Raw genomic sequence first — 57,671 nt, 5'->3', positions numbered from 1 at the left:
ACCGCACTTTTATTCGCCGGTCGGGCGGGTTCTGCGCTTACTGCCGAAATCGGCTTAATGAAAGCGACGGAACAGCTTTCAAGTCTAGAAATGATGGCGGTTGATCCGCTTCGCCGAGTGATTGCGCCCAGATTTTGGGCGGGGATCATCGCAATGCCGATTCTTTCCATTATCTTTATTGCCATTGGTATTTGGGGGGGCTCTCTTGTAGGGGTAGATTGGAAAGGTGTGGATGCCGGTAGCTTTTGGTCGGTTATGCAAAATGCGGTAAGCTGGAGCTATGACATTCTTAACGGATTTATTAAAAGCGTATTCTTCGCTATTGCGGTAGTATGGATTGCGTTATTCAACGGCTATGATTGTATACCGACATCAGAAGGTATCAGTCAAGCCACAACCAGAACTGTAGTTCACGCCTCCTTGGTGGTACTCGGGTTAGATTTTATCTTAACAGCTATTATGTTTGGGGCCGGTTAAAAAGGGTATTTTTATGCGACAAACGATGAAATATGAATTTTGGGTGGGCTTATTTTTATTACTTGGCATTGGCGCGTTGGTTTTTTTAGGCTTACGTGTGGCAAATGTACAAGGTTTTGGTGAAAATAAATCTTATACCGTGACTGCAACTTTTGATAATATCGGCGGACTAAAAGTCCGTGCGCCACTTAAGGTGGGCGGTGTGGTGATTGGTCGGGTAAGCGGTATTTCGTTAGATGAGAAAACCTATTTACCGAAGGTCAATATCGCCATTAACGAGGAATATAACGAAATCCCGGAAAATAGTTCTTTATCGATTAAAACTTCGGGATTATTAGGCGAGCAATATATCGCATTAAGTATGGGGTTTGATGATGGTGAAACCGCAATGCTAAAAGAGGGAAGCCAGATTCAAGATACAAAATCAGCTATGGTGTTGGAAGACCTGATCGGTCAATTCCTCTATGGCGATAAAAAATCTGAAGGAAATGCAGAACATGCAACGCCTGAAGTAAAATAATAACAACGCTACGTTTAGGAGATTTAGGATGAAAATTACTCGGTTTAAAAAATGGTTTGCCGTTTTTACTTTTGTAATGGCCGCACTTTTTGTTACGCGTACTGCTACGGCGCAAACCAGCCCTTATGTTTTAATGCAGCAAGCATCGGATAAATTGTTTGTCGACATTAAAAATAATCAGGCTAAAATTAAACAAAACCCAAATTATTTGCGTACTATTGTTCGTAATGATCTACTACCTTATGTGCAAGTGAATTATGCCGGATCTTTAGTATTGGGTTCACATTTCAAATCAACGACACCGGAACAGCGTGAAAAATTTTTCAAAGCCTTTGGTGATTTTATTGAACAGGCTTATGCGCAAGTCTTAACCGCGTATAGTAACCAAAATATTCAAATTGAGCCGGCAAAAGATGTGGGCGATAAGAATTTGGTGAGTATTCGTGTGAATATCATTCAAACCGGCGGCGCTGCACCGATTAAATTAGATTTCAAATGGCGTAAAAATAGCAAAACCGGTGAATGGCAAGCCTATGATATGGTGGCTGAGGGCGTGAGTATGGTGGTTACCAAACAAAACGAATGGAGCGGTATTTTACGCCAGCAAGGTATTGAGGCATTAACCGCACAAATTCAAAAGTCGGCAGCCCAACCTGTCACCTTAAAATAATCTCATGACTATGTTAAATTGGGATTTAATTCAAAATAATGATAAGATAGCGCTCCGATTTTGTGGGGAGCTATCTCGTAACACGTTGTTACCCTTATGGCAACAACGTGCTTCTTTTTTGTCTGAGGCTAAGTTAAATCAACCGATTATCGAATGGGATTTAAGCGGCATCAAAAGAATTGACTCTGCAGGTTTTGCCTTACTTTGTGATTTTTTACATAGCAGCCAACGACTACCTAATAAAAAAGTGCGCTTAGTTAACCCTCCTCAACAATTATTAACGCTTGCGGATTTAGTCAATTTATCTGATTGGATCGCAGCTTTTATTGATCATCATTAAAACGGAAATCCGAATGGAACTGCAAGAAATCGAACGAATTTTAAAAGAATCTTTAAATGTTGATGAAGTCTATGCTCAGGGTGAGAATGCTCATTTCGGTGTGATAGTCGTGAGCGATGAAATTGCCGCCTTGTCAAAATTAAAACAGCAACAAACCGTTTATGCTCCGCTTATGCCTTATTTCGGCACCGGTGAGATTCACGCATTAACCATCAAAACCTACACCACCGAAAAGTGGAAAAGGGATCGTCTTTTACATCAAGTCAGTTAAATTAGGATTTCTCTTATGGAAAAATTTCGTGTCTATGGCGGTCAGTCGCGTTTAAGCGGTACTGTAACGATTTCAGGTGCTAAAAATGCGGCGCTCCCTATTCTTTTTGCCGCAATCTTAGCCACTGAGCCGGTGAAACTTACAAACGTACCGGAACTTAAAGATATCGAAACTACCCTTAAAATTTTGCGTAAATTAGGTGTAGTGGCAGAACGTGACGAGACGGGGGCAGTATTGCTAAATGCATCAAAAATTGATCATTTTATTGCGCCTTATGATTTAGTCAAAACGATGCGCGCTTCAATTTGGGCATTAGCTCCGTTAGTCGCACGTTTCCACCAAGGTCAAGTATCTTTACCGGGGGGCTGTTCAATTGGCGCACGCCCGGTAGATTTACATATTAGCGGCCTTGAAAAAATGGGTGCGGATATTATGCTTGAAGAAGGCTATGTAAAAGCACAAGTGGTAGATCGCTTACAGGGAACACGTATTGTAATGGAAAAAGTGAGCGTAGGCGCAACTTTATCCATTATGATGGCGGCAACCCTTGCAAAGGGTACAACTGTTATTGAAAATGCGGCACGTGAGCCGGAAATTGTCGATACCGCCGATTTTCTCAACAAAATGGGGGCGAAAATCAGTGGTGCGGGTTCGGATCATATTACGATTGAAGGGGTAGAACGTTTAACCGGATGTGAGCATAGCATTGTTCCCGATCGTATTGAGACCGGCACATTCTTAATCGCCGGTGCTATTTCAGGCGGGCGGGTGGTTTGTAAAAACACCAAAGCAGACACGCTGGATGCCGTAATTGATAAATTACGGGAAGCCGGAGCGCAAGTGGATGTAACGGAAAATACCATCACTTTGGATATGTTCGGCAATCGTCCGAAAGCCGTAAACATTCGTACCGCTCCACACCCGGGCTTTCCAACGGATATGCAAGCGCAATTTACCTTATTAAATATGGTGGCGAAAGGAACAAGTATCATCACAGAAACCATTTTTGAAAATCGGTTTATGCATATTCCGGAGCTTATTCGTATGGGCGGTAAAGCGGAAATCGAAGGCAACACCGCAGTTTGTCACGGCGTTGAACAGCTTTCCGGTGCGGAAGTGATGGCAACGGATTTACGGGCTTCTATCAGTTTAGTGCTTGCAGGCTGTATCGCAACGGGTGAAACCATCGTTGATCGTATTTATCATATTGATCGCGGCTATGAACATATTGAAGAAAAGCTTCGTTGTTTAGGCGCAAGAATTGAGCGTTTTTCAGCGCAAAATACAGAGGAATAACCATTTCAAAAGTAAAGTATTATGTAGCTCTTGCGCAAAGCATCGTAGGATATCGTTAGGGGAAGCCGTAACGCGTCAGTTGAGGGCTTAATGATGAAACGGTGCGTTACGCAAAGCTTAACGCACCCTACCCAAATTAAATATTGGATATAAAATTCTCTTTGTGCAACTGATACATAGTACCGCAAATACAAAAAGTGCGGTCACAAAATCTTTAGATTTTGAACATTGGCTCCGCCAACGATGCTGTAAGGCATAACAATCATCTTGAGCGATGGTATATAATTTTTGTGCTTTTTACTGTTGTTTTATTCAATAGTCCCCTAGAATTTGTTACACTTTTACCCGTTTTTAGTTTCAATATTAAGCCAAAATGCAAAATGAGATTAGTGTGATATTTTCCAATAAGGGGGCGTTGAGTCGGGCTATCAAAGGTTTTCGACCACGTGCAGAACAGCTGGAAATGGCATTGGCCGTGAGTGAAACGATTGCACAGAAATCCACTTTGGTTGTAGAAGCCGGAACCGGCACGGGAAAAACTTTTGCTTATCTTGCACCTGCATTGGTATTCGGTAAGAAAACCATCATTTCTACGGGCTCTAAAAATCTTCAAGATCAATTATTTAATCGAGATTTACCGGCAATTAAAAAAGCGCTCGAATTCTCCGGTAAAATTGCTTTATTAAAGGGGCGTGCAAATTATCTTTGTCTAGAACGCTTAGATCAAGTTATTGCCCAAGGCGTGCTTGGCGATAAATCTGTTTTGGCTGATTTAAGTAAAATACGTAAATGGAATAATAGTACGAAAACCGGTGATTTTACCGAATGTATTGAATTAGCCGAAGATAGCCCTATTATTCCGCAACTTACCAGCACGGCGGAGAGTTGTTTAGGAACGGATTGCCCTAATTATAGCGAATGTTATGTGGCAAATGCCCGTAAAAAAGCACTAAATGCAGATCTTGTGGTTGCTAATCATCACTTATTCTTTGCGGATATGGCGGTGAAAGAAAGCGGTTTCGGTGAATTGATTCCTAACGCCGAAGTGATTATTTTTGATGAAGCCCATCAGTTGCCGGATATTGCCAGCCAATATTTCGGTCAATCCCTTACATCCCGCCAACTCTTTGATTTATGTAAAGATATTAATATTGTTTACCGCACGGAATTAAAAAATCTACAACAACTTGGAGTGACTTCCGACACTTTATTAAAAGTAACGCAAGATTTTCGTCTTTTATTAGGGGCAGGGAGTAGTGTGAGGGGAAATTGGCGAGAATTGTACTCTCAAAGTGCGGTTAAAAAAGCCTTTGAATTGTTACGAGAAAAAATTGATTTTCTTTCTGAAGTGATTAAATTGGTGCTCGGTCGTTCACAAACGCTTGATAGTATTTTTGAGCGTGTAGAGTCAATTAAAGCCCAATTAAAACGCTTGGCGGATACCAATATTGTCGGTTATTGTTACTGGTTTGAAGCGAATGGGCGTCAATTCGGCTTGCACATTACCCCATTGACCGTTGCGGATAAATTTGGGGAACAATTATCAACGAAAGAGGCTGCTTGGATTTTTACCTCGGCGACACTTGAAGTGGGAGGAAGTTTTAATCATTTCTGCCAACGCCTTGGTATTAAAGAGGCAATGCAGAAAATTTTACAGAGCCCTTTTAATTATTCTGAGCAATCCCTACTTTGTGTACCTCGTTATTTGCCAAATACCAATCAGAGTTATACCCTAAAATCACTTGGCGAAATGCTTCTACCTGTGATTGAAGCAAATCAAGGACGATGTTTTGTTCTCTGCACTTCTTATTCTATGATGCGTGGTTTAGCCGAATATTTTAGAGAAAAGAGTGAATTATCTATTCTTTTGCAAGGTGAAACTTCAAAAGGAAAATTATTAGAACAATTTACGCAAGAATCTCATAGCGTATTGGTGGCGACTTCAAGTTTTTGGGAAGGCGTGGACGTACGCGGCGATGCGCTTTCACTCGTCATTATTGATAAGCTGCCTTTTACCGCACCGGATGACCCTTTACTGAAAGCACGTATTGAAGATTGTCGTTTGCAGGGCGGTGATCCATTTAATGATATTCAAATTCCGGAAGCCGTAATCGCACTAAAACAAGGTGTCGGTCGGCTTATTCGTGATGTGACTGATCGCGGGGTCGTGATTATTTGTGATAATCGCCTTGTGATGAGAAATTATGGCGAAACGTTTTTAAAAAGTTTACCTGGCTCCAAACGTACTCGCGATCTCAACAAAGTGATACAATTCTTACAAAATAAATAATTGAGAAAATAAATGACAAATTTAACTTTACTGGCGTTAGATACTTCAACGGAGGCTTGTTCCGTTGCCTTACTACATAATGGTGAAAAAACACATTTGAATGAATTGGCACAACGTACCCATACGAAACGTATTTTGCCGATGATTGATGAAATTTTGATAAATTCCGGCATTCGGCTCAATCAGGTGGATGCACTGGCTTTTGGTCGTGGTCCCGGTAGTTTTACGGGGGTACGTGTCGGGGCGGGGATTGCGCAAGGTTTAGCCTTTGGTGCGGATTTACCGCTGATCCCTATTTCCAATTTAACCGTTATGGCTCAAGCCGCTTTTGAATTACATCATGTAGAAAATGTTGCCGCATCGATTGATGCAAGAATGAATGAAGTTTATTTTTCTCAGTTGAGGTTAGAAAAAGTGCGGTCGGATTTCGGGGAATTTTTTCAATGGCAGGAAGTGGTTGCCGAACAGGTTTGCACACCGGAGCGAGCGATTGCTCAATTAACAGATGAAACCATTTTTAAAGTCGGCACCGGCTGGAATGCGTATTCCCAATTTACGGAAAAACAATTGTTCGGGAGTGATATTGAATTGCCAAATGCTTTGTATATGTTGGAGTTAGCAAGGATAGATTGGTTACAACAGAATACTATTTCCGCTTTAGAAATCGAACCGACTTATTTACGTAATGAAGTGACATGGAAGAAACTTCCGGGGAGAGAATGATTTTTATACAAAGAGGAGAATCAAAATGAAAGGAAAAATATTGTTATTTTTGACCGCACTTTCATTTTTATTGATTGGTTGCGTTACCCCACCCCAAGGATTAGAGAAGGAACAATTTTCTATTACAAGTTATAAGGAGATTTCCTCTCAAGACTTAGATTGCCGTTGTAAAACGGTGCGTTTAGGCGGAAAAATTATTCAATCTGAAATTCTACCGAATAAAACGAAGATTGAAGTGTTAAGCTTACCGGTTTCTAATTATTCGGCCCAGCCTTTAATTGAAGCTCAATCTGACGGAGGTTTTATCGCTTATTTTGATGGGTTTATTGATCCTGAAAATCTTAAAGATCGTTATATCACATTGGGTGGTAAATTATCAGGAAAAGTACAGGGCAAAATTGAGCGGGCTGAGTATATTTATCCTGTTATTCAAACTGAAAACTATCGTCTTTGGCGGCTAACAAAAACCTATTATTATCCGGTGGATGAATGGGACGATTGGGGATTCTGGAGATGGCGCAATCGTTGGTATGATAAGCCTGAAATTCGCTATTATTTGAATTAAATGATAGAATCTGCTGCTGATTTTCCAACATAACAAGGCTAACAAATGGAAAAAATTTGGTTTCAAAATTATCCGGAAGGTGTGGACAATGTTCTGGATACGTCAAAATATGAATCAATTTTAGATATGTTTGACAAAGCGGTGCGTGAACATCCCGATCGTCCGGCATATATCAATATGGGACAAATCCTCACTTTTCGTAAACTAGAAGAACGCAGCCGTGCTTTTGCCGCTTATTTGCAGAATGAATTTAACTTGAAACGTGGTGATCGTGTTGCATTAATGATGCCGAATTTATTGCAATATCCTATCGCACTTTTTGGTATTTTACGTGCCGGGCTGATAGCGGTGAATGTTAATCCGCTTTATACCCCACGGGAGCTTGAACATCAATTACAAGATAGTGGTGCGGTAGCCATTATCGTGGTCTCTAATTTTGCTTCGACACTTGAAAAAATCGTGTTCAATACGAATGTTAAACACGTTATTTTAACCCGAATGGGCGATCAACTGTCTTTTGGCAAACGTACTTTGGTTAATTTTGTAGTGAAATACATTAAAAAATTAGTACCTAAGTATAAATTACCGCATGCCGTTACCTTTCGTGAAGTGCTAAGTATTGGTAAATATCGTCAATATGTTCGTCCTGAAGTTTCACGTAACGACTTGGCATTTTTGCAATATACGGGGGGGACAACCGGGGTAGCTAAAGGCGCAATGCTTTCTCATGGCAATATTATTACTAATGTTTTCCAAGCCAAATGGATTGCCGAACCTTTTATTGGGGATCATTCAAGAATGCGTTCTGCTATTCTTGCCCTACCGCTTTACCACGTTTTCGCTTTAACGGTGAACTGTTTGCTTTTTCTTGAACTTGGCGTAACAGCCGTTTTAATTACGAATCCACGTGATATTGATGGCTTTGTGAAAGAGTTGAAAAAATATCGATTTGAGGCAATTACCGGTGTTAATACGTTATTTAATGCTTTATTGAATAATGAAAATTTCAAAGAAGTGGATTTTTCCGCATTAAAACTTTCTGTCGGTGGTGGAATGGCGATTCAACAATCGGTTGCGACTCGTTGGCATGATTTGACCGGCTGTAATATTATCGAAGGTTATGGTATGACGGAATGTTCCCCTCTGATTGCTGCCTGTCCGATAAATGTTGTCAAGCATAACGGCACCATCGGTGTGCCTGTGCCGAATACGGATATTAAGATTATTAAAGATGATGGCACTGAAGCGCAAATCGGCGAGCCGGGCGAATTATGGGTAAAAGGCGAGCAGGTGATGCAGGGCTATTGGCAACGTCCTGAAGCGACCGGTGAAGTTTTGAAAGACGGTTGGATGGCGACGGGCGATATCGTCATTATGGATGAATCTTATAGCCTACGCATCGTGGATCGCAAAAAAGATATGATTTTGGTTTCCGGTTTTAACGTTTATCCTAATGAAATTGAAGATGTGGTCATGCTTAATTATAAAGTGGCGGAAGCGGTTGCAATCGGTATGCCAAACGAGGTTTCCGGTGAAACAATTAAGATCTTTGTTGTGAAAAAAGATGAAAGTTTGACGCGTGATGAACTTCGTCAACATTGCCGTCAGCATTTAACCGGCTATAAAGTACCAAAAGAAATCGAATTTCGTGATGAACTGCCGAAAACAAATGTAGGTAAAATTTTACGCCGTGTATTACGCGATGAAGAAATGGCTAAGCGGTCGGCTCATTAAACCTATCATTAAATAATGGGATAGCGATGTCCCATTTTTGTTCTTTAATTTAAGAGATAATAGCATGATAAAAGAAAGTCAAAATCAACCGCGCTTTTCACTGATCACGACAGACCAAGCACTGGCGGAAACTTGCTGTTTAGCTCGTCAACAAAGTGCGGTCGCTTTAGACACTGAATTTGTACGTGTTTCGACCTATTTCCCAAAACTCGGGCTTATTCAACTTTATGATGGTGAACGTATTTCCCTTATAGATCCCTTAAGTATCACTGATTTTTCACCTTTTGTAGAATTATTGGTTGATTCTAACGTATTGAAAATTCTTCATTCTTGCAGCGAAGATTTATTGGTTTTTTTACAAGAGTTTGATCAATTACCTCGCCCTATGATTGATACGCAAATTATGGCGCGTTTTCTTGGTCTGGGAAATTCGGTAGGCTTAGCAAAATTGGCGTTGCAATATTTAAATGTTGAGGTGGATAAAGGCGCAACGAGAACAAATTGGATCAAGCGTCCTTTATCAGAAACACAACTGCATTACGCCGCCGGTGATGTCTGGTATTTATTACCGCTTTATCATTGTTTACAGAAAGAACTGGCAGAAACTCCTTGGGAGGAGGCGGTACATTCCGATTGCGAATTAGCTTTAGCAAAAGCCAATAAATTACAAAGAAATGATGCCGACAAAGCTTATTTGGATATTCCGAATGCTTGGAAACTGAATCCGTTAGAACTTGCACGTTTGAAAATTCTTGCTCAATGGCGACAAGAGGTGGCAATAGCACGTGATTTGGCACTGTCTTATGTTGTGAAGTCCGAGCATTTATGGAAAGTGGCAAAATATAATCCTCGTAATACATCGGAAATGCTTGAAATGGGGTTGACTAATAACGAAGTACGCGTGCGTGGTAAAAAAATTTTACAACTTTTAGCACAGACACGCAGGGTTTCTCCTTATGATTATCCTAAGCGTATTGTGCGTGTGGTGGATGATCCTCGTTATAAAAAAGCAATTCGTTTGTTGCAAGAAAAAGCCTATGAACTAACTCCTCAAGGTTTAACATTAGAGATTTTAGCAAGCAAACGAAGTTTAGAAGATCTTATAAAGTGGGTTTGGCTGCACAATGAACCGCAAGATAAGTTACCGGATTTATTAGTTGGCTGGCGCAGAGAGATTGGGCTACAACTTTTAACATTATTGAAATCAATCGAATCTTAAAAATTACCATAAAAAATGACCGCACTTCAAAAAGTGCGGTCATTTTCGTATGAGTTTTAAATTATGCTTGTGTCGCTTGAATTGCCGTTAATGCAATAGTGTACACAATATCATCGACCAACGCACCACGGGATAAATCGTTAACCGGTTTACGCATACCTTGTAACATTGGGCCGATAGACACTAAATCGGCAGAACGTTGAACCGCTTTATAAGTGGTGTTACCGGTGTTTAAATCAGGGAATACGAATACGGTTGCTTTACCTGCCACAGGGGAGTTAGGTGCTTTAGAACGGGCAACGTCTTCCATTACGGCTGCATCGTATTGTAAAGGACCATCAATTAATAAATCCGGGCGTTTTTCTTTTGCGATACGTGTCGCTTCTTTAACTTTTTCTACATCCGCACCGCTACCTGATGTACCGGTTGAGTAAGAGATCATCGCAACTTTCGGATCAATACCGAATGCTTTTGCAGAATCGGCAGATTGAATTGCGATTTCTGCTAATTGTTCTGCGGTCGGATCCGGATTTACCGCACAGTCGCCATATACAAGAACTTGATCCGGTAGCAACATAAAGAAGATAGAAGAAACAATTGAACTACCCGGCGCAGTTTTGATAATTTGCATTGGTGGGCGGATCGTATTGGCAGTGGTGTGAACTGCGCCGGATACTAAACCGTCCACTTCATTTGCCTCTAACATCATCGTACCAAGCACGACCGTATCTTCCAATTGTTCACGTGCAGCCGCTTCAGTCATTCCTTTTGCTTTACGGAGTTCAACTAAACGATCGACATAGTTTTCACGTACATCAGCAGGATTGATGATGGTGATACCTTTGCCTAATTGAACGCCTTGTGCTTCGGCAACACGTTGAACGGAAGCAGGATCGGCTAATAAGACACATTCGGCAATACCACGTTCCGCACAAAGCACGGCGGCTTTGATTGTACGAGGTTCATCACCTTCAGGTAACACGATACGTTTTTTCGCTGCACGGGCTAATTCGGTTAATTGGAAACGGAACGCCGGTGGCGATAAACGGCGTAAGCGTGTCGAAGCTGCAACTAGACCGTCAATAAATTGTGTATCGAATTGTTGGCTCATATAGTCTTTAATATTTTCGATACGTTCTTTATCATCAACCGGCACTTCAAGGTTGAAACTTTGCAGATTTAATGCGGTTTGCCATGTATTGCCCTCAATACGGAAGATTGGCAATTTAGTCGTTTCAAATACGTGTTGGCAAAGTTTATTGATTTGTGCATCAATTTTATAGCCGCCGGTTAAGAGCATACCACCGATTTCAACACCGTTTGAGGCTGCCAAAGCTGCCGCCACAATCGCATCAGGGCGATCTGCCGAAACCACTAATAAACTACCGGCACGGAAGTGTTCTACCATATTTGGTAAACTTCTCGCACAGAAAGTGATACCGCGGATACGGCGGTTGATATCGCCTTCATTAATAATTGTTGCACCGAGATGTTTTACCAAATCGATCGCTCGGGTTGCGATGAGATCCGCAGACCATGGTACACAGGCAAGTAGCTTAATTGCACTATTTGCAAACAACTTGTTTAATTCAGCCTCACTGTTATGGCTGTGTTGGAAAGAATCAAAAATTTCCGTTAAATCCGGGCGGGTACGACCTGATTCATCAATAGGTGCGTTGAATTTATTGACGACAACACCTAAGAGATTAGGGTTATGTTTACCGCCAAATAATGAAGCCGCTGCTTCCACACGTTCTTTTAATTCCGCGGAGGTTTCTGTTGAAGGGGCGGCAACTAAAACGATTTCCGCATCCAATGCCTGTGCAATTTCATAGTTAATGCTGTTTGCATAACCGTGTTTACGGGTTGGGATTAAGCCTTCAACGATGATGATTTCGTTGTTCTTAGAAAGTTGTTGATGATTTTCAACAATTTTTTCTAACAACACGTCAGATTGATTCTGACCGATTAATGATTCCGCCACGCTTAACATAAACGGCTCAGCCGTTTCAAGTGTAGTGCTGGAGCGAACGATAGAGGTTGTGCGATCCAATCGATCTTCACCGGAATTAGGTTGAGAAATAGGTTTCATAAAACCGACTTTTGCGCCTTTTTGTTCAAGCGATTGAATGAGACCAAGACTTACACTGGTTAAGCCCACGCCGGCACTAACAGGGATAAGGATAATTGTACGGGACATAATAAACCTTAATAGATTGAGTGATGAAAAGAAAAACTGCCGAACACTTCGGCAGTTTGTTTATGAAATTAGAAACAAAGTTTCGCTGTATCTTGTGCGATCACTAATTCTTCGTTGGTTGGGAGTACCATTGCAATCGGAGAACCCTCTTTAGTGATGACGCCTTCATTACCGAAACGTGCGGCAAGATTGCGCTCTTCATCAATTTGATAACCGAAAAGTTTTAAGTGATTTAATGTGATCTCACGCACATGTGCAGAGTTTTCACCGATACCGCCGGTAAATACGATAGCATCTAAACGTTCACCGATAACCGCCATATAAGAACCGATGTATTTTGCCAAACGGTAGCAATATACGTCTAAGGCACGTTTTGCCGGTACTTCTGTATCGTAGTTGTCTTCCGCATAACGGCAGTCACTGGTCACTTCAGTCAAGCCTAAAAGACCGGATTTTTTGGTTAATGTAGTTTCGATTTCATCTACGGACATACCTAAAGTTTTATGCATATAGAACATAATTGCCGGGTCGATATCACCGGAACGCGTACCCATAACCAAACCTTCTAACGGAGTTAAACCCATTGACGTATCAATACATTCACCATGGCGAATCGCAGAAATAGAACCGCCGTTACCTAAATGACAAGTAATCACATTTACTTTATCTTCCGCTATGTTTAAGCGTTTTGCCGCTTCACGGCTTACATAATAATGGCTGGTTCCGTGTGCGCCATAGCGACGAACGCCATGTTCTTTATAAAGCGAATACGGCAACGCGTATAAGAAAGCTTCTTCAGGCATTGTTTGATGGAAAGCGGTATCAAATACAGCAACATTTTTATCTTTTAACGCCGGGAATAATTTGAATGCTTCGCGAATACCGATTAAGTGAGCAGGGTTGTGTAACGGGGCAAATTGAATTGCATCTTCAATTCCTTTTAAGACTTCATCGGTGATAAGCACTGATTTTGTGAATTTTTCACCGCCGTGAACAACACGATGACCAATAGCAGAAATACTATTTTGTAATTCAGGATCTTTAGTAAAAATATTTTCAACAATGAAGTTTAATGCTTCTGTGTGAGCAGCACCCGCACCTAAGTCAGCTTGTCCTTTTTCGCCGTGCAATTTCCATTTAATACGGGCTTCCGGCAAATAGAACGCTTCGGCTAAACCCGATAATTTTTCATCGCCTGAAATAGGATCAAGGATTGAGAATTTTAGTGATGAGCTACCACAGTTAAGGATAAGAACAAGTTTTGACATAAGAAACCTATTGTAAGATTAAAGTTAATAGAAATTCGTTCGCAGTTAATGAACTCGGCGAACAAACTGAATAAGTGAGGCATAGAATACACCTTTTACGCGATAAAATAAATTCACTTGTTAAAGAAAAATCAAACCACAATTAAAAGAGGATAAATTTTAGTCAATTTAATGAGATAGAAACTTTTGATGAACAAGAGTATGATAAGCGCGGTTTTTTTGGGAGCATTTTATGTCTGTTTTTTCTATTTTTAAAAAAGGTCAAATTTATCTTGATACTTGGCCGAAAGCGTTGAAGTTAGGGATGATTTTTCCTGAAAATCGAATTATAAAGGTTACACGCTTTGCACAAAAAGCGATGCCGTTAATTGCGGTATTTGCCGTGGTGTGGCAGCAACTTTATGCAAAGCAGGATGTGGTGGCATTTTCTATTGCGGTTTTGACCGCACTTTTTGCCTTGCTTATTCCTTTTCAAGGTCTATATTGGCTGGGGAGGCGGGCAATATCGCCTTTAGGAGTACAAAGTGAGGCTTGGTTTTACGATATTTGCGAATATCTAAAAGAAATTCATGAACCCTTACCAATCGTACAGGGTAAACCGACATATCAACATTTAGCGGAAGTATTGAAGAAAGCGGAGCTGCGATTGGATCGCACATTCTGGCAAGAAATTTAGTTTACGCAAACGTTTTCTTTTTTGCTTTATTTTTGTAGAATACCCCGGCTGCTTTATGCGGCTCTTTTTTATTGAGAGATTTTTTAATGATCGATTACATTATTATTGGCATTATCGCTTTTTCTATTCTTGTCAGTTTGTTACGTGGCTTTGTACGCGAAGTGCTATCACTTGCCAGCTGGGTTGTCGCCTTTATCGTGGCAAGTCAATTTTATCCTTATCTTGCGACTTATTTAACTCAAATTGACTCCCTATATGTGCGTAACGGCACGGCAATTGGTATTTTGTTTATTCTCACACTTATTGTGGGGGGGATCGTGAACTTTGTTATCGCCCAATTAGTAGATAAAACAGGGTTAAGCGGCACTGATCGTGTATTGGGTGCGGCATTCGGTTTATTGCGCGGTGTATTAATTGTTGCCGCAATCTTATTTTTCTTGGATACCTTTACGAATTTTGAACAATCCGATTGGTGGAAAACGTCAAAATTGATTCCACACTTCGGCTTTATCATCGAATGGTTTTTCCAACAGCTTCAAGAGAGTTCCAGTTTCTTAAATTCAACACTTAATCAATAAGGATCATGAAATGTGTGGTATTGTCGGCATAGTTAGCCAAAGTCCGGTTAATGAATCTATTTATGCAGCATTAACGTTATTACAACATCGAGGGCAGGATGCCGCAGGAATTGTCACTGTGGATGACGAAAATCGTTTTCGCTTGCGGAAAGCCAATGGTTTAGTGAGTGATATTTTTAGACAAGAACATATGTTGCGTTTACAAGGTAATGCGGGAATGGGGCACGTACGTTATCCCACCGCAGGCAGTTCAAGCGTATCGGAAGCGCAACCTTTTTATGTAAATTCGCCTTACGGGGTTACTTTGGTGCATAACGGTAACTTAACCAATTCCGCTGAATTAAAGGAAAAAATGTTTAAAACCGCACGACGCCACGTCAACACCAATTCAGATTCCGAATTACTGTTAAACATTTTTGCTAATCACCTGGATAACATTCCACAAGATCATCTTGATCCTCAAGATATTTTCTATGCCGTAAGCAAAACCCATAAAGATGTGCGTGGTGCGTATGCCTGTTTGGCAATGATTATCGGGCATGGTATGGTCGCATTTCGGGATCCGTTCGGTATACGTCCTCTCGTATTGGGTAAACGTGATGAAAACGGCAAAACCGATTATATGTTTGCTTCCGAAACGGTGGCGTTGGATGTTGCAGGTTTTGATTTCGTAAGAGATGTCGCACCGGGAGAAGCCGTTTATGTAACATTTGACGGCAAACTTTATGCGCAGCAATGTGCAGAAAGTGCGGTCTTAAATCCTTGTATTTTTGAATACGTCTATTTTGCCCGTCCGGATTCCATTATGGACGGCGTTTCCGTTTATGCGGCACGGGTTCATATGGGAGAGCGTTTAGGGCAAAAAATCGCCCGCGAATGGCAAGATGAATTGGATAACATTGATGTTGTTATTCCCGTACCGGAAACCTCAACGGATATTGCATTGCAAATCGCCAGTGTGCTTAACAAACCTTATCGCCAAGGCTTTGTTAAAAATCGTTATGTGGGACGAACCTTCATTATGCCGGGGCAAGCACAGCGTATTAGTTCCGTTCGCCGCAAATTGAATACCATTAGAGCCGAATTTAAAGGTAAAAATGTCTTGCTGGTGGACGATTCTATCGTACGAGGCACGACTTCAGAACAAATTGTAGAAATGGCACGAGCTGCCGGGGCGAAGAAAATTTATTTTGCCTCAGCCGCACCGGAGATTCGTTATCCGAATGTATACGGAATTGATATGCCAACGAAGAATGAACTCATTGCTCATGGTCGAAATGTGAATGAAATTGCTAAATTAATTGGCGTAGATAAACTTATTTTCCAAGATCTCAGTGCGCTCACCGAATCGGTGCAGCAAGAAAACCCGACTATTCAAGGCTTTGATTGCTCCGTTTTCACAGGGGAATATATTACAGGCGATATTACACCGGAATATCTTGATAACATTGCTTTTCAACGTAATGATTCGGCAAAGAAAAAGCGTGAAAAGGATTCAACGAATTTGGAAATTCATAACGAAAGATAACACTAAGAGCGGTCAAATTTGACCGTTTTTTTATCTATGGTGTAAAAACTGTAAAGCAATACTATTTACTTTTTGTTTTTGAAATGTAAAATATGCTCATCTTAATTTAAAGAGGGCGGATGCTTATGTTAAAAATGAACGACTTGGTGAAATTGACCCAAACACCAAAATCTACCGTGTTGTACTATGTGAAGGAAGGATTATTGCCTGAGCCTTTAAAAGATAAACCGAATTTCCATCTCTATGATGATTGCTGTGTAAGTTTGTTGGCATTTATTAAATATTTGCAAACCAACTTTAATGCGAGCATTTCCCAAATTAAACAACTATTCTCTCAACCTGATTTTGATTGGCAAAAACCCTATGAAAGTTTGATTTCATCGATTGGGATTATTATGAGCGCAGAAAATGAAACCTTTTCGTCCGAATCACTTTGCCAAGAATTTTCTATTTCTGAAACAGAGCTGCAAACAATGGTTGAGGAAGGATTGATCAATCCAAGAGACGGGATTTTTACAGCAAAAGAACGGGATATTTTAGCAATTCTTTGTCGTTGTAATAAAACAGAGCGTGAAATGGTGAGAAACTATCTACAAACAGCAAAAACGCTGGCGCAAAAAGAGGTGGCGTTGACTTTATCCGCATTAAAAGAAAGTGATCGGAAAGATGAAACCTTAAAACACCTTTTTGATTTGTTACTGGTGCTGAAACCTTACGTCTTAAATATGCAAACATTAAAGGTTTATCAAATGGAGAACGCAAAATGAAACGCTTGAAATACGCAGGTTTTTTACCCTATTTAGCGATTGCATTTTTAAATGCGAGCGTAGATTTAGCCCATAAAATTACTATTCAAAACGTGCTTTTGAAAAGCTTTGAAGGCAATGCTTTGGTGATACTCACGGCACTAATCAATGCAATGATTTTATTACCGTTTATTTTTCTTTTTTCACCTTCGGCATTTATTAACGATAAATTTCGCCGAACTCGAATCATTCGTTGGAGTAGTTTGGCAGCCATAGGGATTTCGGTTGCGATTTTATTTAGTTACCTAATAGGGCAATTTTACCTTGCCTTTGCGCTCACACTGATTTTAGCGGCACAAAGTGCGGTTTATTCTCCGGCTAAATATAGCATTATTAAATCGATTGTCGGTACGGAAAATATCGGTTTTGCCAATGGTGTTATCCAAGCCTTAACGATTGTCGCTATTTTATTTAGTTCTTTTGCTTTCTCGATTTTCTTTGAAGGTTATTATGTACCGTCAGTCGATCCGAATAGGGTATTGCAAAGCGTATGGCCGATTGGTTTAGCTTTGGTTGGGTTTAGTTTACTCGAAGCGTTTTTTGCCTTCAAAATTCCTTACTTTCCACAAGAAACGGAAGAAGCTGAATCTTTTTCAATGAAAAAGTACCTTTCTTTCAGCTATTTAAAAGACAATTTCCATATTTTGCGTAATGATAAAAATATTTGGTTAAGCATTATTGGTTTAAGCCTGTTTTGGGGCGTTTCACAAGTGATTGTAGCGGCATTCCCGGCACATTATAAGGCTTTATTCCAAGCGGATAACGCGGTGATCATTCAGGCAATTCTTGCGGTAAGCGGTCTAGGGTTGATTGTAGGTTCTTATCTTGCAGGGCGGGTTTCTCGTTTACATATTGAACTCGGCATTGTGCCTGTAGGTGCGTTAGGGATCTTTATTTCATTATTTGGCTTAACTTTAGTCACGACAAATTTTTCTTTGGTATTGTGTTCATTCGGATTTGGCTTTTTTGGCGGGTTATTCATCGTACCGTTAAATGCAACGATCCAATATTTTGTACCTGAGAAAATCAGCGGAAAAATTATGGCGGGTAATAATTTTATCCAAAATATTTTTATGGTGATTTTTTTGTGTTTAAGCATTGCATTTGTGCAGCTTAATCTTTCGACAACCGCAATTTTTCTGACAATCTCAATTGTTTGTTTACTTGGAAGTTTCTATGCAATGTGGCAACTCCCGCATTTATTTGTGCGTTTATTGCTGTTACCTTTGCTTAAAACCAACTATCGTTTTCATGTGGACGGCTTAAAAAATCTGCCGCAAAGCGGTGGTGTATTGATGCTGGGTAATCACATTAGCTGGATTGATTGGATGGTATTACAAGCAGCCAGCCCACGTGCGATTAAATTTGTGATGTTCCGTCCGATTTATAACAAATGGTATCTCACTTGGTTTTTGCGTATTTTCCGTGTGATTCCTATCGGTGCCGGTTCAAGCCGTGAGTCTATTGACAGGATTCGGGAATATTTAGCTCGCGGGGAAGTGGTTGCGTTATTTCCTGAAGGACATATTAGTTATAACGGTCAGATTAATGAATTTAAGAAAGGGTTTGAACACGTATTAAAAGATTTAGATAACGTAACGACCGTCCCTTTTTACTTGCGTGGTTTATGGGGAAGTAGTTTCTCACGTGCCGACAGTTTCTATAAAAATCTCACGAAAAGGCAAGGTAAGCGTGAAATTCTAGTTGCATTCGGTAAACCGATTCAGGGATTTATTGATGCCGCAGCAATGAAACAAAAAGTGTTGGAACTTTCATTCTCCGTTTGGGAAAAAGTGATGGAAAAACGGAAACCGTTAATGCATCACTGGTTAAACAATGCGAAATCTAACTTATTTAAAGATTGTATTGTTGACGGACAAGGTATGAGCCTCAATAACTTGAAATTTATTGCAGCGGTGCTGATGTTTAGCAAGCAATTTAAACAGGTGTTGGGAGATGAGAAAAACGTAGGCGTATTGTTACCAAGCTCTGCCGTGGGCGCTATCGTGAATATGATGTTAATGATGATGGGTAAAATACCGGTAAATTTAAATTACACCTTAAGCCCGGAAGTGATGGCGAAAGCCCTTGCAAAAGCAAATATTAATCAGGTAATTACCGCAGAAAAATTCTTGAACAAACTGAATGCCAAAGGTTTTGCTTTTGATGAGGTGCTTGCAGGGAAAACGGTTTTGGTGGAAGAACTCACTAAAGCTTTAACCAAAGGCGACAAAGTGCGGTCATTTTTAACGGCGTTTTTTGCTCCGAGTTGGTGGATTAAATTGATGTATTTTGCAGATGTTCGTTTAAATGATACCGCAACGATTTTATTCAGTAGCGGAAGTGAAGGAGAACCGAAAGGCATTGAATTGAGCCATAAAAATTTACTCACGAATATTAAACAAGTGAGTGAATTGCTCAATTTCCAAGAAGATGACGTGATTTTAAATTCATTGCCGATTTTTCACTCCTTTGGCTTGACGGTAACAACGCTAATGCCGCTTTGTGAGGGGATTAAAATCGTGAGTGTGACGGATCCGACTGATGGGGCGGAAGTGGGGAAAATGTGCGCCCGTCACAATGTGAGTATTATATTTGGAACTTCAACCTTCTTCCGTTTATATGTCCGCAATAAAAAGTTACATCCATTGATGCTACAAAGCGTACGTATGGTAATTGCCGGTGCGGAAAAATTGAAAAACGATGTAAAAGAAGCCTTTCGTTTGAAATTTGGTTTAGAAATTTACGAAGGCTATGGGGCAACGGAAACGGCACCGGTGGCGAGTGTGAATATGCCGAATATTTTAGATCCGGACAGTTTGAAAGAATTTACTTTTAATAAAGCAGGATCAGTGGGTATGCCATTACCTGGCACGATCATTAAAATTGTCGATCCGAATAGCTTAGAAGAATTGAATGTAGGTGAAGACGGCTTAATTTTGATTGGTGGCGGGCAAGTGATGAAAGGTTACTTGAATGATCAAGCCAAAACAGATGATGTGATTACCGAAATTGATGGCGTGCGTTATTACAAAACGGGTGATAAAGGCCATATTGATGAAAACGGTTTTATCACCATTGTGGATCGTTACTCTCGTTTTGCCAAAATCGGAGGGGAAATGATAAGCCTTGGTAGTGTGGAAGAAAATATTGCACAAGTGTTAAATGATGAACATCAGTTTGTAGCCGTTGCGGTGAATGATGAGAAAAAAGGTGAAAGTATCGTCTTGCTTGTGAAATCTGCACTGAGTCTTGAGAAAATCAACGCTCTTATTAAATCCCTAAACGTGCCGCCCATTATGCTTCCAAGCCAAGTGTTCTTGGTGGATGAAATTCCACTACTTGGGAGTGGAAAAGTGGATTTCAAAGGCGCCAAAAAATTAGCAGAGACGCTGATTTAAGGTTCTCATTAAAAAAGGGCAAGTTTTCACTTGCCCTTAATTTTTTCATGAAATTATTTATATTCTACTAAAATATCACTTTCGCTCACACTATCGCCATAAACAGGCAGCAAGGTTTTTTCATAAGCCTGTTTCAATACCCCTTCTTTTGAAAGTTTTTCAATTTCGGTATTTAACCAGTTAAGTAAATCCGGCGCATCTTTGCGAACAGCAGGTGCAATCACATCTTGATCGCCAAAGTTTTTAATGCCCACCGTATAGCCCGGATTTTGTTTAGCCCAAGCAAATAGGAAAGTGTTGTCATTAGAAAGGGCATCCCCTCTGCCATCACGCAAGGCTTCAAAGGTTTCGGTATTTTGTTCAAACTTCAATAATTTGATATTCGGATAGTTTTTGGTGAAGAAAATATCCGCAGTCGTACCTTTATCTACAATTAAGGTTTTATCTTTTAATTGTTCAAGATCAGTGATGACCGAACCATTTTGGGAAACGACACCAAGCGCAACTTTCATATAAGGATTGGCGAAATCAACTACTTCTTTGCGAGCCGGTGTTACAGTGAAATTTGCTAGAATAATATCCACTTTTTTGGAAAGTAAATATTCCGTGCGATTTGCCGCATCTACCAAAACAAATTCTACTTTATTTTCATCACCTAAAAGATCTTTAGTGATCGCTTTACCGATTTCCACATCAAAACCCTGGCTTTTACCTTGTGCATCCACGTAGCCGAACGGCGGTTTATCACTGAACACGCCGATACGCACTTTACCGGCTTGTTTTAGTTGTTCAATGGTAGAAGTTTGTTGTGATGCTTGGTTTTGCTCTTTGTTATCACAGGCTGCAAGGCTGAGAGCTAGAACTGCGGTTGTTAAAAGTGCGGTTAAATTTTTAAATGTTTTCTTCATAGTTTGTACCTCTCGGTTCGTAATTTAGGATATTTAAGAAAGTTTTCGCACGATCTGTGGTTGGATTCGTGAAGAAATCTTCCGGTTTTGACTGTTCGATAATTTGCCTTTTATCCATAAATACAATGCGATTCGCCACTTGGCGGGCAAAACTCATTTCATGGGTGACGATAAGCATTGTCATTCCTTCTTTAGCAAGCCCAAGGATAACGTCTAATACTTCACGTACCATTTCAGGATCGAGTGCGGCGGTAACTTCATCAAACAAAATAATTTCAGGATTCATACAAAGCGTGCGAACGATAGCGATACGCTGTTTTTGCCCTCCTGAAAGTTCTCGTGGGTAAGCATTTTTCCGATCAAGCAACCCTACCCGTTTTAAGAGTTCATCCGCTTGTTTTTCGGCTTCGGCACGGTCACGTTTTTGCACTTTTAGCGGACCGAGTAAAATGTTGTCAATGACGGATAAATGAGCGAATAATTCATAACTTTGAAAAACCATACCAATGTGTTGACGTGCTTTTATCCATGAAATATCTTTTCCGAGTTCACCGACATTTTGTAATAATAATTGACCGCTCTTTATGGGTTCTAAGCCGTTTATGGTGCGAAGTAACGTGCTTTTTCCACAGCCTGAAGGCCCTAAAATCACGACAACTTCACCCTTCTCTACGGATAGATTAATACCTTTTAAGGCTTCTATATCGCCATAGTTTTTAACGAGATTTTTTATTTCTAATAATGACATTTGAAATTCCTTATTTTTAACTTTCCCAACGTGTTTCCAGATAACGGGAAAATAACGAAAGCGGGTAGCAAATCATAAAATAGAGAAAGAAAATGATGCCATAAACCCATAATGCTGCCGATTGATTGCTAAAAAGCGAATGTTCGATAATTTGCTGACCGACTTTAATCACTTCGACTACGCCGATTAACATTGCAAGCGAACTCGTTTTTACCATACGAGTAAATAAGTTAATGGTGCTTGGCGTGATGCGTTTTAAACTTTGCGGTAACAGAATGTAAATGAATGTTTGAAACGGGGTAAGCCCTAACGCATAAGCTGATTCGATTTGGTGTTTTTCAATAGACGTTAATGCGCCGCGTACAAGATCGCCCATTTCCGCCGTTCCCCAAAAGATAAACACAACAATGCAGACGGTAACATTATCCAAATGAACATCGAACCATTTTGCGAAACCGAAATAAGCAATAAAGAGTAGAACCAGTAGGGGCATAATGCGTACAAATTCCAAATAAAAGCGGCACACTGCGCTTGTGCTGCGCTTTTTTGATGTCATCACGATACCCAAAAATATACCTAGAATGCAGGCGAAGAAAACCGAGATAAATGCGATTTCTGCGGTAATCCATAATCCATTGAATAAGCGCGTTAAATTATTGCCTTGGAAGAGTAGTTCAAGCCCCATATTTTGCTCTCCGCGTATGTACTTCTAAATAACGAATGAAAATTGAGATTGGCAATAAAATAATCAGATAAAAGACCATTAATAAAAAGAGAGCTTCATTTGTTTTGTAGTCCATACCAATGATTTCTTTTGCCATAAACATTAACTCAGCCACTGCAATCGCACTGATAATGGAGGTTTCTTTTATTAAAAATAAACAATTCGCCCCAATAGCAGGTATGGCAATGGCAAAAGCCTGTGGAAAAATGATATAACGAAATGCTTGAAATGGCGTTAAACCGAGGCTGAGTGCTGATTCAATCTGACCTTTCGATACCGCTTCTAATCCGCCGCGAATAGCTTCCGACATATAACTTCCGCCGAGAAAACCCAATCCGATAATACCGCAGGTAAAGCCGTCTAATTTGATGCCGATTTTGGAAAGACCGAAATAAAGGAAAAAGACTTGGATCAGCAATGGAGTATTGCGTGAAAGCTCAATATAACTTTTCACCGGCCAATTTAGTGATTTTACTTTGTAGGTCGTAACCACGGCACAGATTATGCCAATAATAAGCGATAGCAAAATTCCCCAAAAAGAGAGGGCAAGTGTCATTAGTGTTGCCTCAAAAAAACGTGGTAATGCAGCAACGATGTAATCCCAATTCATTGTGTTATTTGTTGAAGTAATCGTTTTCGTATCACTAATAGTAGGGAAAATTTTTCGTATCGGGAAAGAATTGAAATGAATTATTTATAATGAAATGGAATAAATGAATTTAAAAGGGGAAAGAAAAAAGTGCGGTCAATTTTAACCGCACTTTTTAGTACTTAAAAATTATTCTACTTTAACAATCCAACCTTCCGGGGGGGCAATATCACCGAATTGAATACCGGTTAGTTCATTATAAAGTCTGCGGGTGATCGGGCCTACTTCGGTTTCGGAATAAAACACGTGGAAGTTGCCTTTGTGCTGAATACCTCCAACCGGAGTGATGACTGCCGCAGTACCGCATGCGCCGGCTTCTGCAAATTGATCGAGCTGATCGATATATACGTCTCCCTCAATCGCTTCCATTCCTAAACGTGTTTTGGCAATATGAAGTAAAGAGTATTTTGTGATACTTGGTAAAATAGATTCGGATGCCGGTGTGATAAATTTGTTATCTTTGGTGATACCGAAGAAATTTGCGGCACCCACTTCTTCAATTTTAGTATGGGTTTTCGGATCAAGGTAAATGGCATCGGCAAATTTACGTTCCGGCGTGCCTTGTTCTGCGGCTAATTCGTGCGGAAGAAGACTTGCCGCATAGTTACCGCCTACTTTTACGCCACCTGTTCCCATTGGTGCTGCGCGGTCGTATTCGGTTGTAATAAAGTTAGAAGGGGCAAGTCCGCCTTTGAAATAAGCACCAACCGGACAACAAAATACTGAGAAAATAAATTCAGGTGCGGTTTTGACCCCGATATTTTCACCGACACCGATTAAGAACGGACGTAAATATAAGGTCGCGCCGGAGCCATAGGGCCCTAACCATTCTTCGTTGGCTTTTACCACTTCCTTACAAGCGCGTATGAATAATTCGGTAGGCACTTGTGGCATTAAAAGACGATCAGAAGTACGTTGCATACGTTTGGCATTTTGATCCGGACGGAATAAGTTGATAGAACCATCTTTACAGCGATAGGCTTTTAAACCTTCAAAACATTGTTGCCCATAATGAAGGGCGGTTGAGCCTTCGTGAATATGCAGAGTGTTGTCAGTAGTGAGCTTGCCTTCATCCCATTTGCCTTCTTTCCAATGGGCGATAAAACGATAGTCTGTTTTTATATAACTAAAACCGAGGTTATTCCAATCTAAATCTTTCATCTTGCTTCCTTTTAAATACAATGTTCTATAAAAATTAGATTTAATCTACACCATTATTTGAAGCATTAAAACCTTAAAGAGGAAATTTTTTGTGATTTCCTAAAAAAACAGCAGTTATTCAAAAGTTTTGAAAGTTAAAGCGGAAAAGAAAAAGAGGATGTGTTAAGATCAAGCCAAAAAAAAACGCTGCCCAAAAAGAGCAGCGTTTAACCAAAAAGGTCTAAATATACAGGAAGTAAACGAGTAACTTATTGTTACTCAAGTTCGGTTTCCCGAACTATATGCAAACACAACATCATACTTAAGTCCGAAACTCATTAACTAGTAAGGAATTACCAACAGTTAAGTATGAGGGCATTATAGGGAGTAGAGAAAACAAGAACAAATGATGTTTTCTTATTTGACAGATTAGAAAAACTAATCCGAATGAAATCCTATGTATTATAGATGAAAAAATTACATTTGGGAAGAATTATGTATAAACGTTTGCCTCCCTTGAATTCACTGAAATCTTTTGAATCTGCCGCACGACATTTAAGCTTCACAAAAGCGGCTGATGAGCTTTTTGTTACACAGGCAGCAGTGAGTCACCAAATTAAATTATTAGAAGATTTTTTAAGCGTAGAATTATTTAAACGTAAAAATCGTTCTTTAGAATTAACGGAGTTCGGCAAAATCTACTTCGCAGATATTAATAAAATTCTGCGTAAATTAAACGAAGCGACAGATCGATTATTAACGTTAAAAAACGATCCGCATTTAGCCATTAGCGTACCGCAAACTTTTGGTATTCAGTGGCTTGTTCCTCATTTGAGTGAGTTTAATCGGCTTCACCCCGAGGTTGAAGTGCGCCTAAAAGGGGTTGATCAAGATGAGGGATTGCTGAATAAGGAGATTGATCTTGCTATTTATTATGGCAAAGGAGATTGGCAAAATTTGCAGGTTGATCGCTTGGGAAAAGAAAGTTTGCTGATTTTGGCTTCGCCGGAATTATTGGCTAAGAATCCGATTCGCAGCAAAGAGGATTTAAAACATCATATACTGATTCATACCCATACCCGTGATAATTGGCGTACAATGGCGGATTATCTGGCATTGGATGAATTAAATATTCAGCAAGGTCCATTATTTAGCCATACTTTTATGGCATTACAGGCGGCAATTCACGGGCAAGGTATTGTTCTTGCCAATCGTTTACTTGCGCTACAAGAGATTGAGCAGGGCGCATTACAAATTGTGTTGGAAACGGATTTACCGGATCCAAAATCTTTTTATGTGGTGAATCAACTTGATCGCCTTGATGATGAACAAATTCAAGCATTTCGCCGTTGGATTATTACGGCAATAAAAAAAGAAGAAAATGAATAAATTAGCGCTATATTGTCGTTTAGGATTTGAAAAAGAAGTTGCAGCTGAAATTACCGATCGTGCGGCAGCGTTAGGCATATTTGGTTTTGCAAGAGTACAAGAAAATTCAGGTTATGTGATTTTTGAATGCTATCAACCCGATGAAGCGGATCGCCTCGCGCGCAAAATTCCTTTTAACCGACTGATCTTTGCCCGTCAAATGCTGGTAGTATCCGATTTATTGGAAAATTTAGATCCAACGGATCGAATTAGCCCGATTATTGCTGCGTTTGAACAGTTATCGCACCAAGTGGATTTTAAACAATCCACCGAACTTTTTGTTGAAACGGCAGATACCAACGAATCAAAATCGCTTTCCACATTTTGTCGAAAATTAACCGTACCTTTGCGTCAAACGCTGAAAAAGCAGGGCTGGCTTGCCGCAAAATCGACACAAAAGTGCGGTCAATTTTTACATTGTTTTTTTGTGAAACCGAACTGTTGCTATGTCGGCTATTCTTACACGCATAATCATTCCGAACATTTTATGGGCATTCCCCGTTTGAAGTTCCCATCGGAAGCACCAAGCCGTTCTACGCTTAAATTAGAAGAAGCGATTTTAACTTTTATTCCGCGTAAAGATGAAAGTAAACGCCTAAATGAAAATATGACGGCGGTTGATCTTGGTGCCTGTCCCGGCGGCTGGACTTATCAATTGGTTAAACGAGGCTTGTTTGTGTATGCGGTGGATCATGGCAAAATGGCTGCAAGCCTGCATGATACCGGGCGAATTGAACATTGTGCGGAAGACGGATTTAAATTTCAGCCGCCAAAGCGAAAACGCATTGATTGGCTTGTGTGTGATATGGTGGAACAGCCGAACCGAATTGCCAATTTAATAGGAAAATGGCTAATCAACGGCTGGTGTCGAGAGACGATTTTTAATTTAAAATTGCCGATGAAAAAACGTTATCAAGAGGTTATGCAATGTTTGGATATGTTATCGGATAAATTAGCGAAAAATAATCTTCGTTTTGATATTCAAGCGAAACAGCTGTATCACGATAGAGAAGAAATTACCGTACATATTTCAATTAAATAAGAAAAAAGCATTTTCCACTAAGGGAAATGCTTAATATGCCGGATAAAGAAAAAGCACCGATAAGAATCGATGCTTTAGAATTTGGTTGCGGGGGCCGGATTTGAACCGACGGCCTTCGGGTTATGAGCCCGACGAGCTACCAAGCTGCTCCACCCCGCGTCTGATGGCGCACAATATACCTGCTTAAAAAAATTTTGCAAGTATTAAACAAAATTTTGCTTTTCATTTGTCAACAAAATGAACAAAACGCACATAAATTAAACGTTATAAGGAAATAATGCTAGAGGTTTTGAGTATTTTTTGATAGCGTATGCGCTTTTGTAACTCTTCATTTTATTTAGGAATAAAGGAATGAAATTTTGTAATAATCTCGGTTTCAAAATGTTTTTGGTTTTAGCGGCGACTTCAATTTTGGCTGCTTGTGGCACTTCGTCGAACAAAGCCGGTTCATCTATTCTTACTCCAACAGGCGATGATCCCCAAAAATTTGGTGCAAAATATGGCGGGCGTAGCTATCAACAAAGTATTTTATCTCCCGTTTCTTTCGTAGAAAACCAAAGTGCGGTTGTTAATCAGGGCGATTTTTTAACGCAACTTTCTAACATAAAGAACTATTCAAGCAGACTTTCTGATCGTTTTTATAACAACTATTCTAAAATTACGAATTGGGTGCTTTCCGGTGCGAATATGAGTGAGTTGGCGCAATATGGCATTTCTCCACAAATTATGAAAGGGTTTGATGGTTATCAAAACGTGCTGATGACGGGGTATTATTCGCCGGTCATTCATGCACGCCGTTCTCCGCAAGGGAAATTCCAACATCCTATTTATGCGATGCCGGCAAATAAACGTTTTTCTCGTGCGCAAATCTATGCGGGCGCATTGGAAGGGAAAGGTTTAGAGCTTGCTTATAGTGATTCAATGCTTGATAACTTCTTACTTGGCGTCCAAGGAAGCGGTTATGTTGATTTCGGTAATGGCAATTTGAATTATTTTGCCTATGCGGGACAAAACGGTTTTAAATATCAAGCGGTAGGGCGTTTACTTGTTGAAGACGGTGAAATTCCGAAAGAAAAAATGTCTATTCAAGCTATTCGTGACTGGGGAAGCGCGAATCCGTCACGAGTGCAGAGTTTACTAGAGCGTAATCCATCTTATGTATTCTTCAAAAATGATCCGAGCGGAAAAGTAAAAGGGTCTGCCGGCGTGCCGTTAGTGCCAATGGCTGCAGTGGCTTCGGATCGTAATTTGATCCCATCAGGCTCTGTTTTGTTGGTTGAAGTACCGGATATTGATAATGATGGAAAGTGGAAAGGCTCACATAGATTACATTTAATGGTAGCACTGGATGTAGGAGGCGCCGTAAACGGACACCACTTTGATTTATATCGTGGTATTGGTGATCAAGCCGGGCATATTGCCGGTCTTTCAAAACATTATGGGCGCGTTTGGGTGCTGAATTAATGGCGAGAGTTGACAACTACGAACAGCGTTTCGGCGGTATCGGACGGCTTTATACGCCTGAAGGTCTGAACCGACTTCGCCAAGCGCATATTTGTGTGGTTGGTATTGGCGGTGTGGGCTCATGGGTGGTGGAAGCCTTGGCTCGTTCCGGCATTGGGCGGATCACATTGATTGATATGGATGATATTTGCGTGACCAATATCAACCGCCAACTACCGGCATTAAGCGGCAATATCGGTAAACTCAAAACGGAAGTGATGGCAGAACGTGTGAAATTGATTAATCCGGAATGTATCGTCAATATCATTGATGATTTTATTTCACCGGATAATCAAGCGGACTATCTCAGTCGTGGTTATGATTATGTGATTGATGCCATTGATAATGTGAAAACCAAAGCGGCAATGATCGCCTATTGTAAACAGAATAAAATCAAAATTATCACCGTAGGAGGCGCAGGGGGACAAACGGATCCTGCTCAAATTCAAATTGCTGATTTGAGCAAAACCATTCAAGATCCTTTGCTCGCCAAAGTGCGGTCGGTTTTGCGTAAGAATTTTAATTTTACCCAAAACCCACAGCGTAAGTTCGGCGTAGAGGCGGTATTTTCCACTCAACCGCTGATTTTTCCTAAAATGGGGGAAGGTTGTGCCGTTTCTGCTACGATGAATTGTGCAAACGGATTTGGTGCGGCAACAATGATAACCGCAACCTTTGGCTTTTTTGCGGTTTCTCGTGTCGTTGATAAATTACTGAAAAAATAAATAGTTACATAAAGGCAACGAAAGTTGCTTTTTTTTTGTATAAAATGATTGCAATTTACTTTAAAAAAGGTAGGATTTACCGCCTATTTGAGAATTATTATTAATAACTAAAGGAGACAAAATGAAAATATCATTAAAAATTAGCGCAATTTCAACCGCACTTTTAGCCCTTCCGATGTTTGCCAATGCTGATGTATTGGCATCCGTTAAACCGCTCGGCTTTATTGCTTCTTCGATTGCGAATGGCGTTACCGACACACAAGTGCTTGTTCCACCCGGTGCTTCCCCACATGATTACAGCTTAAAATTATCCGATATTCAAAAAGTAAAATCGGCGGATTTAGTGCTGTGGGTTGGTGAAGATGTGGATTCATTTTTGAACAAACCGATCAATCAAATTGATCGTAAAAAAGTGATTACCATCGCCGATCTTGAAGGTGTTGAATCATTACTTGGCAAAGCTCATCACGAACATTTGCACGAAGAGGGAGAGCATAATCATAAACATACTCATCAGAATGAACATAAAGAATCACATAATCACGACCATGATAATCACGAAGAGCTAACGACTAACTGGCACGTTTGGTATTCTCCGGCGATTAGTCGAATTGTCGCGCAAAAAGTAGCGAATAAACTCACAACACAATTTCCTGATAAGAAAGAACTTATCGCTAAAAATCTTGATAATTTCAACCGCACTTTAGACGCCCGGAGCGATAAAATTAAGGCTCAACTTGCACCATTTGCGGATAAAGGGTTTTTCGTATTTCACGATGCTTACGGCTACTTTAATGACACATACGGCTTGAAACAAACCGGCTATTTCACCATTAACCCGCTGGTTGCACCGGGGGCGAAAACTATTGCTCACATTAAAGAAGAAATTGAGGAACATCGTGTAAACTGCTTATTTGCAGAACCTCAATTCACACCAAAAGTGATCGAATCCCTTGCCCAAAGTACAAAAGTCAATGTCGGACGATTAGATCCGATAGGTGATGGCGTGCAGCTCGGCGAAAATGCCTATGTAAACTTCTTACAGGCAACAGCAGACAGCTATGCACAATGTTTGAGTAAATAAAATTTATGAAATAGCGGGATATCCCGCTATTTTTATGCAAATTGATATTTCCGCCGAATGGCTGGTTGCACTTTATCTTCACTGAAGCCGATTTAAACTTGTGCTATAATCCGCCCAATTTTTTCCTACCGAGAATTTCAATGAAACAATTATTTGCCACCACATCACGTGGCTTTGAGGAACTGCTAAAAGTTGAGCTGACCGAACTTGGCGCGCAAGATGCAAAAGTTGTGCAAGGCGGCGTGCATTTTCATGCAGATGATGAAACCCTTTATCGCACATTACTTTGGTCGCGTTTGGCTTCACGTATTTTATTACCTTTAATCGAAACCAAAATTTACAGTGATTTGGATCTTTATGCGGCGGTTTCGGGCTTTAATTGGTTGGCTCAATTTGATGAACGAGTGACGTTTTTTGTGGATTTTAACGGCACGAATCAAGACATTCGTCATACTCAATTTGGTGCAATGCGAGTGAAAGACGGCATTGTAGATTACTTTGAACGCCAAGGAAAAGCACGCCCAAGTGTTGATAAAATGCAGCCTGATGTGCGTATTCACGCTTATTTAAACCGTGAAGAATTGGTGATTTCCTTGGATTTGAGCGGCGAAGCCTTACATATGCGTGGTTATCGTGAGGAGACCGGTCAAGCGCCATTGCGGGAAACCTTGGCTGCCGCAATTATTTTGCGTTCGGGGTGGCAACAGGGAACGCCGTTGGTCGATCCAATGTGCGGTTCCGGAACATTGTTAATTGAAGCGGCACAAATGGAGTCGAAAATCGCTCCACAATTACACCGTTTACATTGGGGCTTTGATTTTTGGAAAGGGCATAACCAAGCTGCTTGGGAAAAAGTAAAAGAGGAAGCGATTAGCACAGCGCAAGAAAAACAAAGGAAAATTCGACCGCACTTTTATGGTTTCGATCTTGATCATCGTGTTTTGAAAAAGGCGCAACGAAACGCTCAAAATGCCGGGGTTGCTCATTTAATTAAATGGCAACAGGGGGATGTTGCAGCACTAGAAAACCCGATGCCTAATGAACTGGGAACGGTGATTTGTAATCCGCCTTATGGCGAACGTTTAGGCACGACACCTGCATTGATTGCCCTTTATTCTGTTTTTGGGCAACGTTTGAAAAAACAATTTAGCGGTTGGAACGCCTCTATTTTCAGCAGTGAAGCTACGTTGCTTGATTGCTTACGAATGCGTGCGACCCGCCAGTTCAAAGCGAAAAACGGTCCGCTTGATTGTGTGCAGAAAAATTATCAGATTTCAGCACGTAAAAGAGAGGAAAATGCGGTCGAAAACGCCCTTGAATTTAACCGCACTTTAGAGGTTGCGGTAGATTTTGCCAATCGTTTACAGAAAAATATCAAGAAAATTGAAAAATGGGCGAAGCAGCAAGGTTTAGACGCTTACCGTTTGTATGACGCCGATTTGCCGGAATATAATTTGGCGGTGGATCGTTATGGTGATCATATTGTCGTGCAAGAATATGCCGCGCCGAAAAATATTGATGAACATAAAGCCCGTCAGCGTTTATTGGATGCCGTTACCGCCACATTGCAGGTAACGAATGTGGAGACGAATAAATTAATTTTAAAAGTTCGCCAAAAGCAAAAAGGAACGAACCAATACGAAAAACTCGCAAATAAAGGAGAGTATTTCTATGTGAATGAGTATGGCGCACAGCTTTGGGTGAATCTGACGGATTATTTGGACACGGGGCTGTTTTTGGATCACAGGCTCACTAGAAAAATGGTAGGCGAGTTGGCGAAAGGTAAGGATTTTTTAAATCTGTTTGCTTACACCGGTTCGGCAACCGTTCACGCCGCATTAGGCGGGGCGAAATCAACCACAACGGTTGATATGTCGAACACCTATCTCAACTGGGCGGAACAAAACCTCATTTTGAATGATCTGGAAGGTAAAGCACATAAATTGATTCAAGCGGATTGTTTACAATGGCTGGAAAAATGTGATCGTCAGTTTGATTTAATTTTTGTCGATCCGCCCACCTTTTCCAATTCCAAACGTATGGAAGAAAGCTGGGATGTACAACGTGATCACATAAAACTAATGCGTAATTTAAAACGTATTTTGCGGGCAGACGGAACGATCGTGTTTTCCAACAATAAACGGGGATTCAAAATGGATTTTGCCGCATTGGAAGAATTGGGCTTAAGTGCGGTTGAAATTTCTCACAAAACTTTGCCCTTAGATTTTGAACGTAATAAGCAAATTCATAATTGTTGGCTTATTAAGGTGAATTAAACATTATTATGTATCAGTCGAAAAAAGAGAATTTTGTATCCGATATTTAATTTGGAGATAAAATTCTCTTTGTGTAGCAGCGACATAATGCCGGTTCTATAAAGTTTAAGCCGCTTTTTATCAATCGTTTTGCCTGTTGTGCCTTTCAGTTTAGAGCAATATTTTAAACATCATAAGTTCCCATCACTACGGCTTGAGCTAAAATATGTCCTTGCATAGCAAAATGCAGATCATTGAAACGGAAACCGGCGTTGAGATCAAGTTTGGTGTCAAGGGCGTAAACGATTAATTCATAACGGTGCTGGCAATTCGGTGGTGCCATTCCGCCATAAGCGGAGGCTTCGCTTACTTCGAATTTTCCTAAAACGCTTGCCCAAGAATTTGCACCTTGTACATAATCGGTGGCGGTTTGGCTCTCATTTTCCCGTACGCTTGTGCGTTCGAGGTTAGCAATTAGCCAGTGAATCCAAACAAAGCCGCTTGCGGTAATGGCATCTTTATCTTCCAGTACGACTGCGAAGGATTTTGTGCCTTCGGGCGCATCGGTAATATCAAAAGGAATGGAGTAGGTCGGCATACCATTTGGGCTAAATTGCGAGCCGCGTTTGCCGTATTTGTCTTCAAACATTCCATTTTTAATGGCAGAACTGGTTACTTTCATTTGATTCTCCTAGTTTGTTACTGAATAAACTTTGAATTTTGTGGTTTGTGCCAACACATCAAATTTACCGAAATATTGCTGCAATAAATCAGGGTAAGGCAAAAAGGCGTTTGCCACAATACGGAGTTCTCCGCCTGCGTTTAAATGCCATTTGGCTTGAGTAATGAGTTCTTTCACCGCACGATAGGCGGTATCAATACCATCGTGGAACGGCGGATTAGAAATAATGAGATTAAATTTTCCGTTAATATCGGAGAACACATCGCTGGCAAAAACACGGGCTTCCAACTGATTCTCTGCTAGGGTTTTACGGGAAGATTCCAATGCCATTGCGTGAATATCCGTCATCGTGATATTGGCTTTCGGATTCATTTTTTTGATCATCGAGCCAATCGCACCGGCGCCGCAGCCAAGATCAAGAACATCGCCTTTAATATGAGTGTTGATGGTGGAAAGTAAAAGTGCGGTTCCGACATCTAGTTCATTCGCACTGAATACGCCGGGTAAACTATGGATTATTAAATTATCAAGTTGTGGTGATTGATAGGTTTTCCAAAAAGTATTGAGATCAAAGTGCGGTCGTTTTTTCAAAGAAAAGTGATACAAACCGCAACGGCGTGCCGAATCAATTTTGGCAATATCACCGAATGCAGACAATATTTTTTCTACGGAACGCACGCCACATCGGTTTTCACCGATAATGAGCATCTCTTGCCCTTCCGAGGCATTAGCGAGCAGTTGCATTAATTGAAATTGAACTTCTTGTTTGTTTTTCGTCCAATAATAGACGATAAGATCCGCCTTACCTTGAAATTCAACGGAAAAATCGACCGCACTTTGTGTTCGGGCATAGTCAAAATAACAGCTCCAAACTTGAACGGAGCGGCAATATCGGGTGAGTTTTTGTGGAAATTGATCATTAATTCCGCCGGCAAGCAGAACCGATTTATTGTGGAAAAGGGGAAGGTGGCGTTCTAAAACTTCGCTTTCAAGAGAAATCACGCTTTGAATCCTGTGAAGTATTGGTTTAAAATTACGCGCTATTCTAGCAAAGATAGCGTAAATAGAATATTTATTTAGTGGGTTTTACCCATTTATTGTAAGGTAGTTTTTATGAAAAAAATCGTATTCGTTGCAACGATAGCATCATTGTTATCAGGTTGTCAGTTAATTGAGCAAATACAAGGGCAATCTCAAGCCCCTTCTAAAATTGAAGTGACACCGGAGCAACTTGAAATGTTCAAAAAGTTAGATGCGCAGTTTGAACGAGTGAAGGCAAACGGCAGTGAAATTGAATTTAATGGTGAAAAATACGTGAAGCAAACAAGAGCAGTGAAGTCTGAAATTCCTCGTTTTCTTAGCTTAGCCGCCAGTGTGGATCGTACAAATCGTAAAATAATCACCAGTGAGACCTTCTACCTTAAAGATCTCTCCTATGAATCCGTATTAACCGCTCGATATTTAGACGACAATAAAAAAGTGTGCGATTTGCAACCTTTCAGCAGTGGCGGCACACCTTACTATGCGTGTAACGGTAAGGATTTCCAACGCTTTATTGCCATTGTGAATAAAGACAAAAATATTCTTTCATTCCGTAGCCTTAAAACTTACCAACAAAAACCAACGGATGCAGAAGAAAAATCCATTGTGAAAGGGCTAATAAATTATCCCTTTGATGCAATATCCCGTTAGTAAGTGATGATGGATAGACGCAATCTTCTTTTAAAAGAAATGGGTCTTACCCAATGGCAATTACACCGTCCCGAAGTGCTACAGGGGGCGGTGGGTATTGTTGTTGCCGCACATATTCGATTCATTGTGGTATCGGATGAAAGTTTAAGCCGACAGCCTTTATTTGAAGATGTGCTGCTTAGCCTTGAATTAAAGAAAGAAGATTGCCTTTGCTTAAATTACGATCAAATTCAGCACCTTGAATTAAATCATTCCGTTCGTTATTGGCTACTGGCTGAAAATACCGAAAAAATCGACCGCACTTTACCTTATTGTCTTAATGCCGAGCGAGTGTATCGTTCGCCTGATTATGTAAATTTTCAAACTTCACCTATTGCCAAACGTGAGCTTTGGCAGCAGATTCAACAGGTTCAATAATATGATTCGGATTCTTACCGTTGAAGAAAATGATTTTGATCGCTTGTATGAGATCGAACAACAAGCACACCTTGTTCCTTGGTCGTTAGGGACGTTAAAAAATAATCAAGGCGAACATTATCTGAATCTCAAATTGGTGAAAAATAACCGAATTATCGGTTTTACTATTTGCCGGATGGTATTGGATGAAGCAACTTTGTTTAATATTGCGCTAGAGCCTGCTTATCAAGGGAATGGTTTTGGGAAAGGTCTATTAACCGATTTAATGGAAAGATTAAAGGAAAAGGGGATTCAAACTTTATGGCTTGAGGTTAGAGAATCTAACCCGGCACGTCAGTTATATGAAAAACAAGGTTTTAACGAAGTCGATATTCGCAAAAATTATTATCCGTTGCCCGATGGTAAACGGGAAAATGCCGTTGTTATGGCCTGTTATTTATAGCGAAAAAGGAAAAGAGCGGTCGTTATTGAATGAATAACGACCGTTTTTTTAGGCATCTTGAGAAGGGAAAATAAACGGATTAAGTCCGCTACGGGCAAAGCCTTTTTCCTCCATTTCTACATCTAAGAAAATGGAGGCTAAGTCATCTGCCACTGCTTCGACATTCGGATCTTTTTCTTGGAACATCATTTTCAAATAACTCTCGCAGCTACCGCAGGTTTCGGCTCGGATAAGGGCTAATTTTTCATTTAATGACCATAATTCCAATTTATCGTGACCATTGCAATTGGTACATTGGGCGCGCACGAGGTTCCACTCGCTTTCACATAAGGCACAGTGCAAATAGCGCAAGCCTTGTGATGTACCGATATGAACCATACTGGCAACCGGTGCAGAACCGCAAACAGGGCAGTAGTGAATATTTTCACTATTTTCCAAGCGGCTTGCGTGTGGAATTTGTTGGGCCAGTTGTAACCAATAAAGGGAAAGTGCCGCCCAAATAAATACGGCTTTATCACTGCTCACTAAATTCAATTCTTCCGTCAGCAATTGACTTGCCATTTCTTCTAATTCTGAACTTCCTGCTTTTTCCAGAGATTCAATCGTCGCAGCAACCTGTTCATTCGCTTTAGGTTTTATTTCATATAGAATTTCGCTTAAATAACCACGCCAAATACCATTGCGTTTGAAATTTTTAGCATTAAGCGGTTCGATTCCATTTAACTGTTCAAATGTTTGTTTGGGCAACGGATTTTTTTCAAGCGTAGCCAGTTGGCTTTCTACGATTTCTGCGACAAATAAGAGATAATCCGCCATGGGATGATCTTTGGCTAAGTCGCGTAAGCGTTTTGCTCGGCGCTGATAGAGATTTTTAGGGTTGGCAAATAGGATTGCCGGGGTTTCGTAAGCATTTTTTTTCTGTTCTTTGATCTCGGCTTCTGATAGGATTTTGATGCTCATAATGTTTTTATCCGTAGTTTATAAGAAAAAGTGCGGTCATTTTTAACCGCACTTTTGAGTTGGATTTGGCGTTTATTCCGAAATGCTTTTAAATAGCGCTTTGGTTTTTTCACCTTTTTCTTCACGTTCAATGTCTTTTTTAAGTTCCGGTAGAACTTCTTTTCGGTACCATCTAGGGTGGTGTTTTTTCGCCCAACGGACGGTTACCCAGCCTTCAACAATACCGCGGATTGAACCCTTCACCCAAAACGCCATATAAATGTGTACTAAAATGCCGGTAAATAGCATAAAAGCACTGGCTGAGTGAAGAAGAATGGCGATTCTCAATACCGGGATTGAGAAATAGTGGGAAAAATACTGACGCCACATAATGATACCGCTAATTAACAAGGTAAACATTGCGAGGATCAATGTCCAAAACAACATTTTTTGACCTAGGTTATATTTACCGTTATCCGCAACGGCGTGCTCGTTCCCTTTTAATACTTCAAAAATCCCTTTCATCCAACGAATGTCGTTTTTTTCCGGAATGTTGTGATGCCAATATAACGAGCATAAGAAAATAAAGGCAATAAACATTAAAATCCCGGTGAAAGGATGAATGGCTCGTGCCAATTGCGGTGTACCGAGAATTTCCGTTAACCACGAAAAATCAGGAAAAAAGAAAGCAATCCCGGTAAACATCGTTAAGAAAAAGCTGATTACCAAAAACCAGTGGCTTAAACGTGCAGGGATACGATGGCGAACGATGCGGGTATCGTTCGTAATTTCAAATTTACTCATCTTTTTTGCCCTCTTGTTCATCTTTCTCTTCAAATTTTTCGTGGTGATCTTCCACATCCGTTTCTACGTTCGGACCTACCGTCAAATAGTGGCCGATTTCAGCGAGTGCCAAACCGCCCATTGCAACGGCTGCAACCGGTTTTAATATGTCTTTCCATAAGGTGATACTCATATCAATATGAGGCTCTTTCGGTAAGCCGCTGTAAAGTTCCGGTTTATCGGCGTGGTGCAACACATACATCACGTGTGTACCGCCTACGCCAGGCGGATCATAAAGACCTGCGTTTTCATAGCCGCGAGATTTAAGATCTTCGATACGTTTCTCTGCGTAGATTTTCATTTCCTCTTTCGAACCGAAACGAATCGCACCGGTCGGGCAAGTTTTGACGCAAGCCGGTTCTTGTCCCACGGAAACACGATCGACACAAAGGGTACATTTGTAAACGCGATTATCTTCAGGGTTCATTCTTGGAATATTGAACGGACAGCCGGCGATACAGTAACCGCATCCGATACATTTGTCGGATTGAAAATCCACAATACCGTTTTTGTATTGAATAATCGCACCCGGTGCAGGGCAGGCTTTTAGGCAGCCCGGTTCCGAGCAATGCATACAGCCGTCTTTACGGATCAACCATTCCAAACGATCGTTTTCTTCCACTTCGTTAAAACGCATCACCGTCCAGGCTTTTGCATTCAGATCGACAGGGTTGTCATAAATGCCCACACATTGTGCATTGACATCGGAGCGGATGTCATTCCACTCCGAGCAACCCACCTGACAGGCCTTACAACCGATACAGGTAGAAACATCAATGAGTTTGGCAACTTCGACTTTATGATCCCGCGCTTGAGGTGCCGGTGTTAAACCTGAGGTCGCAGAGATCTTAATAATATCTTGAGATTGTACATCCATTGCTCGCATATTATGCCTCCGCTTTCTCAATGTTCACCAAGAATGTTTTATATTCCGGTGTTTGTGTATTCGCTTCCCCCCAGGACGGCGTCAAGGTATTCGTAGAGAATCCACGATTTCCTTTGCCATTTAAGGCTTTCATATTCCAGTGAATAGGAATACCTACATGGTGAACGGTTTTACCGTCGATTTCTAAGGCTTTCAATCGTTTGGTTACGACTGCCACGGCTTTGATATAACCACGTTTTGATGTGATTTTTACCATATCACCTTTTTGAATGCCTTTTTCTGTCGCTAATTTTTCACCGATTTCCACAAATTGTTGTGGTTGAGCGATGATATTCACGGCCGATTGTGCAGTCCAACTGTGGAAATGCTCGGTTAAGCGATAAGTTGTTGCGACAAACGGATACTCTTTATTTGAACCGATAAATTCGCGGTCTTCTTTGTAGATTCGAACCGTCGGATCTGACACCACATTCGGATGAAGCGGATTGGAATCAATCGGACTTTCAATCGGTTCGTAATGCTCAGGCATTGGACCGTTATTGATTTTATCTACGGCAAATAAACGTCCCACCCCTTCGGCAGACATAATAAACGGGCCGGCATCCGAACCCGGTGGTTGTGTACCATAGTCGGCGACATCGTGCCAGTTCCAGTTTTTACCATTCCATTTAATTAATTGACGGTGTTTATCCCAAGGATTTCCGTTAATATCTAATGAGGCACGGCTATAAAGCACGCGACGGTTTGCCGGCCATGCAAATCCCCAACCGAGTGTACAGCCTAAACCTGAAGGGTCGGAATTATCACGGTTTGCCGTTTGGTTACCTTTTTCAGTCCATTGACCGACGTATAACCAGTTACCTGATGTGGTTGTTCCGTCATCACGCAGGTGAGCAAAGCCGTTAAGCAATTGTCCTTTTTTGTACATTAAGTTACCGTTCTGGTCATAAAGATCAGCAAGAGCATAACCGTTTAATTCTTTTGCCAATTCTTCCGCACTCGGTGAGTGAGGTTGGGCATAATTCCACGTCATTGCTTCAAAAGACTCGATACCACGACCGCCTTCTTTTTTATAAAGCTCGTGCATTTCTTCACGAATCATAGAAAGAATGTCGACATCAGGTAATGCTTCACCCGGTTGATCACAACCTTTCCAATGCCATTGCGCCCAACGACCGGAATTAGCAATTGAACCGTCTTCTTCTGCGAAACAGGTTGTTGGTAAACGGAATACCTCAGTTTGAATTTCAGAAGAATTTACATTATTTGATTCACCAAAGTTTTTCCAAAACTCGGAGCTTTCCGTTTGAAGCGGATCCAGCACAATGAGGTATTTTAGTTTGCTCATACCGGCAAGGGTTTTATTTTTGTTCGGTAATGAGTTTAATACGTTAAAGCCTTGTAAAATCCAGCCGTGTAATTGACCGTCATTCATTAATTTCACATGAGTAATCGGATCATATAAACGATCTGTTTTCGGTAAGAAATTAAATCCCCAACCGTTTTCTTTGGTTGCATTATCACCATAGAAGGTTTTCATCATACTCACGAAGAATTTTGATGTGTTACGGTAATAATTAATTTGTCCCGGCACAATATCTTTTGGCGTAATCGCATTAATATATTGCTCGTAGGAGGTATCCTTATCGTTCGGTAAACGCATATACCCCGGTAAGGAGGTCGGCAACAAGCCCATATCCGTTGTACCTTGAACGTTTGAATGTCCCCGAAGTGCATTAATACCGCCGCCCGGCATACCCATGTTACCTAAAAGTAACTGAATCATCGCCATAGAACGAATATTTTGCGTACCGATTGTGTGCTCCGTAAAGCCTAACGCATATAAGTGCGTCATTGTTTTGTTCGGCGCGGAAGTTTTACCGATTTCCTCACAAATTTGTAAGAAGAGTTTTTGTTTTACCCCCGTAATACGTTCAACCATTTCCGGCGTATAGCGGGAAACGTGTTCTTTTAATACATTAATAACACAACGCGGATCTTGGAGTGTCATATCACGTTTGGCATTGCCGTTTTCATCGAATTGATAATTCCAGTTTGATTTATCATAGCTCCGTTTTTCCGCATCGTAACCGGAGAATAAACCGTCTTCGAATTTAAAGCCTTCGTTTACCAAAAATGACGCATTAGTGTAGTGTTTCACATATTCGTGCTGAATTTGATTCGTTTCCAACAGGTAACGAATCACCCCCATTAAGAAAGCAATATCAGAACCGGAACGAATCGGCGCATGTAGATCTGCCACTGATGCGGTACGGTTAAAGCGCGGATCTACAACGATGATTTTTGCACCGTTTTTCTTCGCTTCAATCGCCCAACGGAAGCCGACTGGGTGTGCCTCGGCAGGATTACCGCCTTGAACGATAATTAAATCGGCGTTTTTGATATCAACCCAGTTATTTGTCATCGCACCGCGACCAAATGATGGAGCAAGACTTGCTACCGTTGGTCCGTGTCAAGTATTCGCTTGGTTACATACCGGCACCATACCGAGCATTCGAATCCACTTTTGCGTGAGTAATGCGGCTTCGTTGCTCATTGCAGAGGCGGTCATAATTCCGGTTGTTGCCCAACGATTTACGGTATTGCCTTTTGCATCGGTTTCAATAAAGTTGGCATCTCGGTCATCTTTCATTAAACGGGCGATGCGTTTGATAGCTTCTTTCCAAGAAAGGCGTTCCCATTTATCGGAACCGGGAGCACGATATTGAGGATAAAGTGAGCGGCTCTCGCTATTCACATAATCAAGCGCACCTGCACCTTTAGGACAAAGTGCGCCGCGGCTCACAGGATGATCGGGATCACCTTCAAGGTGAAATAATTTAGAACGGGTATTTGTGCCGGTGTGGCTACTTAATGAATCGGAAGGTTTTCCTGTACTGTATAACAACATACCGCAGCTAACGGCACAATATGTACAAGTGTTGCGGGATTCATAAGCGCGTAATAATTTGTATTCACGCGGTGCCGCCAATGCGCTTGCCGGGGCAAAACCTAGCATTGCAGCGGAAGTTCCTGCCATACCACCTGCACAGATCTTAAAGAATTTTCTTCTTGAGACCTGCATAATCACTCCTTTCAACAACAAGGTTGTCTAGATATAGATAGTAAGAAATTCGTCTGGATAATTCGGTTGGTTTCGTTAAAATAAAACACAAAACTGACTAAATCGCGTATAGAAAAACATCAATTTAGGGTTTTGTAGGATACCGATTTTTTATGGATAAATCCATAATCAAAATGCATTATATCCGGCAAAATATATGATCCCGATCACAGAATATATAAAAATTGTAATATTTTTGTTATATAAAGTTTAATGGAAAGATAAAAATGAACTGGCTTGCTGAACAAAAGATTAGCTTTTTTAAAAAAGTAAAAACAACAGAAAAACCAACCGCACTTTTACAAACAAAAACGGATAGCCTAGCTGTTGAAATGCCGGTTTCATTGGTTTATAACGGTATATCTCACGCCGTTATGATGTGCTCGCCGAAAGATTTGGAAGATTTCGCTTTGGGATTTTCATTAACGGAAGGCATTATTGATAAGCCGAGCGATATTTATGGCATTGATGTGGTGAACGTCTGCAACGGCATTGAAGTTCAAATTGAGCTTTCCAGCCGAAAATTTATGGCATTGAAAGCACATCGCCGTAACCTTACCGGGCGTACCGGCTGCGGTATTTGCGGAACAGAACAGCTAAATCAGGTTTATAAAAACTTTCCAAAATTAGACCGCACTTTTGAGTTTGATATTAATTTATTGGACGATTGCTTTTCCGCTTTGCAAAAAAATCAAATATTAGGAAACCAAACGGGCGCAACGCATGCCGCCGCATTTTTTGATTTGCGTGGCAATATGCTTGCTATTCGTGAAGATGTTGGGCGTCATGTTGCATTGGATAAATTGCTCGGTTGGTATGCGAATACGGGTAAACCGCAGGGATTTTTGTTGGTTTCAAGCCGGGCAAGTTATGAAATGGTACAAAAGGCAATCTCTTGCGGTGTTGAAATGTTAGTTGCAATTTCCGCCGCAACAAACTTAGCGGTGAAGATGGCAGAGGCGCACAATTTAACGTTAATCGGGTTTGCAAGGGAAGGGAAAGGCAATATTTACTGCGGAAAAGTGCGGTTAAAATTTTAGGTGTTTTTTCGGAATTATGTAGCTCTTGTATGAAATCCGGAAAAGAAAAGTAGGGTAGGCAACTTGTTGCCCACCCTACGAAACCTAACACCTCCAACCCATGATAAGTATTAGACATTAAAATTAAATATGTTGAAGCTTAATTGATTACTTAGTTATTTCAACCCAACGCTCAATCAAACGCTTGCTTTCTTTATCTGAACCAAAACGGCTAAAATCAATATCTAATAATTTTTCTTGATTTAACTCATTCGTATTAGGAGCGGTTTTGGCGTACTTATTTGTCGGACGTTGATAAGCATCATATTCACGCCAAGGGATTTCTTGGGCTTCCGGGCTAAGTAAAAAATCCATAAATAATTTGGCATTGCCTAAATTACGCGCATTTTTAATAATACTTGCCCCACCTAACGTATAGCCCGCTTTTTCACAAGGCAAGACGATTTCTAATGGCGCACCATATTCTTTTTCACGCACATAACCGTGTAAAAAACCGATATCGATACCAACTTCACCCGTAGCTACCCGCTTGCTCGCCATTCCTGTTTTGCTATGTTGAATTACATTAGCATTTAATTTTTTGAAATAATCAAATGCCTCTTTTTCTCCTAAAAGTTGAACCATAGTGGTTAAAAAAGAATAACCCGTGCCGGATACGCGAGGATCAGGATATTGAATTTGATCTTTATACACGGGTTTAATTAAATCACTAAAACATTGTGGGAGCGGTAGATTTTTTTTGCGTAAATTTTCAACATTAATGCCCATTCCTAATTCCATTAAATAGATAACGGACGTAAATTCTCCTCTCTGTTCCGTCAGTTTTTGAAATGCCGGAAGAATATCTTTTTGTAGAGGTGAACGATAGGATTCGAATAAGCCTAACTCCGCCGCCTGAAAATGCGGCTCAATAGTTCCACCATACCAAATATCTGCTTGTGGGTTGTCTTTTTCCGCTTTAATTTTGCCTAACGCCGTTCCCGTACTTTGGCGAATAAATTGTGTTTCAACATCATATTTTTTTGCGAAAGCTTGGGTGACTTTTTCACAAACGGTGTTTTGTACGCTGCAATAAACCGAGAGTTTACCTTGAGCAAGTGCAGATTGAGGAGAAATAATCCCTAGTAGGGAACAAAGTGCGGTTAGTTTTAACGTTGTTTTTAAAGGGGTCATTTTAGGTCTTCTATACTTCTATAAATTAAATATAAATAATTTTTAATACTAAGTGAGGAGATTCAAATTGTAAATAGTAGGAATAATTCGGCATTGTCTAATTGATAAAATCAAACTATAATCCCCTGTAAATTTACACAGATAAAAATAGAAAAATGGATATTTCCGAATTACTTGACGGCTTAAACGATAAACAGCGAGAGGCGGTAGCAGCGCCTCTTGGCAATTATTTGGTTTTGGCGGGGGCGGGGAGTGGTAAAACCCGTGTGCTGACTCACCGAATTGCGTGGCTGATTGCCGTAGAAAATATTTCTGAAGGCAGTATTATGGCGGTCACGTTTACCAATAAAGCCGCCGCAGAAATGCGCCATCGTATTCAAGATACGTTAGCCAAACATTCGCAATCCAATTTATTTGGTATGTGGATTGGCACGTTCCATAGTATTGCACATCGTCTGTTACGCGCTCACCACTTGGATGTAGGATTGCCGCAAGATTTCCAAATTTTGGATTCGGAAGATCAGGTTCGTTTAGTAAAACGTTTGCTTAAATTACATAATTTTGATGAAAAAGCCTTTCCGCCGAAGCAAGCCTGTTGGTATATCAACAACAAGAAAGACGAAGGTTTACGCCCTCACGAAATTGAAGATTTCAATGATCGGCAAGAACGTGAGTGGATTAAAATTTATCAAATTTATCAAGATACCTGTGATCGAGCGGGTTTGGTGGATTTTGCCGAGCTTTTGATTCGAGCTTATGAATTATTTGATAAAAAACCGTTGATTTTGCAACGTTACCAACAACGCTTTCAACATATTTTGGTGGATGAATTTCAAGACACCAATAAAATTCAGTATAAATGGATTAAAATCCTCGCAGGGGAAACCGGCAAAATAATGATTGTAGGCGATGACGATCAATCTATTTACGGTTGGCGTGGGGCGCAAGTTGAGAATATCCAGAAATTTCTAAAAGATTTTAAAGCCGAGACCATTCGCCTTGAACAAAATTACCGCTCGACGGCAAATATTCTGAACAGTGCAAATGAATTAATTTCTAACAATGCAGATCGTCTTGGCAAAAATTTGTGGACGAATGGAGAAAAGGGCGATCCTGTGGGGATTTATGCTGCCTTTAATGAATTGGATGAGGCAAAATTTGTCGCTTCACAAATTCAAGATTGGACAGAAAATGGCGGCAGGTTAGATGATTGCGCCGTGTTATATCGTAGCAACAGCCAATCGCGTGTCATTGAGGAAGCCCTGATTCGTTGCCAAATTCCCTATCGTATTTACGGCGGAATGCGATTTTTTGAACGGCAAGAAATTAAGGATGCTCTGGCTTACTTACGTTTGATCAATAACCGTCAAGATGATGCGGCCTTTGAACGGGTGATTAATACACCGCCACGAGGTATCGGCACCCGCACATTGGACATATTAAGAAATTTAACCCGTGAACGGCAAATAACCCTATGGCAGGCGATACAAATCGCTACACAAGAAAATATGCTGACAGGGCGTGCTTCCACTGCATTATTACGTTTCCAAGAACTTATTAATTCTTTACAGATCGATACCGAAGAAATGCCGTTATTTGCGCAAACTGATTTTGTGATTAAACATTCCGGCTTGTATGATATGTATAAGCAGGAAAAAGGCGAAAAGGGCGAAGTACGGATTGAAAATTTGGAAGAATTGGTAACGGCAACCCGTGAGTTTATAAAACCGGATGACGCAGAAGAAATGACAGATCTGACGGCATTTCTAACACATGCTTCTCTTGAAGCCGGTGAAGAACAGGCTTCTCCTCATCAAGCCTGTGTGGAAATGATGACCCTGCATTCAGCAAAAGGCTTAGAGTTTCCTCGTGTATTTATGATTGGCGTGGAAGAAGGTTTGTTTCCAAGTTTTCGTTCCTTTGAAGAACCGGGACGTTTGGAAGAAGAACGTCGTTTAGCTTATGTTGGCATTACACGGGCAAAACAAAAACTCACGATTTCTTATGCGGAAAGCCGCCGATTATATGCTAAAGAAGAGCGCCATTTGCCTTCACGTTTTATTGCGGAATTACCGAAAGATTGCATTCAAGAAATTCGTTTACGAGGAACCGTTACCCGTGCGATGAATTTAGCCAAAGTGGGTACGCTATCGCATTCAACAGGGAATGAAAACGGTTGGAAAATGGGGCAAAAAGTAAGACATGAAAAGTTCGGTTTAGGGACTGTTATCAATATTGAAGGTAGCGACAATAACACGCGTTTACAAATTGCTTTCCAAGCACAAGGTATTAAGTGGTTAATCGCACATTTGGCAAAATTGGAAAAAGTGCGGTAGAATCCAAGCGTCTTTTATTTTTGATTATCGCTTTGTTTTATTTATTAAAAGTGCGGTGAAAATTATACACAATCGCATTGATAGATTGTTATGTCTTACGGCATAGTTGGCAAGCCAACGTTCAAAATCTAAAGATTTTGTGACCGCACTTTTCCTTTGTCGTTGAGTGATTTAATGTTTAAATTTATCTTCAAACGGATTTTAATGGTGATCCCAACCTTTATCGCCATTACTTTTGTCACCTTTGCCCTTGTGCATTTTATCCCCGGTGATCCGGTGGAAATTATGATGGGGGAGCGGGGGTTAACGCCTGAAGTTCATCAACAAATGATGCACCAATTAGGTTTGGATTTGCCTTTGTATCAACAGTATTTCAACTATATTGGTAACGTGATCCAAGGAGATTTCGGCGAATCTTTCCGAACTCATCAGCCTGTGCTTAGCGAATTTTTTACGCTTTTTCCCGCTACTGCCGAATTAGCGTTTTTTGCTTTATTGTGGTCATTAGTAGGTGGTGTTATTTTGGGTATGATTGCTGCAGTAAAAAAAGACAGTTGGATTTCTCATACGGTAACTGCCGCTTCCCTTACCGGCTATTCTATGCCTATTTTTTGGTGGGGGTTGATTCTTATCTTATATGTTTCTCCTTGGTTTGATTTACCGCAGGGCGGTCGTTTGGAAAATGATTTTTGGATTGATACGCCAACGGGTTTTATGCTTATTGATACTTGGCTTTCCGGTGTACCGGGAGCATTTACAAATGCCGTAAAATCCTTAATTTTACCTGCGATCGTGTTAGGTACGATTCCTCTTGCCATTATCACCCGAATGACACGTTCCGCCATGTTGGAAGTATTGGGCGAAGATTATATTCGCACTGCCAAAGCAAAGGGCTTGAGTTATCCCCGTATTGTGATCGTACATGCTTTACGCAATGCCCTTATTCCGGTAGTAACGGTAGTGGGCTTGATTGTCGGGCAATTGCTTTCCGGTGCGGTATTAACGGAAACGATTTTTTCTTGGCCGGGCATCGGTAAATGGATTATTGATGCGATTCACGCACGTGATTATCCCGTTTTACAAGGTTCGGTATTAATTATTGCCACCATTATTATTGTGGTAAACCTAACCATTGATTTACTTTATGGTGTGGTGAATCCGCGTATTCGTCATTAAATAGGGGAGGAATGATGACTGACACAACTTTAATGTTAGCACCAAGAACTCCTTTACAGGAATTTTGGTTTTATTTTAAACAAAATCGTGGTGCATTAATCGGTTTTACATTTATTCTTATTGTTGCATTAATCAGCATTTTTGCACCTTATATTGCACCCTTTGATCCGGCGGAACAAAACCGTGCTGCGTTATTATTACCGCCGGCTTGGTACGAAGGCGGCAATTCCGCTTATTTACTGGGAACAGATGATATTGGCCGAGATATTCTTTCTCGTATTATTTACGGTACGCGCATTTCTGTATTTGCCGGCTTTGTGATTGTGTTGCTTTCTTGTGCGTTGGGGACGTCTCTTGGCTTAGTGGCTGGGTATTATGGCGGTCTATTGGATACGGTAATTGTGCGTCTGATTGATATTATGCTTGCCATTCCAAATTTATTGCTCACGATTGTCGTCGTCTCTATCCTTGAGCCTTCCTTAGTGAATGCGACACTTGCGATTGCCGTAGTGTCAACGCCTAGCTATGTGCGTTTAACGCGAGCGGCGGTGATGAATGAGAAAAATCGTGATTATGTCGTTTCATCGAAAGTCGCCGGTGCCGGTGTTTTACGTTTAATGTTCATTGTTATTTTACCAAACTGCTTGGCACCGTTAATCGTGCAAATGACGATGGGAATTTCTAACGCAATTTTAGAATTAGCGACCTTAGGTTTTCTTGGTATTGGAGCGAAGCCACCAACGCCGGAACTCGGGACAATGCTTTCCGAGGCACGTAGTTTTATGCAAGCGGCGAACTGGCTAGTCACTATTCCCGGATTGGTCATTTTATCTTTAGTGCTCGCCTTTAATTTAATGGGTGATGGCTTACGTGATGCACTTGATCCAAAACTTAAACAATAAGAGGGGACGGAATGGCATTATTAGAGGTAAAAGAACTTTCTGTTCACTTTGGCGATAAAAATACGCCGTTTAAAGCGGTAGATCGTATTAGTTATCAAGTTGAGCAAGGTGAAGTGTTAGGAATTGTGGGAGAATCCGGCTCAGGTAAATCCGTCAGTTCCCTTGCTATTATGGGATTGATTGATTATCCGGGGCGGGTATTAGCCGAATCATTGGTATTTGAAGATAAAGATTTATTAACGCTCGACGATAAAGAAAAACGGACGCTTATCGGGGCGGATATGGCAATGATCTTCCAAGATCCCATGACAAGTTTGAACCCCGCTTATACGGTTGGTTTTCAAATTATGGAAGCGCTGAAAACCCATGAAGGCGGCACGAAAAAAGCAAGACGTGAACGAACCTTGGAATTACTACGCCTAGTGGGGATTCCAGATCCTGAATCACGCATTGATGTATATCCGCACCAACTTTCCGGCGGAATGAGCCAGCGCATTATGATTGCAATGGCGATTGCCTGTAAACCTAAATTATTGATTGCTGATGAACCGACTACAGCTTTAGACGTTACTATCCAAGCCCAAATTGTAGATTTATTACTCGACCTACAAAAAAAAGAATGTATGTCGCTGATTCTTATTACCCACGATTTAGCACTGGTAGCAGAAGCGGCACATCGCATTATAGTAATGTATGCGGGGCAAGTGGTGGAAGAGGGGCTTGCAGAAGATATTTTCCGTGAACCGAAACACCCTTACACTCAAGCCTTGCTTCGTTCTTTGCCTGAATTTTCCGAAGGAAAATCCCGTTTACAGTCTTTGCAAGGTGTCGTGCCGGGGAAATATGATCGCCCAACGGGCTGTCTATTAAATCCGCGTTGTCCTTATGTGACGGAGCATTGTCGTAAAATAGAGCCCGATTTACATCATATAGGAAATCGAAAAGTGAAGTGCCATACACCACTTAATGCTCAAGGCGAACCTGTGGAATATCAAGGAGTATAAGCAATGTCGAATGAAATTAAAGAAAATACGTCATTGCCAAATATGCCGCTATTAAGCGCTTTTAACTTAAAGAAATATTATCCGGTGAAAAAAGGTTTATTGGCAAAAACGCAACAAGTTAAGGCATTGGATGGTGTATCTTTTCAACTGGAACGAGGAAAGACCCTTGCTGTAGTGGGGGAGTCAGGCTGTGGGAAATCAACACTTGGGCGTTTGCTCACAATGATTGAAAATCCTACGGAAGGTGAGTTGTATTATCAAGGACGTAACTTCTTGGAAAATGATGCGGAGACAAAAGCATTACGTCGTAAGAAAATTCAAATTGTGTTTCAAAATCCTTACGCTTCATTAAATCCACGTAAGAAAATCGGTTCTATTTTAGAAGAACCTTTAATTATTAATACCAAACTTTCCGCCAAAGAACGTAAAGAAAAAGTGCTTTCAATGATGGCGAAAGTCGGGCTGAGAGAAGAATTTTATGAGCGTTATCCGCATATGTTTTCCGGAGGACAACGCCAACGCATTGCGATTGCACGCAGTTTAATGTTAGAGCCTGATATTGTGGTGGCTGATGAGCCGGTGTCTGCGCTGGATGTATCGGTACGTGCCCAAGTGTTAAATTTGATGATGGATTTGCAAGATAAACTCGGGCTTTCCTATGTTTTTATCTCACACGATCTTTCAGTCGTTGAGCATATTGCTGATGAAGTGATGGTGATGTATCTCGGTCGTTGTGTAGAAAAAGGCACAGCAGAGCAAATTTTTACCAATCCGCAACATCCTTATACACAAGCCTTACTTTCTGCTACACCGCGCCTTTCGACAAATTTACGCCGAGAGCGCATTAAATTGACCGGTGAACTACCAAGCCCGATTAATCCGCCCAAAGGCTGTGCATTTAATCCGCGTTGTTGGAAAGCAACGGATCAATGTCGTGCGGAAAAACCGATACTTGAGCCTTTCCCTGATGGAAAATTAATCGCTTGTTTTAATATTGATTAAATAGAAATTAGGATAAAAATGACCGCACTTTGATCTGCTCCCCAAAAGTTGTACATCCAAACCAACAAATCAAGGAGCAGATCAAAGTGCGGTCATTTTTTAAGTTTTTTGTGGACGATAGTGAAGCTGGAAAAAGATAAAAATCAATAAACCGATAATACCAAGCGTAGCTCCGCTAAAACCAATATATTTTAAGCCGACATAATGCATCATTTGACCACCGAATAATGCACCTGCACCGATACCTGCATTGAAGATACCGGAATAAATCGCTGTTGCCACATCGGTTGCATCCGGTGCGAGCTGCAAAACCTGCATTTGTAATGCAAGGGCAATGCAGGAAATGCCGATTCCCCAAATAAAGGCGAGTATAAACATCGTTAACGCATAATGAGATGAACTGAGTAAAAGGGCAAGTGAAATTGATAATAATCCTATTGCGGTGATAATAAATTTTATCGGGCTAAAACGGTATAGACGATTGAAAAGCAGGCTTGCAGTAATACCTGATATACCAAAAATTAAGAGAATGAATGTCGCAAGATTAGGATTGAGTTCTCCAATTTGAATCATAAAAGGTTCAATATAAGTGTAAGCGGTAAAATGTGCCGCAACGACAGTTACTGTTGTCATATAAAGCCCAATTAATAATGGACGTTTCGCCAATAGCGGGAGGCTGGATAGGGAACCGGCATTTTTACTTGGAATATTCGGCAATAAACGAATAATGAGAAACATTGTGATTAATGCCAGTACGGCGATAATAATAAAAGTTATTTTCCAACCGACAAATTGCCCGACTAAACGACCGAGGGGTAAGCCTAAAATCGTCGCAAGTGAGGTACCGATGGCAAGCATACCTAATGCTTGCGTTTTTTTATTTTTAGGTGCAATTCGCATAATAAGAGAAGCGGTGATTGACCAAAATACGGCATGCGCCAAGGCAATGCACATTCGAGCGATAAGCAGTACCTGAAAATTCCAAGCGATAACGGAAAGGATATGACCTATAATGAAAATCACAAACAACTTGATAAGTAAACTTTTCCGTTCCATCTTACCCGTCGCAAGTATTGCCGGTAGAGACATGATAAGCACTGTCCAAGCATAAACCGTCATCATCAAACCGGTTTCAGAAGGCGGCATATTGAAACTTTCTGCAATATCTGTGAGCAAAGCCACAGGGACAAATTCAGTCGTGTTAAAGATAAAAGCGGCGCAAGCAATAACCATTACGCGCCAAGTTTGGATTTTTTCAGCTTGATGATAAAACGACATTATTTTAACTTCTCTTTAATGAGATTCTTCAACTGTTTCCGAAAATCTTTGGTTATTTCCAATTTATATTGCGGTGAATAACAACTATCAAAAAAACGAATAGGGAGTTTTAAATCCTTGTATTTGGGATTGGTTGCCGAAAGTGAGAGATTGACATCGCATTGCATCGTATGTAAATCAATCGCACCACGACCTGCACCTAAAAGTGCGGTCGTTTTTAGGTTAAATTTATCAATATTCAGCAAGCTTTTGTCTAGTGAGAACGAAGCTTCGACCTGTTGATAAGGCGTGTTCGCCCGTTTTCCTTCCAATAATTCATCATTGTAGTTAATCGGAAAGTATTGTGAGGCAAGTTGCAATAAGTTTATCCCTAAAAGCTCTCCATCCCGTGCATTAAAATCAAATTTACTTTTCGTTAAGTTTGCTTTTTCAAAGGCGAGCCGAATATTAAAATCTGCTGTTCCCGTAATGATATTGGGGAAATTTAACAATGTAAGTAATTGTGCCAGAGGGAAATTTTTACCGGAAAAATTGACCGCACTTTCTTCGGCAAATGCGTTAAATTTTAGTACTGCAAGGCAATCTGTTGTACAGGCAGGTTTTATATAGGCAACAGCCGCTTTTTGCGGTTTAGAAAGCGCCGCATGAATTTCAATATAGCCTAACGGCTGTTGATTTAATGTAGCGCCATCAAATTGAATCAGTGATTCTGTATTTGGGCGAAGTTTGATACTGGCCTTATTGAACGCAAGATCAAATTTTTGAGCCAAACCGTAAATCGGTTTTTCAAGTTTGACGGAAACAACGTTTGAACCGCTAAAGAGAATATTTTTTGATAATAAATTTTTTACCGACAAATCTGAAAAATGCATTGTGATTTTGGCGGAATTAAGCGTATTTTCCCCCGATGAGGCTTGCTCAATAGTAAGTTGTTGCAATTTTGCTTCACCGTAAATTAAAGGTAACAAGGCGAGTTGAGCTTTAATTCGTTTTAACGAAATACGATGATAATTGAGCTGCTCAATAGACAAGGTCGGTTGGGGAATAAGACTTAAATCAAGGGATTTAACTTTTACGTCTCTTTGCTTAAATTGTTCGCTCAACTGAGTTTTGGCTTGTTGTAGCTGAACGTAAAGAAATGCGAAGATCGCAATCGGCACGAACAGCAGGCTTATTGCGATCTTTTTCATTTATTTATCCTCATCAATACGGCTTGCCACCGCATTTTGTTGATTTTTATATTTGGCGTCTTTACGGCTGTTATAAGGACGGGCAGCGGTACCGCTTAACACTTCAAAACTGAGTGCGCCAATCACCATATTCGGGCGTAGTGCCAAAGGGAGTTTTCCGGAATTATAAAATTCCAATACGATTTTTCCTTCCCAACCCGGATCAATGCGGTGTGCGGTAACGTGAACCATTAACCCCAAGCGGGCAAGGGAAGAACGCCCGTCTAACCAACCGATAATATTTGCCGGTAATTTTACCGATTCAAGGGTTGTTGCCAATGCCAATACACCGGGGTGTAAGAAAAATGCTTCATTATCCGGAATGATGATTTCATCACTCATCACGGATTCTAACTGTGCGGAAACTTCTTCTTTCGGGCCGCTTAGATCAATGTACGGGGCAGAATGTTCACGAAATACACGGAAAGAATTACCTAAACGCACGTCAATTGTTGCGCCGTTGATTTTGTCATTATCAGGACGAGGAGTTAAAGAAATAATGCCATCATCCAAATAGCGTTCAATATCGGTATCACAAAGACGCATAACTTCTCCTATTTTTGATTCAATAAATGAAGAATTTGAGCTTTCAGCATATTAATCGCAATGCGGTTTTTTCCACCGCGTGGAATAACAATATCGGCATATTGTTTAGACGGCTCAATAAATTGTAAGAACATCGGACGGACTGTCGCACGATATTGATCGATAACGGATTGGAGTGAACGACCGCGTTCTTCCATATCACGTTGTAGGCGGCGGATAAAACAAATATCCAGTGGCGTATCCACAAAGACCGAAATATCACTCAATTGGCGGACACGTTCGTCTGTCAGTAATAAAATGCCTTCCAAGATTACAATACGTTTTGGCGTAAAGTGTGTGGTTTCGTCTGTACGGGTGTGTTCCACATAGCTGTAAACCGGAATATCAACGGCCTTACCGGCTTTTAAATCTTTTAAATGCCGGATAAGTAAATCACGATCCATTGAATTAGGATGATCATAGTTGGTTTTCTCTCGTTCGGTCATCGCCAAATGACTTTGATCTTTATAATAGCTATCTTCGGCGATAATACCGATTTGCTGGCAACCTAATTCGTGGCAAAGTTCTCTGTGAACGGTGGAGGCGATGGAACTTTTTCCTGAGGCGGAGGCACCGGTAACGGCGATAATAATACAAGATGAATCTGGCATAAATATAATTTGAAAGATGAGAATAATTTCCCGAATTATAAAGAAAAGTGCGGTTGATTTCACCTTTATTTTTTCGGTTAAATTTCAAAACTGTGAGAATCATCACGGTATTATTTTTTGTTTTCGAATAAGATTTTAGCGCTTTAGTACAATGGAGTGTTTACTATGAAGTTCAATAAAATTTCTCTTTCTGTTTCAACCGCACTTTTAGCGGCGGGTTTAAGTGTATCCGCAGCAACAAATGCAAAAGGTCGTTTGGTTGTATATTGTAGTGCTACGAATATTTTGTGCGAAACGACAACAAAGGCTTTCGGCGAAAAATATGATGTAAAAACCTCTTTCATTCGTAATGGTTCAGGGAGTACTTTTGCGAAGGTGGAAGCGGAAAAAAATAATCCGCAAGCGGATGTATGGTTCGGCGGCACGTTCGATCCTCAAGCTCAAGCTGCGGAACTCGGTTTAGTGGAACCCTATAAATCCAAGCATATTGATGAAATTGTTGAACGTTTCCGTGATCCGGCAAAAACGAAAGGTCATTATGTTTCCGCTATTTATATGGGGATTTTAGGTTTTGGGGTGAATACCGAACGTTTGGCAAAATTAGGGATTAAAGAAGTACCGAAATGCTGGAAAGATTTAACCGATCCCCGTTTAAAAGGTGAAGTGCAAGTGGCTGATCCGCAAAGTGCCGGCACAGCCTACACTGCGTTGGCGACTTTTGTTCAACTTTGGGGTGAAAATCAGGCCTTTGAATTTTTGAAAGCGTTGCATCCGAATGTTTCACAATACACCAAATCAGGAATTACACCATCCCGTAATGCAGCGCGTGGCGAGGCGGTTGTCGGTATCGGTTTCTTACATGATTATGCGCTTGAAAAACGTCAGGGAGCGCCACTGGAATTAGTGGTGCCTTGTGAGGGAACGGGATATGAATTAGGCGGTGTGAGTATTCTAAAAGGAGCTCGTAATATGGATAATGCAAAATTGTTCGTAGATTGGGCGTTATCTAAAGAAGGTCAGGAATTGGCTTGGAAACAAGGTGATTCTTTACAAACCTTAACGAATACGGCTGCGGAGCAATCGCCGAGTGCTTTTGAGCCTAACAAACTTAATTTAATCAATTATAATTTTGAAAAATACGGTGCAACGGAACAACGCAAATACTTGATTGAAAAATGGGTACAAGAAGTGAAGTTGGCTAAATAACGATATCAATAATGAAACGGTAGATTATCTGCTGTTTCATCTTTTTACCTTCTGCGAGGTTGTATGAACGCAAAAAAACTTTCCATTCTACATTCTGCCAACTTTTGGATTATTTTATCTTTGTTGGCGTTTTTGTTTCTGCCTTCTCACGCACTGGATTACGGCTTATTTGATAGTACCGCCGATGAGTATTTTGAGGCGATGGGATGGGCTTCTTTGGATCTTACTTGGTCGTGGTTTTTGCCCGTTATTGCGTACGGCGTATTGCCGTTTCTTAAATTATCAAGGTTACAACAGGCAAAAACGGAGCTATTTTTAACCGCACTTTCCGTCTTATTTATGTTTGTCAGTGCGACATTATACAAAATCAGTATGGGCTATGCCGTCATGGTATTGCTCATCGGTTATACGGCATTGGCGACCCTTTCATTGGCGAAACTGAAAGTGATGCAAGGAGATAAATTTATTATTGCTTCCTTGCTTTGTATTATTTTGCTGATCTTCTTTTTTATCGTATATCCGACGTTGGCGATTTTTGTATCAATGTTTTATGACGGCGACACCTTTGCACCACAACAGGTGATGCGTATTTTAACGCAAAACTACATTGTGCGTGTGATTAGTAATTCACTTCTGTTATCGGGATTTGTCGGGCTTGTTTCCACGGTATTCGGTTTAGCATTTGCTCTTTACACCACACGTATTGCGCGTAGAACCGCTTTTATCGGTAAAATTTTCTCCATTTTACCCATCGTAACACCACCGTTTGTTGTCGGCTTGGGGGTGACTTTAATGCTAGGGCGTTCCGGCTATGTGACGGAGTTGTTGAGCACGCATTTAGGGTTTACTAATTACAACTGGCTTTATGGTTTTAACGGTATTGCGATTGCACAGATCCTCGCATTGACCCCGGTTTCTTTTATGATTTTAGACGGCGCGTTGAAATCCGTTCACCCCTCTATTGAAGAAGCCTCTTACACGCTACGGGCAAATCGCTATCAAACTTTCTATAACATTATTTTTCCCTTGCTCCGTCCGGCATTGGCAAATTCATTCTTAATCGTATTTATCCAATCTCTTGCAGATTTTAGTAACCCGCTGGTGTTGGGTGGCAGCTTTGATGTGATTGCAACGCAAATCTATTTTTATATTGCAGGATCGCAATTGGATTATGCCTCGGCGAGCACTTTGGGTTCAATGTTGTTAATCTTCTCATTAGCGATTTTTATTATTCAATATATTTGGATTGGTAACCGCTCTTATGTAACGGTTTCCGGAAAATCTTATCGCGGGGACGTACAAGATTTACCTACCGGTTTGAAATATACCATTATCGCAATGCTTGGCTTGTGGATGGTATTTAATATTGCCCTTTACGGCAGCATTTTCTACGGTAGTTTCACTGTGAACTGGGGAGTAGATTACACGCTGACATTGAAAAACTACAAGATGTTATTCGGTCAAGATTTTAGCAGCGGTGCGTGGCCGTCACTCATCAATACCTTGATTTATGCCGGTATCGCCGCACCATTGACGGCATTCTTCGGGTTATTGATTGCCTATATCGTGGTACGTAAAGATTTTCAAGGTAAAAAATCCCTTGAGTTTTTAACAATGCTTTGCTTTGCCGTACCGGGAACAGTAGCAGGCGTTTCCTATATTTTAGCCTTTAACAATGCGCCGCTTTATATTACCGGCACGGGTATTATTGTGATTATTTCAATGGTAATGCGTGATCTGCCGATTGGTATGCGTGCGGCTATCGCAGGGTTGGGACAATTGGATAAATCCTTAGATGAAGCCTCTCTTTCTCTAAAAGGTAATTCGTGGAAAACCCTTTGGTATATTGTATTGCCATTGTTGAAACCGGCATTGCTTTCTGCGCTGGTTACCAGTTTCGTTCGTGCGATGACAACCGTAAGTGCAATTATTTTCTTGGTGACGGCGGATACACGTGTGGCAACGGCATATATTTTAAATCGTGTTGAAGACGGTGAATACGGTATCGCTATTGCCTATGGTTCACTGTTGATTGTGGTAATGATGGCGATTATTTTATTTTTCGACTGGATTGTAGGCGATACACGTATTTCCCGTTCTAAAGCAAAGAAAATGAATTAATTCGTTAAGCGGCAGGTAAAATTATGAGTAGTAATGATTTCTTAGTATTAAAAAATATCACCAAGGCTTTCGGCAAAGCGGTGGTGATCGATAATTTAGATTTAACCATTAAGCGTGGCACAATGGTGACCTTACTAGGACCTTCAGGCTGTGGGAAGACAACGGTTTTACGTTTGGTTGCAGGGTTAGAAACCCCGACATCCGGTGAAATTTTT

At 40.8% G+C, this 57,671-nt stretch carries 52 protein-coding genes and 1 tRNA gene (2 of these 53 cut by a window edge); 34 read left to right on the top strand and 19 right to left on the bottom strand.

All coding sequences use genetic code 11. The features are described 5' to 3' along the window. The 11 genes from mlaE to rnd form a co-directional block, all read left to right on the top strand. Positions 1-477: the 3' portion of a lipid asymmetry maintenance ABC transporter permease subunit MlaE gene (gene mlaE, locus IHV77_RS02290; RefSeq protein ID WP_194812549.1), read on the top strand. The gene continues 309 nt to the left of window position 1, outside the view; 477 of the gene's 786 nt are visible here — the last part of the coding sequence; its start codon lies beyond the left edge, outside the window; the stop codon is at positions 475-477. A gap of 13 nt (positions 478-490) precedes the next feature. Beyond that, on the top strand, positions 491-997 hold the full coding sequence (gene mlaD, locus IHV77_RS02285; RefSeq protein WP_194812548.1) for an outer membrane lipid asymmetry maintenance protein MlaD: 507 nt from the start codon (positions 491-493) through the stop codon (positions 995-997). 28 nt (positions 998-1,025) lie between these two features. Continuing rightward, on the top strand, positions 1,026-1,667 hold the full coding sequence (gene mlaC, locus IHV77_RS02280) for a phospholipid-binding protein MlaC (protein WP_194812547.1): 642 nt from the start codon (positions 1,026-1,028) through the stop codon (positions 1,665-1,667). Positions 1,668-1,677: 10 nt separating this feature from the next. After that, the gene (locus tag IHV77_RS02275) at positions 1,678-2,007 is read left to right on the top strand and encodes an STAS domain-containing protein (protein ID WP_194813198.1); all 330 of its coding nucleotides are present in this window, start codon (positions 1,678-1,680) and stop codon (positions 2,005-2,007) included. A 13-nt stretch (positions 2,008-2,020) separates the two neighbouring features. Next, positions 2,021-2,278 carry a BolA family protein gene (locus IHV77_RS02270; protein WP_194812546.1) on the top strand — a complete coding sequence of 86 codons (258 nt, stop codon included), beginning with the start codon at positions 2,021-2,023 and terminating at the stop codon, positions 2,276-2,278. A gap of 15 nt (positions 2,279-2,293) precedes the next feature. Continuing rightward, entirely contained in the window at positions 2,294-3,574 is a 1,281-nt protein-coding gene (gene murA / locus IHV77_RS02265; RefSeq protein WP_194812545.1) for a UDP-N-acetylglucosamine 1-carboxyvinyltransferase, read from the top strand. Between the two features lie 373 nt (positions 3,575-3,947). Continuing rightward, the gene (locus IHV77_RS02260; RefSeq protein WP_194812544.1) at positions 3,948-5,864 is read left to right on the top strand and encodes an ATP-dependent DNA helicase; all 1,917 of its coding nucleotides are present in this window, start codon (positions 3,948-3,950) and stop codon (positions 5,862-5,864) included. Positions 5,865-5,876: 12 nt separating this feature from the next. Beyond that, the gene (tsaB, locus tag IHV77_RS02255; RefSeq protein ID WP_194812543.1) at positions 5,877-6,587 is read left to right on the top strand and encodes a tRNA (adenosine(37)-N6)-threonylcarbamoyltransferase complex dimerization subunit type 1 TsaB; all 711 of its coding nucleotides are present in this window, start codon (positions 5,877-5,879) and stop codon (positions 6,585-6,587) included. Between the two features lie 25 nt (positions 6,588-6,612). Then, positions 6,613-7,152, top strand: coding sequence for a Slp family lipoprotein (locus IHV77_RS02250; RefSeq protein ID WP_194812542.1), 540 nt, complete (start codon positions 6,613-6,615; stop codon positions 7,150-7,152). Between the two features lie 45 nt (positions 7,153-7,197). Next, positions 7,198-8,886, top strand: a complete 1,689-nt coding sequence (fadD, locus tag IHV77_RS02245; protein WP_194812541.1) for a long-chain-fatty-acid--CoA ligase FadD — start codon at positions 7,198-7,200, stop codon at positions 8,884-8,886. Positions 8,887-8,950: 64 nt separating this feature from the next. Then, a complete protein-coding gene (gene rnd, locus IHV77_RS02240) occupies positions 8,951-10,105 on the top strand; it encodes a ribonuclease D (RefSeq protein ID WP_194812540.1) in 1,155 nt (384 codons plus the stop codon). A gap of 61 nt (positions 10,106-10,166) precedes the next feature. Here rnd and pta read toward each other — a convergent pair whose 3' ends face one another. Continuing rightward, entirely contained in the window at positions 10,167-12,305 is a 2,139-nt protein-coding gene (gene pta, locus IHV77_RS02235) for a phosphate acetyltransferase (protein ID WP_194812539.1), read from the bottom strand. A 68-nt stretch (positions 12,306-12,373) separates the two neighbouring features. Continuing rightward, positions 12,374-13,573 (bottom strand): acetate kinase, encoded by a 1,200-nt coding sequence (locus tag IHV77_RS02230; protein ID WP_194812538.1) that lies wholly within the window; start codon positions 13,571-13,573, stop codon positions 12,374-12,376. Positions 13,574-13,805: 232 nt separating this feature from the next. Here IHV77_RS02230 and yfbV point away from each other — a divergent pair, with 232 nt between their 5' ends. The 5 genes from yfbV (at position 13,806) to IHV77_RS02205 (ending at position 20,562) form a co-directional block, all read left to right on the top strand. Beyond that, complete coding sequence (gene yfbV / locus IHV77_RS02225) at positions 13,806-14,249, top strand: terminus macrodomain insulation protein YfbV (protein ID WP_194812537.1); 444 nt, start codon at positions 13,806-13,808, stop codon at positions 14,247-14,249. Positions 14,250-14,335: 86 nt separating this feature from the next. Continuing rightward, positions 14,336-14,827 (top strand): CvpA family protein, encoded by a 492-nt coding sequence (locus IHV77_RS02220; protein ID WP_194812536.1) that lies wholly within the window; start codon positions 14,336-14,338, stop codon positions 14,825-14,827. A gap of 10 nt (positions 14,828-14,837) precedes the next feature. Further along, the gene (purF, locus tag IHV77_RS02215) at positions 14,838-16,355 is read left to right on the top strand and encodes an amidophosphoribosyltransferase (protein ID WP_194812535.1); all 1,518 of its coding nucleotides are present in this window, start codon (positions 14,838-14,840) and stop codon (positions 16,353-16,355) included. Positions 16,356-16,480: 125 nt separating this feature from the next. Then, positions 16,481-17,122 carry a MerR family transcriptional regulator gene (locus IHV77_RS02210; RefSeq protein ID WP_194813197.1) on the top strand — a complete coding sequence of 214 codons (642 nt, stop codon included), beginning with the start codon at positions 16,481-16,483 and terminating at the stop codon, positions 17,120-17,122. Then, positions 17,119-20,562: an acyl-[ACP]--phospholipid O-acyltransferase gene (locus IHV77_RS02205; protein ID WP_194812534.1), complete on the top strand. Its 3,444-nt coding sequence runs from the start codon at positions 17,119-17,121 to the stop codon at positions 20,560-20,562. Before IHV77_RS02210 ends, IHV77_RS02205 begins: the two co-directional genes overlap by 4 nt. A gap of 53 nt (positions 20,563-20,615) precedes the next feature. Here IHV77_RS02205 and IHV77_RS02200 read toward each other — a convergent pair whose 3' ends face one another. From IHV77_RS02200 to IHV77_RS02180, 5 genes are all read right to left on the bottom strand, one after another. Further along, on the bottom strand, positions 20,616-21,470 hold the full coding sequence (locus tag IHV77_RS02200) for a cysteine ABC transporter substrate-binding protein (RefSeq protein WP_194812533.1): 855 nt from the start codon (positions 21,468-21,470) through the stop codon (positions 20,616-20,618). Next, the gene (locus IHV77_RS02195; protein ID WP_194812532.1) at positions 21,454-22,218 is read right to left on the bottom strand and encodes an amino acid ABC transporter ATP-binding protein; all 765 of its coding nucleotides are present in this window, start codon (positions 22,216-22,218) and stop codon (positions 21,454-21,456) included. Before IHV77_RS02195 ends, IHV77_RS02200 begins: the two co-directional genes overlap by 17 nt. Before the next feature lie 16 nt (positions 22,219-22,234). Further along, complete coding sequence (locus IHV77_RS02190; protein WP_194812531.1) at positions 22,235-22,903, bottom strand: amino acid ABC transporter permease; 669 nt, start codon at positions 22,901-22,903, stop codon at positions 22,235-22,237. After that, complete coding sequence (locus IHV77_RS02185) at positions 22,893-23,552, bottom strand: amino acid ABC transporter permease (RefSeq protein WP_194812530.1); 660 nt, start codon at positions 23,550-23,552, stop codon at positions 22,893-22,895. Before IHV77_RS02185 ends, IHV77_RS02190 begins: the two co-directional genes overlap by 11 nt. A gap of 168 nt (positions 23,553-23,720) precedes the next feature. Further along, positions 23,721-24,752 carry a branched-chain amino acid aminotransferase gene (locus IHV77_RS02180; protein ID WP_194812529.1) on the bottom strand — a complete coding sequence of 344 codons (1,032 nt, stop codon included), beginning with the start codon at positions 24,750-24,752 and terminating at the stop codon, positions 23,721-23,723. A gap of 474 nt (positions 24,753-25,226) precedes the next feature. Between IHV77_RS02180 and IHV77_RS02175 the strand changes: the two genes are divergently transcribed. Further along, the gene (locus tag IHV77_RS02175) at positions 25,227-26,120 is read left to right on the top strand and encodes a transcriptional regulator GcvA (protein ID WP_194813196.1); all 894 of its coding nucleotides are present in this window, start codon (positions 25,227-25,229) and stop codon (positions 26,118-26,120) included. Beyond that, positions 26,113-27,201: a 23S rRNA (cytidine(2498)-2'-O)-methyltransferase RlmM gene (rlmM, locus tag IHV77_RS02170; protein WP_194812528.1), complete on the top strand. Its 1,089-nt coding sequence runs from the start codon at positions 26,113-26,115 to the stop codon at positions 27,199-27,201. The genes IHV77_RS02175 and rlmM overlap by 8 nt, the downstream gene beginning before the upstream one ends. 82 nt (positions 27,202-27,283) lie before the next feature. Here rlmM and IHV77_RS02165 read toward each other — a convergent pair. Next, positions 27,284-27,360 (bottom strand) — tRNA-Met (locus IHV77_RS02165). Positions 27,361-27,552: 192 nt separating this feature from the next. Here IHV77_RS02165 and mltA point away from each other — a divergent pair. From mltA to rlmKL, 4 genes are all read left to right on the top strand, one after another. After that, positions 27,553-28,665, top strand: a complete 1,113-nt coding sequence (gene mltA / locus IHV77_RS02160; protein ID WP_194812527.1) for a murein transglycosylase A — start codon at positions 27,553-27,555, stop codon at positions 28,663-28,665. Then, positions 28,665-29,429 carry a tRNA cyclic N6-threonylcarbamoyladenosine(37) synthase TcdA gene (gene tcdA, locus IHV77_RS02155; protein WP_194812526.1) on the top strand — a complete coding sequence of 255 codons (765 nt, stop codon included), beginning with the start codon at positions 28,665-28,667 and terminating at the stop codon, positions 29,427-29,429. Before mltA ends, tcdA begins: the two co-directional genes overlap by 1 nt. Positions 29,430-29,550: 121 nt before the next feature. Further along, on the top strand, positions 29,551-30,513 hold the full coding sequence (znuA, locus tag IHV77_RS02150) for a zinc ABC transporter substrate-binding protein ZnuA (RefSeq protein WP_194812525.1): 963 nt from the start codon (positions 29,551-29,553) through the stop codon (positions 30,511-30,513). A 140-nt stretch (positions 30,514-30,653) separates the two neighbouring features. Then, the gene (rlmKL, locus tag IHV77_RS02145) at positions 30,654-32,789 is read left to right on the top strand and encodes a bifunctional 23S rRNA (guanine(2069)-N(7))-methyltransferase RlmK/23S rRNA (guanine(2445)-N(2))-methyltransferase RlmL (RefSeq protein ID WP_194812524.1); all 2,136 of its coding nucleotides are present in this window, start codon (positions 30,654-30,656) and stop codon (positions 32,787-32,789) included. A gap of 163 nt (positions 32,790-32,952) precedes the next feature. Here rlmKL and IHV77_RS02140 read toward each other — a convergent pair whose 3' ends face one another. Both IHV77_RS02140 and rsmC read right to left on the bottom strand, forming a co-directional pair. Then, complete coding sequence (locus IHV77_RS02140; protein WP_194812523.1) at positions 32,953-33,450, bottom strand: YbhB/YbcL family Raf kinase inhibitor-like protein; 498 nt, start codon at positions 33,448-33,450, stop codon at positions 32,953-32,955. 9 nt (positions 33,451-33,459) lie between these two features. Continuing rightward, complete coding sequence (gene rsmC, locus IHV77_RS02135; protein ID WP_194812522.1) at positions 33,460-34,452, bottom strand: 16S rRNA (guanine(1207)-N(2))-methyltransferase RsmC; 993 nt, start codon at positions 34,450-34,452, stop codon at positions 33,460-33,462. Between the two features lie 111 nt (positions 34,453-34,563). On the opposite strand from rsmC, the gene IHV77_RS02130 reads away from it, so the two are divergent. Genes IHV77_RS02130 through rimI form a run of 3 tightly spaced genes read left to right on the top strand, consistent with a single transcriptional unit; the run spans position 34,564 to position 36,001 of the window. Continuing rightward, positions 34,564-35,142: a lipoprotein gene (locus IHV77_RS02130; protein ID WP_194812521.1), complete on the top strand. Its 579-nt coding sequence runs from the start codon at positions 34,564-34,566 to the stop codon at positions 35,140-35,142. A 9-nt stretch (positions 35,143-35,151) separates the two neighbouring features. Further along, positions 35,152-35,559, top strand: coding sequence for a DNA polymerase III subunit psi (locus tag IHV77_RS02125; protein WP_194813195.1), 408 nt, complete (start codon positions 35,152-35,154; stop codon positions 35,557-35,559). A gap of 1 nt (position 35,560) precedes the next feature. Next, complete coding sequence (rimI, locus tag IHV77_RS02120) at positions 35,561-36,001, top strand: ribosomal protein S18-alanine N-acetyltransferase (protein ID WP_194812520.1); 441 nt, start codon at positions 35,561-35,563, stop codon at positions 35,999-36,001. Positions 36,002-36,049: 48 nt separating this feature from the next. Here the strand turns inward: rimI and fdhE are convergent, their stop codons facing one another. From fdhE to fdnG, 4 genes are all read right to left on the bottom strand, one after another. Then, the gene (gene fdhE / locus IHV77_RS02115) at positions 36,050-36,961 is read right to left on the bottom strand and encodes a formate dehydrogenase accessory protein FdhE (protein ID WP_194812519.1); all 912 of its coding nucleotides are present in this window, start codon (positions 36,959-36,961) and stop codon (positions 36,050-36,052) included. Between the two features lie 72 nt (positions 36,962-37,033). Then, positions 37,034-37,744 (bottom strand): formate dehydrogenase subunit gamma, encoded by a 711-nt coding sequence (locus IHV77_RS02110; RefSeq protein ID WP_194812518.1) that lies wholly within the window; start codon positions 37,742-37,744, stop codon positions 37,034-37,036. Beyond that, the gene (gene fdxH, locus IHV77_RS02105; RefSeq protein WP_269902543.1) at positions 37,737-38,669 is read right to left on the bottom strand and encodes a formate dehydrogenase subunit beta; all 933 of its coding nucleotides are present in this window, start codon (positions 38,667-38,669) and stop codon (positions 37,737-37,739) included. The genes IHV77_RS02110 and fdxH overlap by 8 nt, the downstream gene beginning before the upstream one ends. Position 38,670: 1 nt before the next feature. Then, positions 38,671-41,754, bottom strand: coding sequence for a formate dehydrogenase-N subunit alpha (gene fdnG / locus IHV77_RS02100; RefSeq protein ID WP_194812517.1), 3,084 nt, complete (start codon positions 41,752-41,754; stop codon positions 38,671-38,673). Between the two features lie 266 nt (positions 41,755-42,020). On the opposite strand from fdnG, the gene fdhD reads away from it, so the two are divergent. Next, positions 42,021-42,833: a formate dehydrogenase accessory sulfurtransferase FdhD gene (gene fdhD / locus IHV77_RS02095; protein WP_194812516.1), complete on the top strand. Its 813-nt coding sequence runs from the start codon at positions 42,021-42,023 to the stop codon at positions 42,831-42,833. Between the two features lie 147 nt (positions 42,834-42,980). On the opposite strand, the gene IHV77_RS02090 is transcribed toward fdhD, so the two are convergent. Then, entirely contained in the window at positions 42,981-44,006 is a 1,026-nt protein-coding gene (locus tag IHV77_RS02090) for an ABC transporter substrate-binding protein (protein ID WP_194812515.1), read from the bottom strand. Between the two features lie 155 nt (positions 44,007-44,161). Between IHV77_RS02090 and uvrD the strand changes: the two genes are divergently transcribed. From uvrD to IHV77_RS02065, 5 genes are all read left to right on the top strand, one after another. Then, the gene (gene uvrD, locus IHV77_RS02085) at positions 44,162-46,342 is read left to right on the top strand and encodes a DNA helicase II (RefSeq protein WP_194812514.1); all 2,181 of its coding nucleotides are present in this window, start codon (positions 44,162-44,164) and stop codon (positions 46,340-46,342) included. 174 nt (positions 46,343-46,516) lie between these two features. Next, on the top strand, positions 46,517-47,518 hold the full coding sequence (locus tag IHV77_RS02080) for an ABC transporter permease subunit (RefSeq protein ID WP_194812513.1): 1,002 nt from the start codon (positions 46,517-46,519) through the stop codon (positions 47,516-47,518). A gap of 14 nt (positions 47,519-47,532) precedes the next feature. Continuing rightward, on the top strand, positions 47,533-48,420 hold the full coding sequence (locus IHV77_RS02075) for an ABC transporter permease subunit (RefSeq protein WP_194812512.1): 888 nt from the start codon (positions 47,533-47,535) through the stop codon (positions 48,418-48,420). An 11-nt stretch (positions 48,421-48,431) separates the two neighbouring features. After that, positions 48,432-49,424, top strand: coding sequence for a dipeptide ABC transporter ATP-binding protein (dppD, locus tag IHV77_RS02070; protein WP_194812511.1), 993 nt, complete (start codon positions 48,432-48,434; stop codon positions 49,422-49,424). Between the two features lie 3 nt (positions 49,425-49,427). After that, positions 49,428-50,426 carry a peptide ABC transporter ATP-binding protein gene (locus IHV77_RS02065; protein WP_194812510.1) on the top strand — a complete coding sequence of 333 codons (999 nt, stop codon included), beginning with the start codon at positions 49,428-49,430 and terminating at the stop codon, positions 50,424-50,426. A 99-nt stretch (positions 50,427-50,525) separates the two neighbouring features. Here IHV77_RS02065 and IHV77_RS02060 read toward each other — a convergent pair whose 3' ends face one another. The 4 genes from IHV77_RS02060 to udk are packed head-to-tail and all read right to left on the bottom strand — an operon-like array spanning position 50,526 to position 54,129. Continuing rightward, positions 50,526-51,704 (bottom strand): sugar transporter, encoded by a 1,179-nt coding sequence (locus IHV77_RS02060; RefSeq protein WP_194812509.1) that lies wholly within the window; start codon positions 51,702-51,704, stop codon positions 50,526-50,528. After that, the gene (locus tag IHV77_RS02055) at positions 51,704-52,894 is read right to left on the bottom strand and encodes an AsmA-like C-terminal region-containing protein (protein ID WP_194812508.1); all 1,191 of its coding nucleotides are present in this window, start codon (positions 52,892-52,894) and stop codon (positions 51,704-51,706) included. Before IHV77_RS02055 ends, IHV77_RS02060 begins: the two co-directional genes overlap by 1 nt. Continuing rightward, positions 52,895-53,479, bottom strand: coding sequence for a dCTP deaminase (gene dcd / locus IHV77_RS02050; protein ID WP_194812507.1), 585 nt, complete (start codon positions 53,477-53,479; stop codon positions 52,895-52,897). It abuts the gene before it with no gap. An 8-nt stretch (positions 53,480-53,487) separates the two neighbouring features. Continuing rightward, positions 53,488-54,129 (bottom strand): uridine kinase, encoded by a 642-nt coding sequence (gene udk, locus IHV77_RS02045; protein WP_194812506.1) that lies wholly within the window; start codon positions 54,127-54,129, stop codon positions 53,488-53,490. Between the two features lie 165 nt (positions 54,130-54,294). Here udk and IHV77_RS02040 point away from each other — a divergent pair, with 165 nt between their 5' ends. The 3 genes from IHV77_RS02040 to fbpC all read left to right on the top strand — a co-directional run. After that, positions 54,295-55,335, top strand: coding sequence for an ABC transporter substrate-binding protein (locus IHV77_RS02040; RefSeq protein WP_194812505.1), 1,041 nt, complete (start codon positions 54,295-54,297; stop codon positions 55,333-55,335). Between the two features lie 63 nt (positions 55,336-55,398). Continuing rightward, complete coding sequence (locus IHV77_RS02035; protein WP_194812504.1) at positions 55,399-57,456, top strand: ABC transporter permease; 2,058 nt, start codon at positions 55,399-55,401, stop codon at positions 57,454-57,456. 23 nt (positions 57,457-57,479) lie between these two features. Then, positions 57,480-57,671, top strand: the 5' end (the start) of a protein-coding gene (gene fbpC / locus IHV77_RS02030) for a ferric ABC transporter ATP-binding protein (protein WP_194812503.1). It continues 858 nt past the right edge of the window; only the first 192 of its 1,050 coding nucleotides appear in the window; it begins with the start codon at positions 57,480-57,482; its stop codon lies off the right edge, out of view.

The organism is Rodentibacter haemolyticus (assembly GCF_015356115.1).
GTDB lineage: Bacteria > Pseudomonadota > Gammaproteobacteria > Enterobacterales > Pasteurellaceae > Rodentibacter > Rodentibacter haemolyticus.
The sequence above is the reverse complement of the archived record's forward strand: the minus strand, read 5'-3'. Positions and strand labels throughout refer to the sequence as shown.

Coding starts and splice junctions, on each gene's coding strand:
- mlaD (WP_194812548.1), top strand. CDS start 491: ATGCGACAAACGATGAAATATGAATTTTGGGTGGGCTTATTTTTATTA.
- mlaC (WP_194812547.1), top strand. CDS start 1,026: ATGAAAATTACTCGGTTTAAAAAATGGTTTGCCGTTTTTACTTTTGTA.
- IHV77_RS02275 (WP_194813198.1), top strand. CDS start 1,678: ATGTTAAATTGGGATTTAATTCAAAATAATGATAAGATAGCGCTCCGA.
- IHV77_RS02270 (WP_194812546.1), top strand. CDS start 2,021: ATGGAACTGCAAGAAATCGAACGAATTTTAAAAGAATCTTTAAATGTT.
- murA (WP_194812545.1), top strand. CDS start 2,294: ATGGAAAAATTTCGTGTCTATGGCGGTCAGTCGCGTTTAAGCGGTACT.
- IHV77_RS02260 (WP_194812544.1), top strand. CDS start 3,948: ATGCAAAATGAGATTAGTGTGATATTTTCCAATAAGGGGGCGTTGAGT.
- tsaB (WP_194812543.1), top strand. CDS start 5,877: ATGACAAATTTAACTTTACTGGCGTTAGATACTTCAACGGAGGCTTGT.
- IHV77_RS02250 (WP_194812542.1), top strand. CDS start 6,613: ATGAAAGGAAAAATATTGTTATTTTTGACCGCACTTTCATTTTTATTG.
- fadD (WP_194812541.1), top strand. CDS start 7,198: ATGGAAAAAATTTGGTTTCAAAATTATCCGGAAGGTGTGGACAATGTT.
- rnd (WP_194812540.1), top strand. CDS start 8,951: ATGATAAAAGAAAGTCAAAATCAACCGCGCTTTTCACTGATCACGACA.
- pta (WP_194812539.1), bottom strand. CDS start 12,305: ATGTCCCGTACAATTATCCTTATCCCTGTTAGTGCCGGCGTGGGCTTA.
- IHV77_RS02230 (WP_194812538.1), bottom strand. CDS start 13,573: ATGTCAAAACTTGTTCTTATCCTTAACTGTGGTAGCTCATCACTAAAA.
- yfbV (WP_194812537.1), top strand. CDS start 13,806: ATGTCTGTTTTTTCTATTTTTAAAAAAGGTCAAATTTATCTTGATACT.
- IHV77_RS02220 (WP_194812536.1), top strand. CDS start 14,336: ATGATCGATTACATTATTATTGGCATTATCGCTTTTTCTATTCTTGTC.
- purF (WP_194812535.1), top strand. CDS start 14,838: ATGTGTGGTATTGTCGGCATAGTTAGCCAAAGTCCGGTTAATGAATCT.
- IHV77_RS02210 (WP_194813197.1), top strand. CDS start 16,481: ATGTTAAAAATGAACGACTTGGTGAAATTGACCCAAACACCAAAATCT.
- IHV77_RS02205 (WP_194812534.1), top strand. CDS start 17,119: ATGAAACGCTTGAAATACGCAGGTTTTTTACCCTATTTAGCGATTGCA.
- IHV77_RS02200 (WP_194812533.1), bottom strand. CDS start 21,470: ATGAAGAAAACATTTAAAAATTTAACCGCACTTTTAACAACCGCAGTT.
- IHV77_RS02195 (WP_194812532.1), bottom strand. CDS start 22,218: ATGTCATTATTAGAAATAAAAAATCTCGTTAAAAACTATGGCGATATA.
- IHV77_RS02190 (WP_194812531.1), bottom strand. CDS start 22,903: ATGGGGCTTGAACTACTCTTCCAAGGCAATAATTTAACGCGCTTATTC.
- IHV77_RS02185 (WP_194812530.1), bottom strand. CDS start 23,552: ATGAATTGGGATTACATCGTTGCTGCATTACCACGTTTTTTTGAGGCA.
- IHV77_RS02180 (WP_194812529.1), bottom strand. CDS start 24,752: ATGAAAGATTTAGATTGGAATAACCTCGGTTTTAGTTATATAAAAACA.
- IHV77_RS02175 (WP_194813196.1), top strand. CDS start 25,227: ATGTATAAACGTTTGCCTCCCTTGAATTCACTGAAATCTTTTGAATCT.
- rlmM (WP_194812528.1), top strand. CDS start 26,113: ATGAATAAATTAGCGCTATATTGTCGTTTAGGATTTGAAAAAGAAGTT.
- mltA (WP_194812527.1), top strand. CDS start 27,553: ATGAAATTTTGTAATAATCTCGGTTTCAAAATGTTTTTGGTTTTAGCG.
- tcdA (WP_194812526.1), top strand. CDS start 28,665: ATGGCGAGAGTTGACAACTACGAACAGCGTTTCGGCGGTATCGGACGG.
- znuA (WP_194812525.1), top strand. CDS start 29,551: ATGAAAATATCATTAAAAATTAGCGCAATTTCAACCGCACTTTTAGCC.
- rlmKL (WP_194812524.1), top strand. CDS start 30,654: ATGAAACAATTATTTGCCACCACATCACGTGGCTTTGAGGAACTGCTA.
- IHV77_RS02140 (WP_194812523.1), bottom strand. CDS start 33,450: ATGAAAGTAACCAGTTCTGCCATTAAAAATGGAATGTTTGAAGACAAA.
- IHV77_RS02130 (WP_194812521.1), top strand. CDS start 34,564: ATGAAAAAAATCGTATTCGTTGCAACGATAGCATCATTGTTATCAGGT.
- IHV77_RS02125 (WP_194813195.1), top strand. CDS start 35,152: ATGGATAGACGCAATCTTCTTTTAAAAGAAATGGGTCTTACCCAATGG.
- rimI (WP_194812520.1), top strand. CDS start 35,561: ATGATTCGGATTCTTACCGTTGAAGAAAATGATTTTGATCGCTTGTAT.
- fdhE (WP_194812519.1), bottom strand. CDS start 36,961: ATGAGCATCAAAATCCTATCAGAAGCCGAGATCAAAGAACAGAAAAAA.
- IHV77_RS02110 (WP_194812518.1), bottom strand. CDS start 37,744: ATGAGTAAATTTGAAATTACGAACGATACCCGCATCGTTCGCCATCGT.
- fdxH (WP_269902543.1), bottom strand. CDS start 38,669: ATGCGAGCAATGGATGTACAATCTCAAGATATTATTAAGATCTCTGCG.
- fdhD (WP_194812516.1), top strand. CDS start 42,021: ATGAACTGGCTTGCTGAACAAAAGATTAGCTTTTTTAAAAAAGTAAAA.
- IHV77_RS02090 (WP_194812515.1), bottom strand. CDS start 44,006: ATGACCCCTTTAAAAACAACGTTAAAACTAACCGCACTTTGTTCCCTA.
- uvrD (WP_194812514.1), top strand. CDS start 44,162: ATGGATATTTCCGAATTACTTGACGGCTTAAACGATAAACAGCGAGAG.
- IHV77_RS02080 (WP_194812513.1), top strand. CDS start 46,517: ATGTTTAAATTTATCTTCAAACGGATTTTAATGGTGATCCCAACCTTT.
- IHV77_RS02075 (WP_194812512.1), top strand. CDS start 47,533: ATGACTGACACAACTTTAATGTTAGCACCAAGAACTCCTTTACAGGAA.
- dppD (WP_194812511.1), top strand. CDS start 48,432: ATGGCATTATTAGAGGTAAAAGAACTTTCTGTTCACTTTGGCGATAAA.
- IHV77_RS02065 (WP_194812510.1), top strand. CDS start 49,428: ATGTCGAATGAAATTAAAGAAAATACGTCATTGCCAAATATGCCGCTA.
- IHV77_RS02060 (WP_194812509.1), bottom strand. CDS start 51,704: ATGTCGTTTTATCATCAAGCTGAAAAAATCCAAACTTGGCGCGTAATG.
- IHV77_RS02055 (WP_194812508.1), bottom strand. CDS start 52,894: ATGAAAAAGATCGCAATAAGCCTGCTGTTCGTGCCGATTGCGATCTTC.
- dcd (WP_194812507.1), bottom strand. CDS start 53,479: ATGCGTCTTTGTGATACCGATATTGAACGCTATTTGGATGATGGCATT.
- udk (WP_194812506.1), bottom strand. CDS start 54,129: ATGCCAGATTCATCTTGTATTATTATCGCCGTTACCGGTGCCTCCGCC.
- IHV77_RS02040 (WP_194812505.1), top strand. CDS start 54,295: ATGAAGTTCAATAAAATTTCTCTTTCTGTTTCAACCGCACTTTTAGCG.
- IHV77_RS02035 (WP_194812504.1), top strand. CDS start 55,399: ATGAACGCAAAAAAACTTTCCATTCTACATTCTGCCAACTTTTGGATT.